Source organism: Xenorhabdus sp. BG5 (genome assembly GCF_015163665.1).
Lineage (GTDB): Bacteria > Pseudomonadota > Gammaproteobacteria > Enterobacterales > Enterobacteriaceae > Xenorhabdus.
Genome location: NZ_JADEUG010000033.1, coordinates 1 through 43,326, shown reverse-complemented (window position 1 = coordinate 43,326; position 43,326 = coordinate 1). Strand labels below are relative to the sequence as shown.

Below are 43,326 nucleotides of genomic sequence, written 5' to 3'. Positions count from 1 at the left end.
GTAGTCGGCGTGGCCTGGGCAGTCAACGTGTGCGTAGTGGCGAGTTGGGGTATCGTACTCTACGTGAGAAGTAGAGATGGTGATACCACGCGCTTTTTCTTCTGGTGCGTTGTCGATCTGGTCGAACGCACGCGCGCTACCGCCGTAAGTTTTTGCCAGAACGGTAGTGATTGCAGCAGTCAGGGTAGTTTTACCGTGGTCAACGTGGCCGATAGTACCAACGTTAACGTGCGGTTTGGAACGTTCAAACTTTTCTTTAGACACGACTCTATTCCTTAATACTGCTCCCCCGTCACAGAGATGGGGGAGCTAAAAAGATAGTAAACTCGAAAACTTATCTGGATTTACGAGCTTCGATAATAGCCTGAGCGACGTTGCTAGGCGCTTCGTTGTACTTCAAGAACTCCATGGAGTAAGAAGCACGACCTTGGGTCTGAGAACGCAGGTCAGTAGCATAACCAAACATTTCAGACAATGGTACTTGAGCACGAACAATTTTGCCCGTAGCTATATCATCCATACCATCGATCATACCACGGCGACGGTTCAGGTCACCGATGACGTCACCCATGTAGTCTTCTGGTGTTTCCACTTCGACTTTCATGATAGGTTCCAGCAGAACTGGTTTCGCTTTCATGAAGCCTTCTTTAAATGCCATGGATGCAGCAATTTTAAAGGCGATTTCTGAGGAGTCAACGTCATGGTAAGAACCATCGAACAGGGCAACTTTAACGTCAACGATTGGATAACCAGCCAGAACACCGCTCTTCAGCTGTTCCTGAACGCCTTTGTCGACGCCTGGGATGTATTCTTTAGGAACAACACCACCAACGATTTCGTTCGCGAATTCGTAACCAGCACCACCTGCTTCCAGAGGCTCGATACGTAGCCAAACATGACCGTACTGACCGCGACCACCGGACTGTTTAGCGTGTTTACCTTCCTGCTCAACAGAAGCACGAATAGTTTCACGGTAAGCAACCTGAGGTTTACCTACGTTCGCTTCAACGTTGAATTCACGACGCATACGGTCAACCAGAACGTCGAGGTGCAGCTCACCCATACCTGCGATGATAGTCTGACCAGTCTCTTCATCACTGCTCACGCGGAAAGATGGGTCTTCCTGAGCCAGACGACCTAAAGCGATACCCATTTTTTCTTGGTCAGCTTTAGTTTTTGGCTCGATAGCAACAGAGATAACTGGCTCTGGGAATTCCATGCGCTCCAGAATGATTGGGGCGTTCATGTCACAGAGAGTATCACCTGTGGTTACATCTTTCAGACCGATAGCAGCAGCGATGTCGCCTGCACGGACTTCTTTAATTTCTTCACGTTTGTTAGCGTGCATCTGAACGATACGGCCAAAACGTTCTTTTTTGTCTTTCACCGGGTTCAGTACAGTGTCACCAGAGTTAACCACACCAGAGTAAACACGGAAGAAAGTCAGGTTACCCACAAACGGGTCAGTCGCGATTTTAAACGCCAGTGCAGAGAACGGCTCTTCATCACTGGAGTGACGCTCAGCTGGGGTATCTTTACCATCTGGCAGCATACCTTTGATGGATTCAACATCCGTTGGTGCTGGCAGATATTCGACAACTGCATCCAGCATTGCCTGAACACCTTTGTTCTTAAATGCAGAACCACAGGTAACCAGGATAATTTCGTTAGCCAGAACACGCTTACGCAGGGCTGCCTTGATTTCTTCTTCAGTCAGCTCTTCACCGCCCAGGTATTTATCCATCAGCTCTTCTGATGCTTCTGCTGCGGATTCAATCAGGTTCTGATGCCATTCCTGAGCTTGCTCAAGCATGTCTGCTGGGATATCTTCGTATTCGAAGGTAATACCCTGATCTTCGTCGTTCCAGTTGATTGCTTTCATTTTCAGCAAATCAATAATACCGGTGAAGGTATCTTCTGCACCGATTGCCAATTGCAGAGGAACAGGGTTAGCAGCCAGACGAGTTTTGATCTGCTCAACAACGCGCAGGAAGTTCGCTCCCATACGGTCCATTTTGTTAACGAACGCGATACGTGGAACGCTATATTTATTCGCCTGACGCCATACAGTTTCAGACTGTGGCTGAACACCACCAACTGCACAGTAAACCATTACTGCACCGTCAAGAACACGCATGGAACGTTCTACTTCGATAGTGAAGTCAACGTGGCCTGGGGTGTCGATGATGTTGATACGGTGTGGCTCATACTGTTTAGCCATACCAGACCAGAATGCGGTAGTCGCAGCAGACGTGATGGTAATACCACGTTCTTGCTCCTGCTCCATCCAGTCCATAGTAGCAGCGCCATCATGAACTTCACCGATCTTATGGCTTACACCAGTGTAGAACAGAATACGTTCGGTGGTAGTGGTTTTACCCGCGTCAATGTGCGCACTGATACCGATATTACGGTAACGAGTTATAGGGGTTTTACGAGCCATTTTTTCCTCTCTCGTGGGCGTTCAATTTAGAGAACGGGTAGCCAGACAGCCACCCGGAACTTATTCTTCACTGCCGATGAAATACCCAATAAGGGATTACCAACGGTAGTGTGCGAACGCCTTGTTAGCTTCTGCCATACGGTGAACGTCTTCACGTTTCTTCACAGCAGCGCCTTTATTTTCAGCCGCATCAGATAATTCATTTGCCAGGCGCAGAGCCATGGACTTATCACCGCGTTTACGAGCAGCTTCAACGATCCAACGCATTGCCAGAGCATTACGACGAACCGGACGAACTTCAACTGGAACTTGATAAGTAGAACCACCAACACGGCGGGACTTAACTTCGACAGTCGGGCGCACGTTATCCAGTGCCAGCTCGAATGCTTCCAGATGATCTTTACCAGCACGCTGAGCCAGGGTCTCAAGCGCACCATATACAATTGCTTCTGCGACAGACTTCTTACCGTCTACCATCAGGATATTGACAAATTTGGCCAGCAGTTCAGATCCGAACTTTGGATCTGGCAGAATTTTACGTTGACCAATTACACGACGACGTGGCATGGAAATACTCCGTTTCGAATTTCAGGGTTGTCCAAAACTCTACGAGTTTATTTTGACATTAATGTGAAAAATGTTTGGCCTTACTTAACGGAGAACCATTAAGCCTTTGGCTTCTTCACACCGTACTTAGAACGACCTTGTTTACGGTCTTTAACACCGGCACAGTCCAGAGCGCCGCGAACGGTGTGGTAACGCACACCTGGCAAGTCTTTAACACGACCGCCACGGATCAGGATAACGGAGTGTTCTTGCAGGTTGTGGCCTTCACCACCGATGTAGGAAGAAACTTCGTAACCGTTAGTCAAACGCACACGGCATACTTTACGCAGTGCGGAGTTTGGTTTTTTAGGGGTGGTAGTATATACACGAGTACATACGCCACGTTTTTGCGGGCAAGCTTCCAGAGCAGGAACGTTGCTTTTCACAACTTTCGAGCTACGAGATTTGCGAACCAGCTGATTAATAGTTGCCATTATTAAAAAAGCTCCTGGTTTTTTGCTTCGTAAACACGGATTTTACCCTCTCTCTGTCATTATGACAAAACAAGAGGACGCGGAATTTTATTGCTGACTTGACGAGGTGTCAAGAAATATACAGTTTTTCTATATCGGCAAAATATTATCGGTAAAGTACTGCCAGTAAAGCGTTGGGCTGGTAAAGTTACTGAAAAGTGCAATTCAGATCTACCAATCACATCTACCAGGCAAAATTTTGCTGATGTTTTACCGTTAAGCTAACAAAGCCATTGTAATCAATCACCATTACACGGTCTGAAATCTGTTCAATCAGTCCGCGTGCTTCGAGATCTTCCTTCAAAACATAAATACCTGCCCCGGTACGGAGCAACTCAGCCAAATAACGGTTATCATTAATGCTCAATAACACACTATTCTGCATCAATAAAACATCATCTGTATCAGATACAAGGCCAAGCATTGCATTGAAGTCATCATGGTAAGGTGAGCGACTGACAGTATATAACATGTTACCCGCCTGAAATAGATTAAAATTTCAACACAACATCATAATCCGCCAACAATTCTCGGATTGCAGCGGCAGAAAGAAATTCAGCTTCCAGCACAAAATTGTTTGCTGGGCTGCTTCCCCGAATCACCAAATCATCCAGACAAACATAACATTTATCAATGTCATAAAGCGGCAAGATCTTAAAGGTTGAGATGTAGTCACGGGCCAGGATTTTATCCGGCTGCTGATTGGCCAATAATTGAAATACGCCATCAGAAATAAAAAATACACCGATCTGCTCAGTCAATGCCGACGTCGCAAGCAGTGCATCCAGCCCTTCCCTGCCGGCAGAAGAGCCGTGAGGAGCTTCAGTAAAAACAAAGGCAATTTTTTTCATGATACCCACGAGATTCCCAAACCTAACCAGCGCTAAAATTGTATGACACGATCACATAACATCATGGCTTCTGCTAATGATCCCAACCCACTAAGCTCAAACCCTTCGGCTAAATTAGCAGCAGGCAAATTCAATTCACGGGCTTGCTGTTCATCTACAACACCACGACGCAATGCCGCTGCAACGCAGATAAACAGATCGAATTGATGTTGGACTGCCAATGCCTGCCAAGCCCTGACCAAATCAAACTCATCATTGGCAGGAGCAACCCATTGATTACCGTTTTGGACACCTTCGCGATAAAAAAACACGCTATGCAATTTATGGCCTGAGGCGATCAATGCCTGAGCAAATTGGTAAGCGCTGCTGGCTTGTTGAGTACCGTAAGCTGGCCCAGTGACCAGCAAACAATAAGACAGTGGCGACATTACTTCTCCGAACCCGCACATTCACCATTTTTAAACTGGCGAATATAGAGGTATACCGTATGCTTGGAGATATTCAAACGATCAGCGACCTGATTGATGGCATCTTTAATATCAAAAATACCTTTCTCATACAGGTTCAGCACTACCTGTCTGTTTTTCGCATTATTAGAAACATTGCGATCAGCATTCACTTCTTCAATTGTGAATTCCAGAGTCTGTGCGACCAGATCATCTACGGAAGAGGCAAAGTTGACGTTTGAAGCAACTTCATGGGTTTTTTCCGGGATAAAGGTCTGAATAATTTCAGAGAAAGGCACATCAAGGTTCATATTGATGCACAAAAGCCCAATGACTCGACGCTCACGATTGCGGATAGCAATCGTGACAGATTTCATCAACGAGCCACTTTTAGCCCGTGTGAAATACGCCCTGGAAACGCTACTGTCTTCATCCGTAATATCATGCAGCATTCGCAACGCCAGATCGGTAATCGGAGAACCAATTTTACGCCCCGTATGCTCGCCGTTAGCTATTCTGACGGCTGAACATTTAAGATCTTCCAGTGAATGAAGAACTATTTCACAATGCCCACCAATCAACATAGCCAGGCCGTCAACAGCAGCTTCGTAAGATTTTAAAATTTCGTGATCAGTTTCACTAAATGGGTGGTTTTCCAGTAAATCAATATCACTGTTATCACTAGAGATATTATCACCAGTTAATAGCGGGGTAGACATGTAATACACCATCCTTCAAATTCTGACTTTGCCTCACCAAAAACATCAGGGCAAGATTTATTATAAAATCGCATTACTGCAACTCAGCATCTACTTCGGTAAATACTTATTGTTACAAGAAAGTTAAATAGTCTTATGTGATAAGCGCTAAAAACAAACAGTCAAAAATGTTTGTTCTATATTATTCTATTCGGACTATTCAGAGTAGTGACGTTAAAACCACATCGAACTGCCGTCAAGCTCTTGCTGAGTATAGCGCGGGGTTCTATCACAGCTTTATGCCGAATCCACCTGAAAGACGAAAAGCAATATCTCATTTAATACCGTGGGAAATAATAAGCAAATAAATTTATTATTCTTTATCCATGCTTATTACCAATCAAATAGAGGTAAATATCAGCAGCAAATCAAAAGGTGGAAGAAATATGTGATAAAACAGGAGCCTTAAGCCCCTGCTAATATCTTTTAATTACAGGAATTATTTTGCCTTGGCAGCAGGCTTAATATCCAGTAATTCAACATTGAAAACTAAAGTGGAGTTAGCTGGAATTTTAGGTAAATTTGCCTGATCATAAGCCAGCTTAGGAGGAATAACTAATGTGATTTTTCCACCTTTCTTCACATGCTGTATACCTTCTTTCCAGCCTGGAATAACGCTGTCCAAACGAATTGCCAGAGGCTCTTTACGGTCATAAGAGCTGTCAAAAACCTGACCATCAATCAAAGAACCTTTATAGTTAACAACGACAGTATCAGTCTCTTTAGGTGCGTTACCAGTACCTTCTTTTTCAATTTTGTAAAGAAGCCCTGTTTTGGTTTCTACTACGCCCGCTTGCTTAGCAAACTCTTTGCGATATTGGGCACCTTTTTCACCATTTTCACTGGCTTCTTTTTCTGCTTTAGCCAGTGCTGCATTTTTCACTTTAGATTCAAAGGCCATCAGGGTTTCCTGAATCTCTTTATCCGTCAGTTTGGCTTTATTATTTAATGCATCTTCAACACCAGCCAACAACTGTTCTTTTTCTATATTGATACCGAGCGCTTTCTGCTCTTGCAATGAGTTGGCCATGTAGCCTCCCAGAGAAGCACCCAGAGCATAAGAATTTTGCTGTTCTGTTGTTTTAAAAGCACTATTTAGTTTTACTTCGTCTTTGGTTTCGGTGTTAGCAGCCAAAACCTGAGGTACGTTAAACGCCACCGCTAGAGTTGTTGCCAGCAGAGTTGTTTTAAACAATGATTTCATCCTATTCTCCAATAAGTTTGGGTGGGGTTACCATCAGCATAGGTCATAACGTTTACTATAACCGCCTAAGGAAACCAATGACAATATTTGCTATACCTTGCCATAAAAACCGTTGAGGCAACATTCAAGCAAAGAGGTTTCGTAAAATCCTATTTCACTGGATATATGAGCATTATAGTGGCATCTTGACCGGATCATCGGTCCGTCATTTAAATTAATTGATTCAGAGGCAGGAGGAAAGATAATGGAGTTATCTGAATTTGAGCGAAGATTTGAGCAACTAGAAACCAAGCTGGCTTACCAAGAAGCCACCATTGAAGCATTAAATCAGGAAGTGATAAAGCAACAGCTCGAAACTGACAGATTGAAAGAACAACTAAAATTAATCGCTGAACGTCTGAAAACTCACCAGGCATCCATCATTGCACCGCTTTCTGAAGAAACACCGCCCCCCCATTACTGATATTCATCAGGGAAGCGCTCTGCCAAGGAAGGCTAGACGCAAAATAAAAAAGAGAAGCTTAAAACCCGCTTCCCTTTTTCTGCTTAAATTTTAATGGCAGCTACCGCCGCAGCACCCATGATCGCCGTGATCGTGATCGTGATCACCACAACCACCCTGACCGTGTACATGGCCATGAGCCAATTCTTCTTCGGTCGCTTCACGGATCGCTACAATTTCAACATTGAATTTCAGATTCTGACCAGCCAGCATGTGGTTCGCATCAACAACCACTTCATCACCTTCTATGGCAGTGATTTCTACTGGGATAGGCCCTTGATCCGTGTCAGCGAGGAAACGCATACCAACTTGAAGATCATCAACGCCAACAAACACATCTTTCGGTGCACGCTGAACCAGGTTGTCATCATACTGACCGTATGCATCTGCTGCTTCTACGCTAACATCAAAACGTTCACCTACTTCACGGCCTTCCAGTGCTTTCTCTAATCCGCTGATTAGAGAACCACGGCCATGCAGATAGTCTAACGGTGCACTCACCGAAGACTCATCAACTAAAACACCATCTTCTGTTCTTACTTGATAAGCCAAGCTGACCACCAAGTCTTTTGCTACTTTCATGACAACTCCTACATACCCGAGGGAAAAACCCATGAGGGAAAATTTTTACTGCTCAAAAAAATGCGGCCAATTGTAACGGAATTCTACGTTACTGTACCTAGGCAATGGCAAAATTTATCCACGATTCATTGTACATGTATTGAGTTACTGTGGTGTAAAGATGCCAATGACCTGTTCCTGCTTTCTGACATGAGACGTGACAGCTTCATCCGTCTGCCTCTGTATATGGCCACAATGGGCACACTCAACAACATCAACCTTATTTTCCTGCCACATTGCCAGCGTATCCTGTGATTGGCATTTTGGGCAAACCGCTCCTGCAATAAAGCGCTTACGACTAATTGACATAATTCCCCCTAAGACGTGTCAGAACATCTATTTTCCGCTACCATGCACACCAAGCACTTAAAATTGAATACATATACCCAATAGATTTCAAATTGCGGCACATCGATCACTATACGTATCAACGATCACTATGCATATCAATATACGATTGGTATGGGGAATGCAGTCAACAAAGCAGCAACTTGAAAGATGAAGGATATATAAATCTAACTATTAATTAACTTAACACATTATATATAGACGACATCTATGATTGTTTTCTCTTCACTGCAAATCCGTCGTGGCATTCGCGTCCTACTGGATAACGCCAACGCAACCATCAACCCTGGACAAAAAGTCGGATTAGTTGGCAAAAATGGCTGTGGTAAATCTACCCTGCTTGCATTACTAAAAGATGAACTTCAAGCTGAAAATGGCTCTGTCACCTTTCCCAACAACTGGGCGCTGGCTTGGGTTAATCAGGAAACCCCAGCCCTGGAAACATCAGCGCTGGAATATGTCATCGATGGTGACCGTGAATTCCGGCAACTGGAGCAAAAACTCAAAATAGCCAACGAACAAAATGACGGTCACGCCATCGCCCATCTTCATGGTTTGCTTGATACTATTCAGGCATGGACAATCCGCGCCCGATCCGCTAGTCTGCTGCATGGATTGGGTTTTTCCCAGGCTCAGCTAGAACAACCAGTACGTTCGTTCTCTGGTGGTTGGCGTATGCGTCTCAACCTGGCACAAGCACTGATCTGCCGTTCTGATTTGCTATTACTCGACGAACCGACCAACCACCTTGATCTGGATGCCGTTATCTGGCTGGAAAAATGGTTGAAGAGTTATACCGGCACCTTGATCCTAATTTCCCACGATCGTGATTTTCTCGATCCAATCATCGATAAAATTCTGCACATTGAGCAGCAGGATCTCTACGAATATACCGGTAACTACTCTTCCTTCGAACGGCAACGCGCGGCCAAACTTTCCCAGCAACAGGCGCTATACCAAAGCCAACAGGAAAAAGTGGCACATTTGCAGAGTTATATTGACCGCTTCCGCGCCAAAGCCTCTAAAGCAAAACAAGCGCAAAGCCGCATCAAAATGCTGGAACGCATGGAGCTTATCGCTCCCGCTCATGTCGATAACCCTTTCCATTTCAGTTTCCGCCAGCCGGACAACCTGCCAAATCCACTCTTAAACATGGATAAAGTCAGTGCTGGCTATGGTGAGAAAACAGTATTGAATTCGATCAAATTAAATCTGGTGCCAGGTTCACGGATTGGCCTGCTAGGTCGCAACGGTGCGGGAAAATCCACGTTGATCAAATTGCTGGCAGGAGAGCTTACACCTCAGCAAGGAGAAATTGCCTTATCGAAAGGTATTAAACTGGGTTACTTCGCACAGCACCAACTGGAATACCTACGGGCAGATGAATCTCCATTACAACATTTAGCCCGAATCGCTCCCCAAGAAACAGAGCAACAGCTTCGAGATTATCTGGGAGGATTTGGCTTCAAAGGCGATCAAGTGACCGATCCAAGCGGACGTTTTTCCGGTGGTGAAAAGGCGCGTTTGGTACTGGCTCTGATTGTCTGGCAACGCCCAAACCTTCTTCTGCTTGACGAACCGACCAACCACCTTGATCTGGATATGAGACAAGCATTGACTGAAGCACTTATTGATTTCGAAGGTGCACTGGTCGTCGTATCGCATGACAGGCACTTACTGCGTTCTACAACAGACGAACTTTATCTGGTACATGATGGCAAAGTAGAACTTTTTAAAGGCGATTTAGAAGATTATCAGCAATGGCTCACTGAACTGCAACGCCAGCAAATGCGGGATAGCCAGGAAAAAGAAAAATCAGAGACCGAATCTTCAGCGAATAGCACTCAAAATTACAGTGCCCAAGAGCGTAAAGATCAAAAACGGCGTGAAGCTGAATTCCGTAACCAAACGCAGTCATTGCGTAAACAGCTTGCAGCCCTTGAAAAACAGATGGAAAAACTGGGTACGGCATTGACAGAATTAGAAGAAAAGCTGTCAGACAACACACTTTACGACAATGATCGTAAAACTGAACTGACTGAATGCCTGCATCAGCAAACGCAAACAAAATCCAAACTGGAAGATACTGAAATGGAATGGCTGGACATTCAGGAACAGCTCGAACACATGACAGCAGAATTTAATGCGAGTCAAGGAATCAGTTAATTTTTCAGATATAAACCTGTAGGTATATAATCGGGTATTGTCATTCAATGCCCGATTATTCCCTGATGACAAAGCAAAAATACTCGCCGTAAAAAATAATAACTCATTACACCTCAAGCTTGATTATCATAAGAGACAAAACAAAAATATTCCGAGTAAAACAAACAATAATCACTGACTTATACATTAGCAACTAAGGCAGAAAAGTTTTCAGCATCTTCAATCAAAGTCTCATCTATGGATTTTGCCCATATCACACCAAGATCGATTTTTTTATCCGTTTCAACAATTTCTAAAAAATTCATATAATACTCAGGAATAGAGCTAATAATCTGTTTAGGCACACAAGTATAAGCATTATTTTTTGTGATCATTTTTACTATCAACATGATATCATTTGTTTTTAATAGCAAATGCATATTGTCACCAGTATAAACAGGAAAAACATTGAGACAATCCGTTAACTCAACCATCTCTTTTTTTTCTGGTGAATTTGTCGGAGTAACTCTGTTCCCAAACTTACTTAAGGCTATTCTGCACTTAGATACCAGATGACTTCCTTTCTTAAAGATATAGATCAATCTTTCCGTAAACACCTTTCTTGGCCCTAACTGAGCGCTAATAGATGATAGCGGCATCACAGCAACATGTAACATCCCTGCATTCAATAAATTTATCTGCTGCTCAACTGACAGTCCAGTCACCAATGACAGCACGACATTCCCTTTCTTTTCCACGATCTGTTTCTCTATTTGAGAATAATTGTGGATAGGAAAACAAGAGCCAATGTATAAGTGCCTGACCATATTCTCTTTTGAATCGAAATGAACCTGACTTTTGAAGTGTTCATAGTGAGATAAAAATTTCCGGGTATTTTCCAACGTCTTCTGCCCAAAATCTGTCAACCTTGTTCCATTTGGTCCCCTTGTAAATAGTGACGCACCAAGAATATCTTCCAACCCGTGGATTTTCTTCGTCAAGGCTGGCTGAGAAAGATAAAGCCTCTCAGAAGCCTTATGATAATTAAGAGTTTCAGCCAAAACGATAAAAGCTTCAAGATTGCGTATATCCATGTTCTTTAGCCCAATGATTGTTGAATAACTACAAAACATTACAGATTCATGGTGATAGCATTTTAACTTAGTGTTTTACCAAAGGTTTTATCAGGTCAAATGGTCAAAATGTTAACTAATAAAATGTTAGTTAATAAGGGTACAATTCGCAAAACATTTATTATAATTATGTTTTAATTTCACTGTAAAATTATTTCAATAGTAACCAATTATTCTGGTAGCATGGCCATTTTCTTTGTTACCCATATTGTTTATCACTTCATTTCATTTTTTAAACTACAGCATCATTAATATTTCTTAAGTTTAAAAAATCGAGATATAGCATACAAACAGATCCACAAATGATAACTTTTCTTTATTGAGAATTTGCTAAATAAAATACTAAATGGGTTCTCATAATACTGAGAGTATCAGATGTTGGCGTTCTTTACCCCGCGCGACGCGCGGGATAAGGAATACCCCTGCCATTTTGAAACGCTATTTAGAGATTATGAAAGTTAAAATATCATATTGTGAAAATATTGTGTGAATAGTTTAATTGGAAAACATAAAGAAAAGCATATATATCTGTCTTACTCGTATAATGTAACAAACAGCAGATAATTTACATCCATTATATTATCAATATCTCATCCACACTTTACTTTTATGGTCATTTTAATATTTACTCTTATTACGTGTTAATAAGAAGATGTAATATTAAAAAATAGCAATACAACAATGGCAAGCTTTATAGTATCTTGCTAATGATAATGTATACTTATTCTTAACAAGTTTAAGATCTTTTTTATATCGGAATATTCTGTATTGGCTTGTCATTTTATGGATAAAGCATGTTGATTTTTATCGGAAAAATAAAAAACACAAACAGAACCAAATTGATGACCAATATAATATATGACTTTATTTTCTTTCCAGTCGCATAGTCATCTAAGAAACCACCTTCAAACATAATATCGACAATTTTCCGATATAAAAGAGAAAGTAGGAAATAGTGTTTTTAATCTATTTTAGTGTATATTTTCTATTAAATGCTCAGTAAGATGCTCTGACGCACATAAATCACTTCTTAGTTTCGATAAAATATGGCAGAAAAATGATGAAAATCGACTTGAGCAATATGATAACAGAGAGTCGTAACCCCGCCAGTACCCATATTGATCAACTCTCAACTCTCGATATGCTGCGCGTCATCAACGATGAAGATAAAAAAGTGGCTATTGCCGTTGAAAAAACACTGCCTCAAATTGTCAGTGTAGTTGATAAAGTTGCCGAGGCATTTCGTCAGAGTGGGCGCTTAATCTATAGTGGAGCCGGCACATCTGGGCGCTTAGGTATCCTGGATGCCAGCGAATGTCCACCCACTTATGGAACAAAACCAGCGCAGATCATCGGCTTAATTGCCGGAGGGCATCAAGCCATTCTGCAAGCTGTCGAAAATGCGGAAGATAATCGACAATTAGGAACAGAAGATCTTAAGGCATTACACTTTAATCAAAGAGATGTTCTGGTAGGGATAGCTGCCAGTGGCCGAACACCCTATGTATTAGGTGCAATGGAATATGCCAAATCAGTTGGTGCTACTGTCGTCTGTATCAGCTGCAATCCAAACAGCCCAATGGTTCAATTGGCTGATATTGCTATCACGCCTGTCGTAGGGCCAGAAGTGATAACAGGCTCATCTCGCATGAAGGCAGGCACGGCACAAAAATTAATACTGAATATGATCACGACAGGTGCCATGATCCGTATTGGCAAGGTATACGGTAATTTGATGGTTGACGTAGAAGCCACCAATGCCAAATTAATCGAACGTCAGAAAAATATTGTCATGGCCGCCACGGAGTGCAGCAGAGAAATAGCAGAACAGGCTTTAAACGCCTGTGGTGGTCATTGCAAGACCGCAATCGTCATGATCTTATCGGGTATTAACGCCGAAGAGGCCAAAGCATTATTGGCAGAACATCAAGGGATTATCCGGCCAGCTATCTCAACAAACCGATAATCATTATCTCTTTAGAAGGGGTTATCAATGGCGAAAATTAGTCAGGAAATGTTGGCTGAAAGGGGATGGCCTGTCGGATTAAATAGCGTTTTCGGCCCTTCCGGGCTAATCGTTTCTTATGTCGCTGGCTTCGTGCTAACGCTATTCTTCGGATGCAAAAATATCGACTTAAGTTAACTCAGCCAAACCAGATTAAAGGCACACAAGCGGCTGTCAGGACACCCATTGCGATATTGAATGTGAACCACGCGCGACGGCTTCTCAGTAACTGACCAATCAGCGAGCCGAGAACCAGCCAGATTGCACTAGCGAGAATATTGACGATTAACATCACTATACTGATGGCAAAAATGGAATAGTTATACAGCTCTCCAGCCAGACTGTAACTACTGATTGCGCCCAATCCCATCAACCAGGTTTTGGGATTTAAGAACTGCAATAACCAGCCTTGATAAATTTTGATAGGCTCTCCTGCCGACGCTGTGGTGTCCAGCCGCTTATAATGCGAAGTGGCTGTTTTCCAGGCTAACCATAATAAATACAGGCATCCGAGTATCTTCAGGCCCGTATGTAAAGCAGGATAAATCAGCAGTAACGCAGCAACACCAAACGCAGACAGCAGCAAAATGGTTTGCATTCCCAAAATAATGCCCAGACAAAGCGGCATAGAACGGCGAATACCAAAATGGGCTCCCGATGATGTCAGTAACAAATTGTTTGGCCCCGGTGTGACAGCGGAAATAAACATAAATATACTAAGCGAGAATATCAGGCTTAAAGTCATGGGTAGATTCCCCTCCCACCCTGGTAGTTGACATTTCTTTTCAAGAAAAATAACAGTATGTTATTTCACATACAAGATAACTAATCATGAAATCAATTCATTATGAATCCCAGATTACAACCCCATTGGCAACGGCTAAGTTTACCCGATGATGAATTACCGTATTTTCAGGAGCAATTACAATGATTATCCCGTGGCAACAATTGGAAACCGATACACTCCACAACTTAATTGAAAGTTTTGTCCTGCGGGAAGGTACTGATTACGGCGAACAGGAAAAAACGCTCGAACAAAAAGTACAAGACGTCAAACGTCAACTTGAGCGAGGTGAAGTTCTGTTAGTATGGTCTGAACTACATGGAACCGTTAATATCTTGCCTAAAGAGATGTTCCGCCCGTAAAGCTCAGCTTGTTTTATTCATTCTAATTGACTGATTCACCAATTTTATTGATTAAGGAGTCTGTTCATGTCTGCCAAACACCCCGTTATCGCAATCACTGGTTCCAGTGGAGCAGGAACAACCACTACCAGTGTCGCTTTTCGCAAGATTTTCCAGCAATTTGACGTAACAGCTGCACTGATAGAAGGGGACAGTTTCCATCGTTATACTCGTCCTGAAATGGATGCCGAGATACGGAAAGCAAGAGAACAAGGCAGACATATCAGCTACTTTGGGCCAGAAGCTAACGATTTCGGTATGTTGGAAAAGACATTCCTTGAGTACGGGGAAACGGGCAATGGCCGCTGCCGAAAATATCTTCATACCTATGATGAAGCCGTCCCTTATAACCAATCACCGGGTACTTTCACACCGTGGGAACCCCTGCCATCAAATACGGACGTCCTATTTTATGAAGGACTACACGGTGGTGTTGTCACGCCACAACACAATGTCGCCAGCCATGTTGATCTGTTGATTGGCGTTGTGCCGATCGTCAACTTAGAATGGATACAAAAACTCATCCGTGATACGGGCGAGCGAGGACATTCCAGAGAAGCTGTTATGGATTCCGTTGTCCGCTCAATGGATGACTATATCCGCTACATCACCCCTCAGTTTTCACGCACCCACATCAATTTCCAACGTGTCCCTACCGTTGATACCTCCAATCCCTTCTCTGCCAAAGCCATTCCTTCGCTGGATGAAAGTTTTATCGTGATCCGCTTCCGTGGCCTCACGCAAATTGATTTTCCTTATTTACTCTCTATGCTTCAGGGTTCATTTATTTCGAGCATAAATACTATCGTTGTTCCTGGTGGAAAAATGAGGTTGGCAATGGAATTAATTATGGCACCGCTTGTTAAGCAATTACTGGAAGGCAAAAAAATTTCGTAATTTAATCCCTATTTAATTTTTAATAAGGCAGGTAACAAAAAATAATGTTACCTGTTTTATTTAAATAAATAGGCCATTTTTTGTGACATCATTTTTTCCCTTTTATAAATGTAAAATCAATAAAACCAACTCTTCTGCCTGATTTCTGGTAATCTGGCAGTCAGTTTAATAGGCTGAAGCGATACAGGAGAAGACAGAAACGCTTTCCTGTGTTACAAACAAGGTTACAAGCGTGGACTGGCAAGGTATATGGGTTAAGATCAATATGCCCAAATTTTGACATCTTTATAATCCATATAAAATTCCCGCTTGTCAGTTTTTCAGCAGGTTAATATGTTAAGCTATTGACTTTATAAAGCCAGCCTGAAGAGGAACGACAGTTTCTCATACCATAAAGGCAGAAATAACAACAGAGGATAAAGCGAATGGTTCTCGGCAAGCCACAAACAGACCCTACTCTTGAATGGTTTTTGTCACACTGCCATATTCACAAATATCCATCCAAGAGCACGCTTATTCATCAAGGCGAGAAAGCAGAAACGCTTTACTACATTGTTAAAGGTTCAGTTGCTGTTCTAATAAAAGATGAAGAAGGTAAGGAGATGATTCTCTCTTATTTAAATCAGGGAGATTTCATTGGTGAACTTGGATTGTTTGAAGAGGGACAAGAACGTACTGCATGGGTGCGAGCCAAAAGTGCCTGTGAAGTGGCTGAAATTTCCTATAAGAAGTTTCGCCAGTTAATTCAGGTCAATCCTGATATTCTGATGCGTTTATCTGCTCAGATGGCAAGTCGCCTACAAACCACTTCCGAAAAAGTAGGTAACTTAGCCTTTCTGGACGTTACAGGCCGTATCGCCCAGACATTGCTCAATTTGGCCAAACAGCCTGATGCAATGACTCACCCTGATGGTATGCAAATCAAAATCACACGTCAGGAAATTGGGCAGATTGTGGGTTGCTCCCGTGAAACGGTTGGCCGTATCCTGAAAATGCTGGAAGATCAAAACCTGATCTCTGCACATGGCAAAACCATCGTCGTTTACGGGACACGTTAATTCCCGATAAACCAGAAACTCAGCCAGTGCAATCCGTTGCTTCGCACTGGCTTTTTTACTTTTATTTGTTTAACCAGCGGGATATCGCCATTTCCAGCCGCATCATACCCTCTGTAATTTCGTCCTCAGGAATGATCAATGATGGTGTAAAGCGCAAGATGCTGTCTCCAGCGCTTAATAACATCAATCCCAGCTCCGCTGCCTGCTGCAATATTTCTTTGGCCTTACCCTGATATTCAGCTTTCAATACGGCCCCAATAAGCAAGCCTTTACCACGAAACTCATGGAAGATGCCATATTTTTGGTTCAACTTTTCCAGAGCATGAATGAGTATATCGTGCCGTTTTTCCACGCCCATCAGCACTTCTGGCGTATTGATGATATCCAGTACGACACAACCGATACGACAAGCCAATGGGTTTCCACCATAAGTCGTTCCATGCGCGCCCGTTTCCATTGCTGCCGCTATTGTATCTGTCGTTAACATTGCACTGATGGGAAAACCGCCCCCCAGCGCTTTTGCTGTCGTCAAGATATCCGGCTGTACGCCATAATGCTGGTAAGCATATAACTTACCCGTGCGTCCTATTCCACTCTGAACTTCATCAAAGACCAACAAAGCCTGATGTTTATCACACAACTCCCGCACCCCATGCAGAAACGCCATCGTCGCAGGAGTCACTCCTCCCTCACCTTGAATTGGCTCCAAAACAACAGCACAAGTGTGATCATCGATTTCCGCCCTGACAGCATCCAAATCGTTAAAAGGCACGTGAACAATATCAGCAGGTTTAGGTCCAAACCCTTCGGCATATTTCGGCTGCCCTCCTACCGAAACAGTGAAAAAGGTACGACCATGAAATGCCTGATGGAATGCAATAATTTTGGTTTTATTCGGATGATAACGAGTAATCGCATAACGACGTGCCAATTTAAATGCCGCTTCATTGGCTTCCGCTCCCGAATTAGCGAAAAAGATTTTCTGAGCAAAGGTCGCATCAATCAATTTTTGCGCTAAAGTTAAAGCTGGCTCATTGGTAAAAACATTGCTGACATGCCACAATTTTTCACCTTGCTGTTTCAGGGCGTTCACCAAAGCCGGATGACAGTGCCCCAAAGCCAGGACAGCGATTCCCCCGGCAAAATCAATATATTCTTTACCCTGTTGATCCCATACTCGACTTCCTTGCCCTCTGACAGGAATAAAATTCGCCGGTGCATAAATGGGCAACATCACTTGATCATAGTTATTTCGGTTTGCTGCTTTATTTTCTGCCATTTCCCTCACCTTATTTTTATATCCGCCATTTAGAAATGAAATAATAGTCATAAAATATGAATAAAAAATCAATTAAGGGCAAATAAAAAAACAACAGAATGAGGGAATATGGAGGTATCTGACTAATATTTGAGGAAATTATTCAACAATTCATGTCCCTGCTCACTGAGAATGCTTTCTGGATGAAATTGCACCCCTTCCAGTGGCAAAGTACGGTGACGTATTCCCATGATTTCATCTACGTCGCCATTGCGCTGACTCCAGGCCGTCACTTCAAATGAAGCCGGAAGTGTTTCTGCGGCAATGACCAGAGAGTGATAACGCGTGACCGTCAATGGACGATCTAATCCTTTGAATACCCCTTGCTGGCTATGGTGGATCAGACTGGTTTTTCCATGCATCACTTCACGAGCTTTAACAACGCTCGCACCAAAAGCCTGACCTATTGCCTGATGCCCCAGACACACTCCGAGGATGGGCAATTTCCCGGCAAAATGTGAAATCGCTTCCAACGAAATCCCTGCTTCATTTGGCGTGCAAGGACCCGGAGAAATGACTAAATGAGTAGGTGCCAAATCTTCGATATCTTCAAGCTGAATCTCATTATTACGCTTAACTAAAACCTCTGCCCCTAACTCACAAAAATATTGATATAAATTGAATGTAAAAGAATCGTAGTTATCTATTATTAGTAACATAGGAGTATATCCTACTGATTATTATAGTCTTATAAGTTGCCCTACCCCATTGGGGTATTATGCATTCTGTATAACAGTAAAATCAGGTAAAGCAGTATTAACAGCAATGGGGGGCTAATCATACCACAGAAGCACTTTTAAAATAGTGGTACGGTGATCGCATTACCATAATGCAACATGATGTAACAACGTAGAAATGGCGGAGAGAAGGGGAATGCAAACGGTACTCAAACAACCAATAATGATTATCCAAATACCGTATTATGTCGGTGTTCGGGCTGTTAAGGTTCAACCTTGGCAGACAAGATCACAATAGGTTTTACCGGTACATTTTGGTAAGGGCCAACATTTTCTGTTTTGACTTGAGAAATTTTATCAACCACATCCATGCCCTTGACGACTTTGCCAAAGACTGCATAACCGAAATCACGTTGCCCGTGGTCAAGGAAAGCATTATCGGTCACGTTAATAAAAAACTGGCTGGTTGCGCTGTCCTTATCGGCGGTACGTGCCATAGCAATAGTTCCCCGCAAATTCCGCAAGCCGTTATCTGCTTCATTTTTGATTGGCTCTTTGGTCGCTTTTTGCTTCATATCCTTTGTAAAGCCACCGCCCTGGATCATAAAGCCTGGGATAACACGATGAAAAATAGTGTTGTTATAAAATCCCTCATTGACATACTCAACGAAATTCTTGGTAGTCATTGGTGCCTTATTGCTATCTAACTCAAGTTCGATTTCTCCAGCCGATGTGACCAGCTTCACGTGAGTTTCAGCGGCTAATACTGGAACAGCTATCGCACTGATAGCACATGCAGTCATAAGCGACACAAAAATACGTTTAAACATTGATGATTCCTTTATTTTTGAGGTCAACAATAAAACTCATAACAACAAAACTCATTAAGTGTAATTCCCAATGGAGTGAAGTTCCAAAGATTTACCTACATTTACGAGTCATATGACTTTTATATTCGCATATTTAAACAGGGGTTATTTTGAGAATAACCCCCATATTGATACGCTTTCCATGTCAAAGCGCATAAGTATGATATTAACCAAATATTAGAATGGTAGAAATTCAAATTCCTATCCAACTTTAATTGTAGAACTATTGGCATCATCACCAGCGCGATAACAGGAAATATATTACTATCAAAGGTGAATTACATTCGCTATTGGCCAACTACCTGCACTGTTCATTGTCGGAAGAAATGTCGGTATAAATGTCGGTAAAATGTCGGCATAAAGTTACGCCTGTCCACAAGCGGTTGCTCTCGGTATAATCACCGCGCTATTTTTGTGTATTCCTCAGGGAGATAACCATTTTGACCATCAAAAACTACAACTATCATATGACCCACTTTATTACGAGTGCGCCTGACATTCGCCACCTTCCTCAAGATGTGGGCATTGAGGTCGCGTTTGCCGGTAGGTCAAATGCGGGTAAATCCAGCGCCCTGAATGCACTGACCCGCCAAAAGAGCCTTGCGCGCACCAGTAAAACACCCGGCCGTACTCAATTAATTAACCTGTTCGAAGTAGAAGAAGGAGTCCGTCTGGTCGACTTGCCAGGCTATGGTTACGCTGAAGTCCCAGAAGAGATGAAACGTAAATGGCAGAAGGCCTTAGGGGAGTATCTCCAAAAGCGCGAATGCCTGTTAGGGCTGGTGGTTTTGATGGATATCCGCCATCCGCTGAAAGATCTGGATAGGCAAATGATTGAATGGGCGGTCGTGACGCAAGTCCCCGTTATGGTATTGCTAACGAAAGCCGATAAACTGGCTTCCGGTGCCCGTAAAAGCCAACTGGCAAAAGTTCGTCAGGAATTGGCCTCTTTAGGTGGTGATATTCAGATTGAATACTTCTCCGCCTTGAAAAAAATCGGCATCGATAAACTAGAGCAAAAACTCAACCTTTGGTTCAATCAACCTGCCATTGAAGCAGAATAATTCCACCCCCTGCCCGCACTTCCATAAATCGGGTATAAAAAAACGCCCCAGTCAAAAGAGATGACTGGGGCAGCTAATATTCAGCTAAATCCGATTACGTGAAGTAAAAGGTCTGAAAGATAGAACATCTTACCTCTGTACCCTACGTCGATAACTTTAACCTATTCTTTTAATCAAAAAAAGACTTTTTTGTAATTAATTTTCACTAATTACCTCGATTCAGCTGTTAACATTTAAGCAAAACAGGTTATTATGGCGTCATTCATGTAGTTTAATTACATATTTATGAGATCTAGATCTAATCTAAAACCTAACTAAAATTCTTATCACACGCCTTTTCGCATCGTCATTGAGATAATTCCAGTTCATAAAACAAACAGTATTTTCATAAAAATCATTCAATAAAAAAAGAACCGCATTTCTGCGGCTCTTTTTCAGCTTTTAAGATAAAAAGGACATCAGTGTGCCTGATCCCAATTATCACCAATCCCAACATCGACTTTTAACGGCACATCAAGCTGCATACTTTGTTCCATCAGCTCCCTGATTTTCTGCCCAGCGATTTCTAGCTCTGATTCATGTACTTCAAATACCAATTCATCGTGAACCTGCATGATCATACGTACATTTGGCTGATCACTGACAATCCAGTTATCCACTGCAATCATTGCCAATTTGATGATATCCGCTGCCGTTCCCTGCATCGGTGCATTGATGGCTTCACGCTCTGACGCCTTGCGGCGCATGGCATTACGCGATTTGATATCCGGCAGGTACAACCGACGACCTTCCAATGTTTCGACAAATCCATGATCAGCCGCCTGCGCCCGTGTACGTTCCATATAAGCCAACACCCCTGGATAACGTTCAAAATAGAGATCCATATAACGCTGTGCTTCACCACGCGGAATACCTAACTGACGGGACAGACCAAACGCACTCATACCGTAAATCAGACCAAAATTAATTGCCTTAGCACTGCGACGCTGTTCACTGGTCACTTGTTCCAATGCTACGCCAAACACTTCCGCAGCCGTCGCACGGTGAATATCTTTGCCTTGGGCAAAGGCCTCCAACAGGCCTTTGTCCTGTGACAAATGCGCCATAATGCGCAATTCAATCTGTGAATAGTCCGCCGCCATAATGCGATAACCTTCTGGTGCAACAAATGCCTGACGGATGCGACGCCCTTCACCATTGCGAACAGGGATGTTTTGCAAATTTGGATCACGAGAAGAGAGACGCCCCGTTGCCGTTACCGCCTGATGATAAGAGGTATGAACGCGATTTGTCAGTGGGTGCACCATCTGAGGCAATTTATCAGTGTAAGTCGTTTTCAGTTTTGCCAGACCACGATGTTCCAAAATCACCCTTGCCAATTCATGATCCTCCGCCAACTCTTCCAGTACTTCTTCATTTGTTGATGGTGCGCCATTTGGTGTCTTTTTCAATACAGGCAAATTCATTTTTTCAAATAAGATAACTTGTAGCTGTTTTGGCGACGCCAGATTGAATTCTTCCCCTGCCAACTCATAAGCAGATTTTTCCAGTTCATCCAAACGCGCAGTGATTTCCCTTGAATGTTTTGCCAACGTTTGGGCATTGATCAACACCCCTGTTCTTTCCATACGGGACAGTACCGGCACCAGTGGTATTTCGATCTTCTGGAAAACTTTTTGCAGAGTTGGAACATTCTCTAACTGAGGATACATGGCCTGATGTAGTCTAAGAGTCACATCCGCATCTTCTGCTGCATATTTTGCGGCTTCCTCCAATGGGATTTGATTGAAGGTGAGTTGTTTTTTGCCCTTGCCCGCAATTTCTTCAAATGTGGTGGTTTTATAGCCTAAATGACGATCAGCAAGGCTATCCATGTCATGCCGTCCTGCTACGCTGTTCAAAACATACGATTCCAGCATGGTATCGAAAACAATGCCATTTAAAGCAATGTCATAACGCGCCAAAACACCACGATCAAATTTCAGGTTTTGACCAATTTTAGGCAGATTGGCATCTTCCAACAGCGGTTTTAATACGGCGAGAACTTCGTGCAGCGCCAATTGCTGTGGCGCATCCAGATAATCGTGTCCCAATGGCAGATAAGCGGCTTCAACTTCTGATTCACCGACTGCAATGGCAAAGGACACCCCCACCAGATTAGCTGTTAGGGTATCAAGACTGTCGGTTTCAGTATCAAAAGAGAATGCCGGAACTTGTTTCAGCTTTTCAATCCACTCATCAAGGGCCTGGCGCTCAAGGATGGTTTGATAGTTTTCCGGTGAAATTTTAACAGCGGCTGGTACAGCCGCCACTGATTCTGACTTAGTGCTGGCTGCAACAGGTTTCTGCCCATTACCTTCCAGCCAACTGCCATTCTGGACGTCACTGATCCAACGTTTGAATTCATAATGATTGAACAGAGACAATAACTCAGCCGTATCCGGTGGCATAACAGAAAGCGCTAAACAGGTCCTATCCAACTCAACGTCAGTTTTGATTGTCGCCAATTGGTAGGAAAGATAAGCCACCTCTTTATACTGTTCCATTTTACCACCCAGTGTCTTGGCGCCACGGAAACCAAGTGTGGCAATGTCATCAAGCCGGGCATAGATCTCATCCAATCCGCCAATTCCCTGCAATAGCCCCAGAGCAGTTTTCTCACCCACTCCCGGCACCCCCGGAATATTATCGGAAGAATCCCCCATTAGGGCGAGAAAATCGATCATCCGTTCAGGAGGGATACCATATTTTCCCTCAACCTCTTCCGGTCCCAAAATAGTGTTGGTCATGGTGTTAATCAGCGTGATATTTGGCGTCACCAATTGCGCCATATCTTTATCACCCGTGCTAATCAGCACCGAACGGCCCTCTTTTTCAGCCTGCAAGGCCAATGTACCGATAACATCGTCAGCTTCAACCCCTGGCACAACCAGAATTGGCAGCCCCATTGCATTAACCATTTTGTGCAACGGTTCAATCTGCAAACGCAAATCATCCGGCATTGGTGGTCGATGGGATTTATATTCAGCAAATAGCTCATCACGAAACGTTTTGCCTTTGGCATCAAACACAACCGCCACATGGCTGGGTTTGTACTGAATAATCAAACTTCGCAACATGTTCATCACACCATACATGGCGCCCGTCGGTTCTCCCGAACTGTTTGTCAGTGGTGGAAACGCATGGTATGCACGATAAAGGTATGAAGAACCATCAACCAAAATCAGGGGATTGTCTGCTATCTGTGCCATAAAATTTTCTTCGTCGTTCTGTGGGATGAATAAAGAATAGAATGCCATACTGTGTCGTTATAAACGAATTTTGCGGGAATTTTCTCGTACTAACTTGCATTTTATGACAAATATTCTGATGAATATTCTGTGGATAACTTTGTGCACAAAAAATGGCATATAAAACAGATTTATACTTATTACCATAAAGAGTGGATAACAGGAGATAAAAAATCAATGAATTACGCGGAATATTAAATAAATATTACAACCGCTTTAAAATCACTGACTTGTGGATATTACCGGAGTTTATGTTATGAAAGGTGTTGTTTGGTAAGTATTGTGCCAACTCTCTCATGATCGGCACAATACCTGTATTATTTTATATTAAGACTAGCGTTTTTGTTTCGTTACGCCACCCTCTTGCAACTTATTTTTTGTTCACCAGATAGTTCACTACCTCAGAGAATTTCTGAGAGTAATCTAAAGCTGAACGAGTCTCAATTCCACCGTTGTTAATCAAATATTTGCCATTAACAAAGATCGACGGAACACCGCGCAAGTTGAAATCCTGGGCTGACTGACGCTCTTTAGCAGCGACTGATTGCACGATAAAACTGTTCAGGGCTGCATCATACTCTTTACCAGATATACCCGCTTTGATGAAGGCATTGCGGATATCTTCCTTACTATTGATGGTTTGGCTTTTCTGAATGCCATCAAACAAAATAGGGGTGACTTTATCTTCAATCTTCATGACAATGGCGACTGCCCAGGCATCAGTCAATGCTTTCCCCAAAGGTCCCAGAAAATCCACATGATAACGTTCATGAGTCACACCTGCGGGCAGGTTTTTCTCAACAGTAGCAGGAACATGATAAATATTTTCAAACTGATAGCAGTGAGGACAATAAAAAGAGAAAAACTCCACCACCTGAGGTTGATTTTCAACTGGATCTTTTAACTCGGTATACTGTTTTCCTTCAGAAAAACCGGAAGCAGATGCATTAAATGCCATAAACGCTCCCACCAGTGCTAGCCAAAATTTCTTCATAATGGTCTCCAAAAAAATTAATACATCGGGTTGAGCTGTAAAGGTGGCTCTTGTAACAGCCGGACTTGTTCAGAAAAAAGACTCACTTGCTTATGCCAAAAATCACTATCAGCCATCCACGGAAACGCTTTTGGAAAAGCCGGATCTTGCCAGCGACGAGCAACCCAGGCTAAATAATAGACCATTCGCATCGCACGCAGAGGCTCTATTAATGCCAATGTTTTGGGATCAAATGCCATAAACTGACCATATGACTCAAGCAAGATATCCAACTGGATCAACCGTTCTTGCCGTGAGCCATTAAGCAACATCCACAAATCCTGAATAGCGGGACCATTGCGGGCATCATCAAGATCCACAAACCATGCTTCATCACGCCACAAGATATTACCAGCATGGCAATCACCATGCAGCCGCAATACTTGCCAGTTATCATGCCATTGGCTTGCGACTGCCTGATTCAATTCATCTAGTGCAGCCAGAAAATTCTGTTTATGTCGGGCGGAAATGAGTTCACATTCGGCTAAATATTGATACGGCTGATATAAATATTCATTCAGATTAAGGGTAGGACGAGCAGAAAATGATTTTTTTGCCCCAACTTGATGCATTCTTCCCAGCAATCGCCCTACGTCTTCCAATTGGTCAAAACTATCTGATTCATACTGACGCCCTCCCACACTGGGAAAAATGGCAAAAAAGAAACCGCCATAATTCAGCACTGTCTGCCCACTAAACATTAACGGGGCTGCCACGGGCAAATCGGCCTGCTGCAATTCATGGGCAAGATCATGTTCCTCCTGAATTTGCTGCTGGCTCCAGCGCAGGGGGCGATAAAATTTCACAACATAGCGTTTGCGGTTCTCATCCATAAACTGATACACCCGATTTTCATAGCTATTCAGTTCGGTCAAACCAGAATCAAGGTACAGGCCAGACTGCCCCAGTGCATCCATGATTAAATCTGGCGTAATATTTTGGAAATTAAAAGCCTTCGGTTCTGTCACAACACAGTTCTCTCTTCATCAATCTTTAATAATGCCCCGGGCACGCAACAACGCTGTTTTAAAATCTTCTTCATAATCTTTCTTTAACCCAGGGATTTCTGCACGGCTATCCGTACCACGCATTTTCAGGTGATAAATCAGAATATCATCCGTTAATTCAGATAACTGCCCTGTGAATCCCGCTTCATCAGCCAGTTTTTGCAAAAGCGCCAGCAGATTTAAATCCGGTTCATTCTTCCATACTGGATGTAAAAGTTCGATAACTTCATTGAGGCGGTGATAGGTCATTTCTAGTTCCTTATAAATCACGATACAAATTAGCAGGGTTAATGGCTTTGAGAAAGCATTGGTCTGTCAAGGAGCGTAAAGTTATACTGCCACCTCAAGCAGCATGGTTAGATATTGATTCACAATTGAAAGACAAAGGGTATACCAAACATTAAATATTTCATTGCCCAATATCAGGTGATTTAACATGACGCATCCAAAAATCAGTGGCGCAATTCTGGCTGGAGGATTATCCACCCGCATGGGAGGAAACGACAAAGGATTGCTGCAATTTAACAATGCACCACTATATCAACACATTGCCACAAGATTGCAGCCGCAGGTTCATGAACTGTTGATTAATGCCAATCGCAATCTGGGGATTTATCATCAGAGTGGCTATCCCATCATACCGGATATCATTGCCGATTTTTCCGGGCCATTGGCAGGTATGTTGGCGGTTTTAAAAAACGCCATCCACGAGTGGGTGGTATTTGTCCCTTGCGATGTCCCCAATTTCCCTGAAAACCTGGTCACAAAACTGTGGCACTACAAACAAGACGCTTGGGCTGCTTATGCACATGATTGCGAACGCGCGCATCCGACCTTGGTATTAATGCACCGCAGTCTAATTCCTCGTCTGGAAAGCTATCTCGCTTTGGGAGACAGGAAACTGATGTTCTTTATGCAGATGATTAAGGCAAAGGCGGTCTATTTTCCCAATCCTAATGCGTTCACCAACTTAAATACACCCGAAGAATGCCATCACTGGAAATACCATCATTGGGAACACTTTCAGGAGACGGCATGAACCACAGCGTCAACGACATAAAACTGCCCATTTTGGGTATCACGGCTTATAGTGGAACCGGAAAAACAACGCTCTTGAAGCAAGTTATTCCACTGTTACGCCAGCAACATATCCGTGTTGGGCTGATTAAACATACTCATCACAATATGGATGTCGATAAACCAGGTAAAGATAGCTACGAGCTACGCAAAGCAGGAGCTGCACAAACGTTGGTTGCCAGCCAGCAACGCTGGGCTTTGATGACGGAAACCCCAGAGTTGCCGGAACTGGATCTTGGCTATCTTGCCAGCCGATTTGATGCAAATTCGCTGGATCTGATTTTGGTTGAAGGATTCAAACATGAACCCATCCCCAAAATCGTGCTTTATCGAGATGGTCTGAACCAGGCCGTTGATGAGATCCTCGATCCCTATGTAATAGCAATTGCCAGCGATATTGCGCTGGCAACACCACTTCCACAGCTTGATATCAATCGGCCAGAACAAGTGGCAGCATTTATTGCCGCATGGTTACATCAATAACCGTGGTTATACCAATAAGAAATATTTCCTGTCACTCTATCTGTTATTCTGTTTTGCCTTATTTCCCTTCCGGCATCAAACCAATAAACGTCGTTTTTTTGCGGGGTTCAGTCATCAATGCTTCCAATTTTTCGACACAACGCAAGTAATGAGGCGTTTTCTTATGCGCTGCAACGGCCTCTTCACTGGCATAGGCTTCATAGATATAAAAGCGGGTTGGGATATTCTCATCACGCAATACATCGAACCGTAAATTACCCGACTCTTTCACAGAGCCAAGGTGATTATCCCGAAATACTTCGATAAATTCGTCTATCTTGTCGGCTTTAACATTAATTTCCACTAATGTAACGTGCATATTATTCCCCCCTGGCTTTTTCACTCAGGAAAAGCTCATAAGCCTGAGCAGGTTTCTCATTATGATGCACTACGGCCTGCACAGCTTTCAGCATCGCAACAGGGGCTTCCGACTGGAAGATATTGCGTCCCATATCCACACCAGACGCCCCCTGATCAATCGCCTGATAGCACATATTTAACGCCTCCAGTTCCGGCAATTTCTTACCACCTGCAATCACAATCGGCACTGGACAGCCCGCCACAACCCGCTCAAAGCCGCTTTCGACATAGTAGGTTTTGATGATGTTCGCCCCCATTTCAGCTGCAATGCGAGTCGCCAGCGAGAAATAACGCTGATCACGCACCATATCTTTACCAACACCTGTCACCGCCATTGTTGGCATACCATAACGTGTCCCCTGATCCACCAGCTTGATAATGTTCTTGATGGATTGGTGTTCGTATTCTGAACCGATATAGACCTGTGCTGCAACCGCACAGACGTTAAGGCGCAGTGCATCTTCCATCGCCACGGCAACAGCTTCATTGGAGAGTTCAGTCAGAATCGAGTTAGCTCCAGACGCACGCAGGACTACAGGTTTATTGGTTGCAGGCGGAACCTGACTGCGCAGGATACCGCGGGTACACATCAACACATCGGTATGTTCAAACAACGGGGCGATATTGATATCAATACGTTCCAAGCCTGTCGTTGGGCCCTGAAAATAACCGTGGTCAAATGCCAGCATCACCGTTTTATTGGTGGTGGGATTGAAAATCCGTGACAAACGGGACTGCATCCCCCAATCCAACGCACCACAGCCTTTCAGTTCAAACAGCGTGTTCTGTTGCGGTGTATTAATGCCAAAATCTTTACCATCTTTGATATCATCTAAATCTGCCATTTCTCCCTCCAGAAAGGTGTCAGGGGCTGTATACCAGCCCCATGAATTAGAAATCGTACTGATTGATATTGTCTTTGGTGAAAATTACCCGCTCCGGCATGACAACAATGCCATTGCCTTTCGCTTCATAACGGTATCCCTGTACACTGTTGGGTGAGATTTCAACACTGCCAATACCAGGAATATTCAATTTATCTCCCACACTCAGTTCGCCTTTTTGCAATATCTCATTGGTAACATGAATGGCGATCTTGCCCTGCTTGACCACATCCCACAAAGCGAACTGTTTGACCGTACCATTTTCAACATAAGGACGCATGACATTCGGGGTACTGAACCCAACAATAGCAACATCTTGACGCTTCAAATTTTCTGCTGCCTGAGCCGCCGCAGGCAGAGCGTTGGCATCTGGGGCAATAATCGCATCCAAGTCTCCCCACGCTTTCAAAATGCCTTCCGCCGTCTGCAAAGATTTGGTGGCATCGTTATAGCCAAATCGGGTGGTAACAATTTCCCAATTCGGATGTTCCTCTGCAATTTTCGCCTTAGCCTCTTTCACCCATTGGTTCTGATCCGTCACTGTCGGACTGGAATAGAAAAATGCTACTTTCGCTTTTTCTTTCTTCACCTGATTTGCGGCCATATCCACCAAAATCCCGCCCAACTGTTTTGGTGTTCCTTGATTGATATAGATAGAGCGGCATTCTGGCGCAGTATCGGAATCCCACGTCAATACTTTGACACCACGCTTCATAGCGCGTTTCAAAGCTGGGCACAATCCATCTGGTGACACGGCTGAAACCACTATCGCATCATAGCCTTGGTTAACAAAACTATTAATAAGCTGCACCTGTCCCGCAACACTCGGCTCTGTCGGACCATCGTAAGTGACTTCAATACCCAGCTCCTTGCCTGCTTCTACCGCACCTTGCCCACCACTGGTAAAGAACCCAACGCCAACCAATTTAGGGATAAATGCAATCTTTTCTGCCGCCTGAGCCCAGGAAACACATCCCAGACTTAATGCAGCAGCCAAAGCCAGCTTTTTCATTGTTGGTGCTTTCATGCCTATCTCCATTTATTTTTATTTCAAGATCGTCTTTCATGTTTCAGAAATATGTTGTTGTGAAACAGAAGCCCTTCGACGTTGCCACCAATCACAGATTTGATGGCGATGCAGCGAAGCGGACCGTCCTATCACCGCTGCAATCAGCAAGGCACCAGACAACGCACTGGATATCTGGTTAGGAATTCCCACCATCTGCAATCCTTGCTGCAAATAACCCACCAGCAAAACCGCCAGTGCCGTCCCCATAATCGAGCCAGATCCACCGTAAATATTGGCCCCTCCCAGCACTACAGCAGTAATAGCGGGCATCAGGAAAGAACTTCCCAAATCGGAACGCGCCGAACCAAAATAAGAAACCAAAATAATCGCCGCCACTGCCGAAGCCAGTCCGGTCAAAGCGTATAACAAACATAAAATTCGATTTACGGGGATAGCACTGTAACGAGCAACACAGTTACTCTGCCCGATAAGAAAAACATTACGGCCACGGTGGGTGCGATGCATAAATAGCCAGAACACCAATACAAAAAGGATAAAGATGACCAAAGGAACAGGCAGGTTGAGCAGTGTCAGGTTAGCAAGATCAGTAAATGTATCAGGAAACCCCCCAATGCCTTCATATCCCGTCGCGCCAGATAATCCCGACAGCAATAAAGCACTACCACCAAACAGGTACATTGTGCCGAGGGTAATTACCAACGGATTTACACCCGTATAGAAAATCAGGGCAGCATTAATCAGGCCACACAGTCCCCCGACAAGTAAAGTTAAAGGAATTGCCACAATCATCGGTAAACCAGCTTGGTACATGACACCCAATGCAATAGCACATAAGCCGATAATCGAACCAAAAGAGATATCAATACCACCACTGACAATCACCATCGTTAACGGCAACGCGATAATGCCGATGCAAATAAAATCGCTGGTACTGAACAACAGCACGTTAATATCCAGCATCCTTGGATTAACTATGCCAAACAGTAAAATTTCCGCCACCAACAACACCAAAAGCGCCGTTTCCCAACCATAACGTTGCCCATAGCGTTGTACCCTATTCATTATGGCCTCCCGTTTCTTGCGGTATGTTTGTTTATTGGTTCAAGGAAACGGGCGTAACGTTGCTGGCGTAAATTCTTGCCAACAACATTGCGTAAACGCCCATCCAGCACTAACACCACCAACAGGACAAGGCCAGCAATAAAATCATTCCACCAGGCCGATAACTTGAGTAATACCAGCACACTATCAATTTGCGTCAGAAAATATGCCCCGAAGATCGCCCCAATGACGGTTCCTACTCCCCCCAGCAAACTTATTCCACCTAATACACAGGCAGCGATGGCTTTCATCTCCAGTCCATCCCCCGTTTGATTTGGAATAAAGCCAATCTGTGCCACAAACACAATACCTGCCAATGCTGCCATCACGCCATTTACGGTAAATGCAGTGATGCGAATGCCATTGACGGGAGCACCAAGCTGACGAGCGCCTTGCAGGTTATCACCCGTGGCATAAAACCCACGGCCAAACTCAGTCTTCTTTAACATTAACGCCATCGACAGAATCAATAACATCAATAACCAGCCGATTGGTGAAACACCAAATAGCATGGGTCTGGTGAGCTCTTTAACCCCAGCAGGCAAACCTTCTATCCATTTACCACCAGTTAACAACAGCATTAATCCACGGTATAAACAGAGTGTGCCCAACGTGGCAACAATCGCCGGAATTTTCAACCACGCAACCAACACACCATTAATAAACCCTGCCATCATTCCAATCAGCAACGTAATTAAACAGGCAACCGCCAACGGAAGCCCTGTATTAAGCAACATTCCTAACACTACAGCACATAACCCAGTAGTCGAACCAACAGACACATCAATATTGCGCGTCAACATTACCAACGTGGCACCCATTGCTAATAAAATAAGGATTTGGGCATTACCGAAGATCATAGTGACAGTTTGGAGGCTGAAAGCACTGCGATCGAGGCTCCCTAGCAAAGCAAACAGCCCCAAAATAGCGATCAATGCTGTGGCTTCTCGGTTATTCTGGATTAATTTCAATATGACGTTCCCCAAAAGAAAGGTGCATAATCTCGTCCACATTCACGTGCTCTTTATCAAGCTGTCCACAAAGCTCACCGTGATGCATGACCATCACGCGATCAGCCAACCGAACAATTTCATCAAGATCAGAAGAAATCAGGAGAATCGCCACCTGCTGGCTGGCGATTTTGCGAATAAGCTGATAGATATCATTACGCGCCCCAACATCAACACCACGCGTTGGTTCATCAATGATCAACACGGTAGGCTTGGCTTCCAAACATTTAGCAATCAGGATCTTTTGCTGATTACCGCCAGATAGCGTACGTACAGACTGATCTACATTGTGGAATCGAATATTGAGCGCTTGGCGATATCGTTCCAATACTCCGACATCATGGGTGGAACGCGTCCAGAAAGTACTTCGGCTGTGCGTTAGCGAACAAACATTCCAACTCAAAAAGGCGTCCAGAAATAATCCAGAAGCCTGCCGATCTTCAGGCAGATAAACCAATCCATGCTGCAAACGTTCTGCTGTATTGAGTTTATTGATGACTTGTTGTCGGAAACGAATCTCACCACTCGCTATCGGGCGTAATCCATATAGTGTTTCCGCCAATTCCGTACGACCTGCTCCCACAACACCAGATAAACCAACAATTTCCCCCGCCCGTAGCATCAGAGAGATATCACGGAACCCTTCTCCACACAGAGAGGTTACTTCCAAAACGGGGATTTCTGACATGTTATCCGATACATTACCGCTAGCTTTCAAGCTCAATTTTTGATTATCGGCCAACGCAATTGATTTTACCGTGGGTATAATCGCCTGAATTATTGCTTCCGTTGTAAAGCGCTCAATCTCACCGCTAAGAGCGATGCCCCCATCTCGTATCACACTGACATAATTCGCAATCTCACGAATTTCAGGTAATTTGTGGGAAATGAAGATAATCCCCACCTGTCGCTGCTGTAATTCCCGTATTCGCGCAAACAAACGTTCGGTTTCTGCGGGAGTCAACGCGGCAGTTGGCTCATCCAGAATCAAAATGCGAGAATTACGCATCAAACCACGCATAATCTCCACCAACTGCTGATCTGCTACATTCAAACCACCGGCTGGCATCTTCAAGTCAATTTGGCAATCAAGCTGAAGCAGTAATTCATGCATTCGACTTGTACTGGCTTGATATTTTGGCAAACGAAACAGGATATTTTCCTGAACGGAAAGATTGGGAAATAACAAAGGTTCTTGTGGGACCAGATAAATGCCCAGTTGATGCGCTTTCGCTGGTGTCAGATAACTGACAGTAACACCATCCACAACCAAGGTTCCGGCATCCGGTTGTTCAATACCAGCAAGGATTTTCATCAAAGTTGATTTACCAGCACCATTTCCACCTAATAATGCATGAACCTGCCCTGACATCAGAAAGAAATCAATCTGCTTCAACACCACCAAGCCAGAAAACTGCTTACTGATCCCACGAGCAACTAAAAGCGGAGCACTGTTAGTCGGGTTCAGGCAAAACGGATCATTGGTATTAGTGGCAGTATTGCTCTGTGACATTACATACCTCATGGCCTTTTGGGTTTGCGCTTCTGACACCGATGCGAAATTGAACATTTATTTATTTTAAATACATTTGTTCAAGACTCTAATGTAAAACTTAAGAATTTTTCAATAATTAGATCACATTTTGTGAAAAAATTAGATCTACATTAAAATATGTTCAAATTTTGCGATAAGCCTCTAGTACATTAGAGATATTTATGCTTATTCTTTCCTCGTGGATAAAGAAGTTATTATGTCGATCAAATCAACCAAGAAACAATCAGTCTCAGAGAGAAGCGTATTATCCGAGGAAATTGACTATTCAAGCTACAACTATCCGGGAAACAGCATGAGTGAAGAAGAACTGATGGCCCGCATTGCCTGGTTTTACTATCACGATGGTCTGACGCAAGGAGACATCGGTGAATTACTCGGCCTCAGTCGCCTGAAAGTCTCCCGTCTGTTAGAGAAAGGACGGCAGTCTGGCGTGATCCGCGTTCATATCAATTCACGCTATGAAGGGTGTTTGGAGTTGGAAAATGCTTTGCAAAAACGCTTTAATCTCAAACAGGTTCGCGTATTACCTACCCTTGATGGCATGAATCTGAATGCCCGTCTTGGTATCGGAGCCGCTCATCTGTTAATGACGCTGATTGAACCTCACCAGCTATTAGCGATTGGATTTGGTGAAACGCCGATGTGTACTTTGCAGTATCTGAGCGGTTTTATCTCATCCCAGCAAATTCGGTTGGTGACGCTGTCAGGCGGTGTTGGCCCTTATATGACGGGTATCGGCCAGCTTGATGCAGCTTGTCCTGTCAGCATCATTCCGGCACCACTGAGAGCCTCTACCCAGCAAGTCGCGGCAACATTTTGCGAAGAACGCAGTGTACGGGACGTGATTTTGGCAGCTTGTGCGGCCGATACCGCTATCGTCGGGATCGGCGCCATCAAACAGAAGCAAAATGCAACTATCATGCGTTCCGGCTATATCAGCGATGGTGAACAATTGATGTTTGGCCGCAAAGGTGCTATCGGCGACATTCTTGGTTACTTCTTCAATATGGAAGGTGAACTGGTAAGCGATATTGATATCCATCAGGAACTGATCGGTATCTCATTGCCAGAAATGAAAACCATCCCGAACGTGATTGGTGTGGCAGGTGGCATCGAAAAAGCAGACGCTATCGTTGCTGCACTGAAAGGCGGTTACATTAACTCACTGGTGACAGAAGAACAGACCGCGAAAGCTATGCTAATTTGATCGACGAATAATCTCTATCCATCTCCTGTGCCATATCGAATAAAAAGAAGATAACAACAGACGAGGATAGTATTATGAATCAACGCGCTCATGCTCACCCATCAAGGAAGTATTTGATGGCGCTTGATGCAGGAACTGGCAGTATCCGTGCAGTTATATTTGATCTCGAAGGGAATCAGGTTTCCGTTGGACAAGCTGAATGGATACACCATCCTGTGGCGAATGTTGCGGGTTCAATGGAATTTGATCTGAAAAATAACTGGCAACTAGCCTGCCAATGCATTCGGCAGGCTCTACAAAAAGCGGAATTGCCCGCCAATGCAATTCAAGGCGTTGCCGCCTGTTCAATGCGGGAAGGGATTGTCCTTTATAATCGTGACGGCGATCCTATCTGGGCATGTGCCAACGTAGATGCCCGTTCCAGTCATGAAGTCAGCGAGCTGAAAGCGCTTTACAATAATACCTTTGAATATGATGTCTACCGCTATTCCGGCCAAACATTGGCATTAGGAGCCATGCCACGCCTGCTTTGGCTAGCGCATCACCGTCCTGATATCTATCAACAAGCCAGTACCTTAACCATGATCAGCGATTGGCTGGCTTATATGCTAAGTAGCGAGCTGGCCGTTGATCCTTCTAACGCGGGCACAACAGGAATGCTGGATTTAGCCAGCCGCGATTGGCGCCCCAGCCTGTTGGAAATGGCGGGATTGCGCTCTGATATCCTCTCTCCTGTCAAAGAAACAGGCACTTTGCTCGGCTATATTACGGAAAAAGCCGCAGCAGAATGCGGCCTGAACAGCGGCACTCCCGTGATTATGGGCGGTGGTGATGTTCAACTCGGCTGCCTTGGCATTGGTGTCGTTAAACCCGCCCAAACCGCAGTACTCGGCGGAACATTCTGGCAGCAAGTCGTCAATCTGCCTGAACCCATCACCGATCCAAACATGAATATCCGCATCAACCCGCACGTTATCCCCGGCATGGCACAAGCAGAATCCATCAGTTTTTTCACCGGTCTCACCATGCGCTGGTTCCGCGATGCTTTTTGCGCAGAAGAAAAACTGCTGGCGGAACGACTGGGCGTTGATGCCTACAATCTGCTGGAAGATATGGCGGCAAGGGTTCCTGCCGGTGCCTATGGTGTCATGCCGATTTTCTCCGATGTCATGCGCTTTAAATCGTGGTATCACGCCGCCCCATCTTTCCTCAACCTCTCTCTTGATCCGGAGAAATGCAACAAGGCAACGCTATTTCGGGCGCTGGAAGAGAATGCCGCTATCGTCTCAGCCTGTAATCTCGATATGGTTTCAGCTTTCTCTGGTGTCCAGGCAGAATCGCTGGTCTTCGCAGGCGGTGGCTCAAAAGGCAAACTCTGGAGTCAAATTCTGTCTGACGTGACGGGACTGCCTGTTCGCGTGCCAGTGGTAAAAGAAGCAACGGCATTGGGTTGTGCCATTGCAGCAGGGGTTGGTGTTGGATTATATGATTCCATGCCCATAACAGGAGAAAGATTGGTACGTTGGGAGCAGGAATATCAACCGAATTTAAGTCACCGTGAGGTTTACCAAAAAGCGAAAAAAGACTGGCAGGCGGTATATGCAGACCAACTGCATCTGGTGGATAACGGGCTGACGACGTCATTGTGGAAGGCGCCGGGGTTGTGATTTTGATTGGCCTCTTTAACAATTAGAGGCCAATTTTGCTAAGCATATTCGATAAAAGTAACACTCTGAACTAGTAACATTTATCTCATAGTCACAAACTCTTCCGCTGCTGTCGGATGGATAGCAACAGTATTATCAAAATCCTTCTTCGTTGCCCCCATTTTCAGTGCAACCGCAAAACCTTGCAGTATTTCATCCATTCCAAAACCGATACCGTGGATGCCGACTATCTTCTCATTGTCTCCCACACAAACCAGCTTCATACGGCATGGCTGACGGTGCTGCGTCACTGCGGTGTACATTGCGGTAAATGACGATGTATAAACCTTCACCTGATCTTCGTCATACTGAGCCTTTGCCTGTGGCTCCGTCAAACCTACCGTGCCAATTGGCGGATGGCTAAATACCACTGTTGGTATATTGGTGTAATCCAGATGCTCATCAGGTTTGTTATTAAACAAACGCTCTGACAAACGACGCCCTGCTGCTATCGCAACGGGTGTCAATTCCACCGCGCCCGTGTTATCACCCACTGCATAAATACCGTTAACATTGGTATTCTGATATTTATCGACCTGGATATAGCCTTTTTCATTCAGCCCAACACCTGTTGCAGCCAGATTCAGCTTATCTGTCATTGGCTCACGCCCAATCGCCCAGATCAGCGTATCAACAACCTGCTCCCGACCATCCTGCAATTTAACAGTCAGGCTGCCATCACTATTTTTCATCACAGACTGTAATATTGCTTCTGTATGCAGTATTGGCCCTTCAGTTTTGATGACTTCTAACAGTGTTTCCACAATCATGGGATCAAAAGAACGCAGAGGTGCGTGCTTACGAACAAACAGATGTGTTTCGCTACCCAGTGCATTCAAAACACCCGCGATTTCAACAGCAATATAGCCAGCACCGACCACAGCAACACGCTCCGGCATTTCATTTAGTTCGAAGAAACCATCTGAATCAATACCATATTCCGCACCGGGAATATCTGGACATACCGGGCGACCCCCTGTTGCGATCAGGATATGGTCAGCCGTGATTTTTTCGCCATTAACCTCGACAGTATGTGCATCAACAAAACGGGCAACTCCCTGAATAACATCAACCTTATTGTTATTCAATACGCGTTCATATGACTGATGGATACGATCAATATAAGCAGTACGGCTGGCAATGAGTTTTTTCCAGTCAAAGTGATTGACGGTGGTATCAAAACCATAATCGGGGCCATATTGATGAATAGATTCCGCAACTTGAGCAGCGTGCCACATCACTTTCTTTGGTACACAGCCCACATTAACACATGTTCCACCTAATGCCTTTGCTTCAATCAGGGCACATTTTTGCCCATACATGGCTGCACGGTTAATGGAAGCAATGCCGCCACTGCCACCACCAATTGCAATATAATTGTAATGTTTACTCATCTTAGGTCACTTCCGTCTAATCAATTAAGTTACTGCTAAAGTTCAACCCAACGTCATTATTACAAATAAGTTATCATTGACGGTGGACGATTCTAGCTCTTATTGCCATAGGCTACGGCTATCGAGTCACAGTTTATTCAGAGGTAATCAATTGAACGATACCTTTAATAATGACGCCACGCTGAACTTTTATCTTATTCGGGGACAATCCACTCTACTGATGTATGTCCTGTACCTTCAGGAACCAGTACCTGATGCAACCACGGCAATACGGCCTTCATCTGTTGTTCTAATTTCCACGGTGGGTTAATAACGATCATACCTGATGCCGTCATGCCCCGTTGATCATTATCAGGGCGAACACCAAGTTCAATTTGTAAAATCTTACGAATACCAGCGGCTTCCAGCCCCTTCACCAGGCGTTTAATCTGCTGACGAAGAACAACGGGATACCACAGTGCATAAGTACCTGTAGCAAAGCGCTTATACCCTTCCTGAATACCCTGAACGACATTCTGATAATCCGATTTCAATTCATAAGGCGGATCAATCAGTACAAACCCACGACGACTTTTTGGTGGCAGCTTTGATTTTAATTGCTGGAAACCATCTTCCCGCAAGACACGGGCACGTCTGTCACGGGAGAATTCTGTACGTAACAGAGGAAAATCGCTGGGATGCAATTCACTCAGATTAAGCTCATCATGCTCCCGCAATAAGTGACGGGCAATTAGCGGAGAGCCTGGGTAATAACGTAAAGAACCTTGTGGATTCAGCGCTTTCACAACATCCATATACGCCGCCAATTCTTCGGGGATATCATCACGCTGCCAAATACGGGCAATACCTTCCAGATACTCTCCCGTACGCTCAGCATGTTCCCCACTCAAATGATAGCGACCTGCGCCAGAGTGAGTATCCAGATACAGGAAAGGTTTTTCTTTTACTTTAAGCGACTCAATAATCAGGCTTTGTACTACGTGCTTTAACACATCAGCGTGGTTGCCGGCATGGAAGCTGTGGCGATAACTTAACATTGGATTTAACCCCGAAAGCAAAATATTGATAACTTGCCTGATGCCCTACCAGACAACTAAAGGGGCATTATAGCCTCATTCTCAACAAAAAAGATAAATGCCTCTTTTTGCTCTCTTCGTTGTGAATCTAAGGGGGAGTTTTCAGGATAAAAGCAAGATCAGCGTATAAAATTTCAGATAAGTAATCTCAAAATCTTAGGAATAATTCATGATGTCGAAAACAGTGATCTTATCTGTATTGATTGTTTTCAATATGAGTATTGCCTATGCAAACTGGGGTAAAATGGGATGTGAGATTAAGAAAAAAACGTTGGAAAAACAACTCCAGTATGCTCAAGCAGATAAAGATAAGCGTCTAATAAAAGGATTAACTCGCACTTTGGAAAACATAAAGATTACATGTGCTCTGGAAGAATTTCTGCAAGAACAAAACAATAAGCCAGAAACCATAAAAGATAATGCGAAAAATAATACAACAAGGAATTTAACTGACAAAAATAATTCACCACGATTGAAACAGCCAAGAAGCAAAAGCCAGCCCCCTAAAAGCAACAAAATAGACATTAAGAAAAAATAGATAAAAAAGTACAGGCCATGTAAAAGCCATGGCCTGTACCCAATTCTGTATTGATCTTATACTTTATAGCCCTCTCCCTCTAGTTTGCTGCGCATTGGAGGGAAAAATATTGTAATAGATTTTATCACTCATAAGCGGTTCATTTTCAATTTTCACTGAAAGAATGGAATTATCTTTAGAAATAGCATAATGACTAAAATAATTTCCATCTCTTTCATAAGGATAATGAAAATTAGGCTTAATAAATTTTTTCATATAAGATTCATTAGGTGGATGATATTCATCTGAATAAATCACCTTCTGATCCCTGACAAAAATAATCTTATAAAAAAGGCTGGTTTCGTAATTAAATTTTGCCCCGATAATTTTTTCAATATCCTCCGGTGCTATGCCTTTGTCGATGATATACATTTTGTCCCATTCAAAAGGAATAATTTTATTCATATCAATCAAACAGGTTGTATTTCTCTGGCAATGCTTATCGGCGTAATCAATAATTCCTAATCTGCTGTTTCCAAAAGATAAAAATAAAATGATAACTCCCAGCATTAACGCGAAAATAATCATATTACTTTTGTTGACATTACGGAAAAACATCATTCCCCCCTTCATAATCAAATCTGATATGAGAAAACGGCCTTGGAATTTTAACCTTTAAAATCAAGTAATTAATATTATTCCTTATGAATTTTACAACTTCATTTTTATCGCCACATCTTGCATCACGGCACTGATAAACCCAGGCAAAAAACACGCCCTTCTGCCTTTCCAACAACAGCCTGATATTTTTAGAATTATGAAGGTACATCTTGAATTGTGGAGACAATTCAACATCACTTATTACTTATAAGCGATTGTTATACAATTGCTATTTGGTATCTTAAGTGCGGTTTACAAGATAAAAATAGATGCCTATTTCTAATCTTTAGCATCAAGAAAGTTATACAGGGACACTCTGGATGACTAAAAAGTATAGTAATTGTACCCGCGTTTTTTTTGATTTCAAATAGAAAAACATGGTAAGCAAATAATAAACCAGATAAATAGTTGCTAACGTGATTTTGTGATAGTTTTAGGACGATCACGCGTGTCTGATTTGTTATATTAAGAAATAATCAGAAAGAGAAAGGAAATATCGGTAATTTGTACATATCAGTGTACTTTTGCATTTACATACCTTACATGCCCTGTGGCAAAACGCAGATCTGTTGCCGGATACGGATCAACAAGCCTTGATCGTGGTGCCTGACGGTTAAAAGCTTGGACGACTGTCTGGTGCTTATTCCTGACAGCGATGACACCCGCACCATCCGGCAACAGAGCCAGCGCCAGCAAGCCCAGCTCAGTGAGATCAAGCTGAAGATGCGGGAACTGATTGGGGGAGTACAAAAGCCGCTAAGGGCAAGGATTGAGCCGCTCTTAAAAAGAAAAAAGCCGGAAAGATCAAAAAATTCCGGCCTGAGTATTAATCTAAAAAAATCATCCAATTAAATGTCATTAATACCATCTTGCTAATGGAGAATTTTCGCCTAAATTCTTCTCGATCAACTCGTTGGTAATAATTTTTTTATCAACCTGTCGGGGGCATTCACGGCCAGCAAACGCCCCAGCATATCGTAATGGTATGTCGTCGTGCCTTCCGGCGTATGCATGGCCGTCAGGCGGCCGGCGGCATCATATTCAAAACGCGTAATGTGGCCCAATGCATCGCGTTTTTCGATACAGTTGCCGTTGCCGTCATAGGCATAGTGCCACTGCGTCCCCGCATAGTCGGTTTCGGTGATCACCCACCCGTCCGCATCCAGCGTATAACGGTAACTTTCACCTTGTGGATTGATGACCTCAAGCAGTTGCAGGCTGTCCGGGTCATAACGGTACTGCCAGCGATGGCCTGCCCCGTCCACCCGCGCCACCGGTAAGTCAAACGGCCCGTACTCGATATACCATGGCACGCCACGGGCATCCGTCCATTCGGTCAGGTTACCGTGCCGGTCATGACGAAAACGCTCCAGACTGTTGTTCGGCCGATCGCTGAGCGCCACCCGGTGATGGCGATCGTATTCCCACAGCTATAAGGCTCCGCCCCCCGACGCCAGTCGCTGCAACCGGTCATGGCTGTCGTAGCCCAGCCGCAGGCTGCGGTTCTCTTCATCAAACAATTTGCTCAGGCGATGATGGTGGTCGTATTCCCATGTGCGTTTATGCCCTTCATCATCTTCAGCCGCGGTAACCAAACCGAATTCATTACGCGTCAGCGTGGTCTTGCGGCCATCGGGGGCAATAAAGCAGGCCGCATGGCCATTGTCATCGTATTGCTGCCACCAGACACGATCGAGGGGATCGGTCATGCTAATCAGGCGGTCAGTGTCATCATAGTGGTATTGCCAGGTTGCACCGGTAGCATCGGTCAATGCCGTCACCAGCCCGGTATCCGCCAGATAATCTAACGTCAGGGTTTGTCCTTCCGGTAAAATCTGGTGGCGCAGGTTACCCCATTCATCATATTCATAACGCGTGACATGACCGCACGGGGTTTCAACCTGGGTTACCTGTTGCTGGTCATTGTAATGCCAGGTGGTGGTGTGACCTTGTGGCGTTGTTGAGCGGGTGATGCCCGGCTCATAGGTCAGTTGCACCGGGTAGAACCCGCCACTGCCCACACTGTGAATACAGCGGCCCTGCGGGTCATAGGTATAACCGACCGCCGTCTGGTCGCCGTCCGACCAGCGGCTAATCAGTCCCTGTTCGTTATAGTCATAGAACAGGTGAAAGTGCTGGGTGCTGTCGGCTTCGGCCAACCGACTGTTCTCGTGATAGCCATAGCGGGCCATCACGTCATTCAGACCGTTATCCGTGCGGCGGATATCGGCCAGCAGGCCATCTTCACGGTAGCACAGCCTCAGTTCCGGCCCGTCGCTGTGGGTGACTTTGTCCAGTTGATGGGTGTCGTTATAGTGAAAACGCACCGTATTGCCATTGCGATCACGGTGTTCAGTGAGTAACCAGCGTTGTCCCGTCTTCACTTCTGTGCGTGCTAACCGGGTGAAGTATTTGCGCACCGGATTATTGCGCTCGCTCAGGACAAAACCCTGTTTTTGACGGCTCAGCGTAAATTCCGGGTGATCCGGGTTGATACTGTGGTCAACGCTCTGGGGCAGGGCGAAATGCAGGGAAGCGCCTTCCAGCGTCAGGATTTCTACTCGGTCGCCGATGGCGATAACGGCCTCGGAGAAGTTGTCCAGCCAGTTTTCGCCAAGCAGTCCCCGCAATCCCGGTGACCAGCTACGGGTAAAGGTCAGGGGTATCGTCTGCCCCAGTTCAAACTCGGTACGCTGGTCAAACAGGCTGCCGGTGGTCACGTCTATCGGGTCGCCCGTGAAGAATTTTTTGGTGGACTGAGTGAAACGTTTGACCCCTTTATTGGCTTTAAACGCGGCTTTGGCACAGCTCAGGGTTTTACCTCTCAGTACGTTACCGGCTTTTTTGGCCCCCAGCTTTGCACCGGCCAGCACCGCCTGCCGGCCGGTTTTGGTCAGCAGTTTACCCACGCCTTTGAGCAGCCCGCGTGTCGGCGGCACCAAAAATTCCACCGCTACCAGTAACGCCCGTTGCCAGCCGGAGAACTCTTCTTCAATCTCAAGGTAAGTCCCCTGACCGGAGCCGATAAAGACCTTGCTCGCGCCGCCTTTGATGGTCGCCCCACAGACCAGCTTGTCGCCGACCCGCGCCGCAGGCTGACCGTTGATAAACACGGATTCACTGCCCTGGGCTATCAGGGGCGGTGCCGGGTGTTTGCTGCATGCCGCCATATCTAGGGTGGCTCGTGCCGCAGGTTTTCCTTCAATGATGACGTTACTGGAACCACGACTCAACACCCCGTCCGGTGAACCGAAGCTGTCGATAAAATCCGTGACGGCCGAGCTGGCTGCTGCG

44 protein-coding genes and 1 pseudogene are annotated in these 43,326 nt (G+C 44.4%); 13 read left to right on the top strand and 32 right to left on the bottom strand.

From position 1 onward, the window contains the following. From IQ209_RS15005 to fkpA, 9 genes are all read right to left on the bottom strand, one after another. A partial coding sequence (locus IQ209_RS15005) for a GTP-binding protein (protein ID WP_228005970.1) occupies positions 1-264 on the bottom strand: 264 nt, incomplete at its 3' end. A gap of 70 nt (positions 265-334) precedes the next feature. Next, the gene (gene fusA / locus IQ209_RS15000; protein WP_193852046.1) at positions 335-2,443 is read right to left on the bottom strand and encodes an elongation factor G; all 2,109 of its coding nucleotides are present in this window, start codon (positions 2,441-2,443) and stop codon (positions 335-337) included. 96 nt (positions 2,444-2,539) lie between these two features. Continuing rightward, positions 2,540-3,010 carry a 30S ribosomal protein S7 gene (gene rpsG, locus IQ209_RS14995; protein WP_074020838.1) on the bottom strand — a complete coding sequence of 157 codons (471 nt, stop codon included), beginning with the start codon at positions 3,008-3,010 and terminating at the stop codon, positions 2,540-2,542. Between the two features lie 98 nt (positions 3,011-3,108). Then, the gene (rpsL, locus tag IQ209_RS14990; protein WP_010848548.1) at positions 3,109-3,483 is read right to left on the bottom strand and encodes a 30S ribosomal protein S12; all 375 of its coding nucleotides are present in this window, start codon (positions 3,481-3,483) and stop codon (positions 3,109-3,111) included. Between the two features lie 223 nt (positions 3,484-3,706). Further along, positions 3,707-3,994 (bottom strand): sulfurtransferase complex subunit TusB, encoded by a 288-nt coding sequence (tusB, locus tag IQ209_RS14985; protein ID WP_193852045.1) that lies wholly within the window; start codon positions 3,992-3,994, stop codon positions 3,707-3,709. A 19-nt stretch (positions 3,995-4,013) separates the two neighbouring features. Continuing rightward, positions 4,014-4,373 carry a sulfurtransferase complex subunit TusC gene (tusC, locus tag IQ209_RS14980; RefSeq protein WP_193852044.1) on the bottom strand — a complete coding sequence of 120 codons (360 nt, stop codon included), beginning with the start codon at positions 4,371-4,373 and terminating at the stop codon, positions 4,014-4,016. A 32-nt stretch (positions 4,374-4,405) separates the two neighbouring features. Continuing rightward, on the bottom strand, positions 4,406-4,801 hold the full coding sequence (gene tusD / locus IQ209_RS14975) for a sulfurtransferase complex subunit TusD (RefSeq protein ID WP_193852043.1): 396 nt from the start codon (positions 4,799-4,801) through the stop codon (positions 4,406-4,408). Next, positions 4,801-5,538, bottom strand: coding sequence for a transcriptional regulator (locus tag IQ209_RS14970; RefSeq protein ID WP_193852042.1), 738 nt, complete (start codon positions 5,536-5,538; stop codon positions 4,801-4,803). The genes tusD and IQ209_RS14970 overlap by 1 nt, the downstream gene beginning before the upstream one ends. Positions 5,539-6,016: 478 nt before the next feature. Continuing rightward, complete coding sequence (gene fkpA, locus IQ209_RS14965) at positions 6,017-6,781, bottom strand: FKBP-type peptidyl-prolyl cis-trans isomerase (RefSeq protein ID WP_193852041.1); 765 nt, start codon at positions 6,779-6,781, stop codon at positions 6,017-6,019. 244 nt (positions 6,782-7,025) lie between these two features. On the opposite strand from fkpA, the gene IQ209_RS14960 reads away from it, so the two are divergent. Continuing rightward, positions 7,026-7,244, top strand: coding sequence for a SlyX family protein (locus tag IQ209_RS14960; RefSeq protein ID WP_193852040.1), 219 nt, complete (start codon positions 7,026-7,028; stop codon positions 7,242-7,244). 90 nt (positions 7,245-7,334) lie between these two features. Here the strand turns inward: IQ209_RS14960 and slyD are convergent, their stop codons facing one another. Both slyD and IQ209_RS14950 read right to left on the bottom strand, forming a co-directional pair. Continuing rightward, complete coding sequence (slyD, locus tag IQ209_RS14955) at positions 7,335-7,865, bottom strand: peptidylprolyl isomerase (protein WP_193852039.1); 531 nt, start codon at positions 7,863-7,865, stop codon at positions 7,335-7,337. Between the two features lie 144 nt (positions 7,866-8,009). After that, positions 8,010-8,213, bottom strand: coding sequence for a YheV family putative zinc ribbon protein (locus IQ209_RS14950; protein ID WP_193852038.1), 204 nt, complete (start codon positions 8,211-8,213; stop codon positions 8,010-8,012). 249 nt (positions 8,214-8,462) lie between these two features. On the opposite strand from IQ209_RS14950, the gene IQ209_RS14945 reads away from it, so the two are divergent. Then, entirely contained in the window at positions 8,463-10,418 is a 1,956-nt protein-coding gene (locus IQ209_RS14945) for an ABC transporter ATP-binding protein (protein WP_193852037.1), read from the top strand. A gap of 179 nt (positions 10,419-10,597) precedes the next feature. On the opposite strand, the gene IQ209_RS18395 is transcribed toward IQ209_RS14945, so the two are convergent. After that, positions 10,598-11,491 (bottom strand): LysR family transcriptional regulator, encoded by an 894-nt coding sequence (locus IQ209_RS18395; protein WP_228005904.1) that lies wholly within the window; start codon positions 11,489-11,491, stop codon positions 10,598-10,600. A gap of 1,099 nt (positions 11,492-12,590) precedes the next feature. Here IQ209_RS18395 and murQ point away from each other — a divergent pair. Both murQ and IQ209_RS14925 read left to right on the top strand, forming a co-directional pair. Next, the gene (gene murQ / locus IQ209_RS14930) at positions 12,591-13,496 is read left to right on the top strand and encodes an N-acetylmuramic acid 6-phosphate etherase (protein ID WP_193852048.1); all 906 of its coding nucleotides are present in this window, start codon (positions 12,591-12,593) and stop codon (positions 13,494-13,496) included. 48 nt (positions 13,497-13,544) lie between these two features. Further along, positions 13,545-13,673 (top strand): annotated as a pseudogene (locus tag IQ209_RS14925) (hypothetical protein); the annotation flags it as partial. 1 nt (position 13,674) lies between these two features. Here the strand turns inward: IQ209_RS14925 and IQ209_RS14920 are convergent. After that, positions 13,675-14,280, bottom strand: coding sequence for a LysE family translocator (locus IQ209_RS14920; protein WP_193852036.1), 606 nt, complete (start codon positions 14,278-14,280; stop codon positions 13,675-13,677). 182 nt (positions 14,281-14,462) lie between these two features. On the opposite strand from IQ209_RS14920, the gene IQ209_RS14915 reads away from it, so the two are divergent. The 3 genes from IQ209_RS14915 to crp all read left to right on the top strand — a co-directional run bounded on the left by IQ209_RS14915 (position 14,463) and on the right by crp (position 16,675). Beyond that, positions 14,463-14,681 carry a YheU family protein gene (locus IQ209_RS14915; protein ID WP_193852035.1) on the top strand — a complete coding sequence of 73 codons (219 nt, stop codon included), beginning with the start codon at positions 14,463-14,465 and terminating at the stop codon, positions 14,679-14,681. A 66-nt stretch (positions 14,682-14,747) separates the two neighbouring features. Then, the gene (locus tag IQ209_RS14910) at positions 14,748-15,617 is read left to right on the top strand and encodes a phosphoribulokinase (RefSeq protein ID WP_193852034.1); all 870 of its coding nucleotides are present in this window, start codon (positions 14,748-14,750) and stop codon (positions 15,615-15,617) included. Between the two features lie 425 nt (positions 15,618-16,042). Then, positions 16,043-16,675 carry a cAMP-activated global transcriptional regulator CRP gene (gene crp, locus IQ209_RS14905; protein WP_004240730.1) on the top strand — a complete coding sequence of 211 codons (633 nt, stop codon included), beginning with the start codon at positions 16,043-16,045 and terminating at the stop codon, positions 16,673-16,675. Between the two features lie 61 nt (positions 16,676-16,736). Here crp and IQ209_RS14900 read toward each other — a convergent pair whose 3' ends face one another. The 3 genes from IQ209_RS14900 to ppiA form a co-directional block, all read right to left on the bottom strand. Further along, entirely contained in the window at positions 16,737-17,954 is a 1,218-nt protein-coding gene (locus IQ209_RS14900; RefSeq protein ID WP_193852033.1) for an aspartate aminotransferase family protein, read from the bottom strand. A 122-nt stretch (positions 17,955-18,076) separates the two neighbouring features. After that, positions 18,077-18,652 carry an aminodeoxychorismate synthase component II gene (locus IQ209_RS14895; RefSeq protein ID WP_193852032.1) on the bottom strand — a complete coding sequence of 192 codons (576 nt, stop codon included), beginning with the start codon at positions 18,650-18,652 and terminating at the stop codon, positions 18,077-18,079. Between the two features lie 281 nt (positions 18,653-18,933). Further along, positions 18,934-19,500: a peptidylprolyl isomerase A gene (ppiA, locus tag IQ209_RS14890; protein ID WP_193852031.1), complete on the bottom strand. Its 567-nt coding sequence runs from the start codon at positions 19,498-19,500 to the stop codon at positions 18,934-18,936. Between the two features lie 479 nt (positions 19,501-19,979). Between ppiA and yihA the strand changes: the two genes are divergently transcribed. Further along, positions 19,980-20,603, top strand: a complete 624-nt coding sequence (yihA, locus tag IQ209_RS14885; protein WP_193852030.1) for a ribosome biogenesis GTP-binding protein YihA/YsxC — start codon at positions 19,980-19,982, stop codon at positions 20,601-20,603. 458 nt (positions 20,604-21,061) lie between these two features. Here the strand turns inward: yihA and polA are convergent, their stop codons facing one another. The 4 genes from polA to IQ209_RS14865 all read right to left on the bottom strand — a co-directional run bounded on the left by polA (position 21,062) and on the right by IQ209_RS14865 (position 26,182). Further along, positions 21,062-23,854 (bottom strand): DNA polymerase I, encoded by a 2,793-nt coding sequence (gene polA / locus IQ209_RS14880; RefSeq protein ID WP_193852029.1) that lies wholly within the window; start codon positions 23,852-23,854, stop codon positions 21,062-21,064. Positions 23,855-24,263: 409 nt separating this feature from the next. Beyond that, positions 24,264-24,887: a thiol:disulfide interchange protein DsbA gene (gene dsbA / locus IQ209_RS14875; protein ID WP_193852028.1), complete on the bottom strand. Its 624-nt coding sequence runs from the start codon at positions 24,885-24,887 to the stop codon at positions 24,264-24,266. 17 nt (positions 24,888-24,904) lie between these two features. Next, positions 24,905-25,894, bottom strand: coding sequence for a serine/threonine protein kinase (locus IQ209_RS14870; RefSeq protein WP_193852027.1), 990 nt, complete (start codon positions 25,892-25,894; stop codon positions 24,905-24,907). Between the two features lie 18 nt (positions 25,895-25,912). Further along, complete coding sequence (locus tag IQ209_RS14865) at positions 25,913-26,182, bottom strand: YihD family protein (RefSeq protein WP_193852026.1); 270 nt, start codon at positions 26,180-26,182, stop codon at positions 25,913-25,915. A 187-nt stretch (positions 26,183-26,369) separates the two neighbouring features. Between IQ209_RS14865 and mobA the strand changes: the two genes are divergently transcribed. Beyond that, positions 26,370-26,972 (top strand): molybdenum cofactor guanylyltransferase MobA, encoded by a 603-nt coding sequence (mobA, locus tag IQ209_RS14860; RefSeq protein ID WP_193852025.1) that lies wholly within the window; start codon positions 26,370-26,372, stop codon positions 26,970-26,972. Beyond that, on the top strand, positions 26,969-27,493 hold the full coding sequence (gene mobB / locus IQ209_RS14855) for a molybdopterin-guanine dinucleotide biosynthesis protein MobB (RefSeq protein WP_193852024.1): 525 nt from the start codon (positions 26,969-26,971) through the stop codon (positions 27,491-27,493). Before mobA ends, mobB begins: the two co-directional genes overlap by 4 nt. A 58-nt stretch (positions 27,494-27,551) precedes the next feature. Here mobB and lsrG read toward each other — a convergent pair whose 3' ends face one another. From lsrG to lsrA, 6 genes are read right to left on the bottom strand one after another with little or no spacing between them, the layout of a single operon-like run. After that, entirely contained in the window at positions 27,552-27,851 is a 300-nt protein-coding gene (lsrG, locus tag IQ209_RS14850) for a (4S)-4-hydroxy-5-phosphonooxypentane-2,3-dione isomerase (RefSeq protein WP_193852023.1), read from the bottom strand. A gap of 1 nt (position 27,852) precedes the next feature. Continuing rightward, complete coding sequence (lsrF, locus tag IQ209_RS14845; protein ID WP_193852022.1) at positions 27,853-28,737, bottom strand: 3-hydroxy-5-phosphonooxypentane-2,4-dione thiolase; 885 nt, start codon at positions 28,735-28,737, stop codon at positions 27,853-27,855. A gap of 46 nt (positions 28,738-28,783) precedes the next feature. Beyond that, complete coding sequence (gene lsrB / locus IQ209_RS14840; RefSeq protein WP_193852021.1) at positions 28,784-29,803, bottom strand: autoinducer 2 ABC transporter substrate-binding protein LsrB; 1,020 nt, start codon at positions 29,801-29,803, stop codon at positions 28,784-28,786. A 36-nt stretch (positions 29,804-29,839) separates the two neighbouring features. Then, complete coding sequence (gene lsrD / locus IQ209_RS14835; RefSeq protein WP_193852020.1) at positions 29,840-30,868, bottom strand: autoinducer 2 ABC transporter permease LsrD; 1,029 nt, start codon at positions 30,866-30,868, stop codon at positions 29,840-29,842. Then, positions 30,868-31,881, bottom strand: coding sequence for an autoinducer 2 ABC transporter permease LsrC (gene lsrC, locus IQ209_RS14830; protein WP_193852047.1), 1,014 nt, complete (start codon positions 31,879-31,881; stop codon positions 30,868-30,870). The genes lsrD and lsrC overlap by 1 nt, the downstream gene beginning before the upstream one ends. Next, positions 31,859-33,430 (bottom strand): autoinducer 2 ABC transporter ATP-binding protein LsrA, encoded by a 1,572-nt coding sequence (lsrA, locus tag IQ209_RS14825; RefSeq protein ID WP_193852019.1) that lies wholly within the window; start codon positions 33,428-33,430, stop codon positions 31,859-31,861. Before lsrA ends, lsrC begins: the two co-directional genes overlap by 23 nt. 238 nt (positions 33,431-33,668) lie before the next feature. On the opposite strand from lsrA, the gene lsrR reads away from it, so the two are divergent. Next, positions 33,669-34,679: a transcriptional regulator LsrR gene (lsrR, locus tag IQ209_RS14820; protein ID WP_193852018.1), complete on the top strand. Its 1,011-nt coding sequence runs from the start codon at positions 33,669-33,671 to the stop codon at positions 34,677-34,679. 74 nt (positions 34,680-34,753) lie between these two features. Beyond that, complete coding sequence (gene lsrK, locus IQ209_RS14815) at positions 34,754-36,346, top strand: autoinducer-2 kinase (RefSeq protein WP_193852017.1); 1,593 nt, start codon at positions 34,754-34,756, stop codon at positions 36,344-36,346. Between the two features lie 80 nt (positions 36,347-36,426). Here the strand turns inward: lsrK and gorA are convergent, their stop codons facing one another. Further along, a complete protein-coding gene (gene gorA, locus IQ209_RS14810) occupies positions 36,427-37,779 on the bottom strand; it encodes a glutathione-disulfide reductase (RefSeq protein ID WP_193852016.1) in 1,353 nt (450 codons plus the stop codon). 194 nt (positions 37,780-37,973) lie between these two features. Beyond that, on the bottom strand, positions 37,974-38,816 hold the full coding sequence (locus tag IQ209_RS14805; RefSeq protein WP_193852015.1) for a 23S rRNA (adenine(2030)-N(6))-methyltransferase RlmJ: 843 nt from the start codon (positions 38,814-38,816) through the stop codon (positions 37,974-37,976). Between the two features lie 208 nt (positions 38,817-39,024). Here IQ209_RS14805 and IQ209_RS14800 point away from each other — a divergent pair, with 208 nt between their 5' ends. Next, on the top strand, positions 39,025-39,393 hold the full coding sequence (locus IQ209_RS14800) for a DUF1090 family protein (protein ID WP_193852014.1): 369 nt from the start codon (positions 39,025-39,027) through the stop codon (positions 39,391-39,393). Between the two features lie 63 nt (positions 39,394-39,456). On the opposite strand, the gene IQ209_RS14795 is transcribed toward IQ209_RS14800, so the two are convergent. The 4 genes from IQ209_RS14795 to IQ209_RS14785 form a co-directional block, all read right to left on the bottom strand. Then, on the bottom strand, positions 39,457-39,993 hold the full coding sequence (locus IQ209_RS14795; RefSeq protein WP_228005902.1) for a hypothetical protein: 537 nt from the start codon (positions 39,991-39,993) through the stop codon (positions 39,457-39,459). Between the two features lie 552 nt (positions 39,994-40,545). Then, positions 40,546-40,782, bottom strand: coding sequence for a hypothetical protein (locus IQ209_RS14790; protein WP_193852012.1), 237 nt, complete (start codon positions 40,780-40,782; stop codon positions 40,546-40,548). Positions 40,783-40,937: 155 nt separating this feature from the next. Then, positions 40,938-41,435: a hypothetical protein gene (locus tag IQ209_RS18390; protein WP_339378890.1), complete on the bottom strand. Its 498-nt coding sequence runs from the start codon at positions 41,433-41,435 to the stop codon at positions 40,938-40,940. Positions 41,436-41,462: 27 nt separating this feature from the next. Continuing rightward, the coding region (locus IQ209_RS14785; RefSeq protein WP_228005901.1) for a PAAR domain-containing protein at positions 41,463-43,326 on the bottom strand (1,864 nt) is incomplete at its 5' end.

Bases quoted from the DNA above. Each gene is read 5' to 3' on its own strand.
- fusA (WP_193852046.1), bottom strand. From the start codon at position 2,443: ATGGCTCGTAAAACCCCTATAACTCGTTACCGTAATATCGGTATCAGT.
- rpsG (WP_074020838.1), bottom strand. From the start codon at position 3,010: ATGCCACGTCGTCGTGTAATTGGTCAACGTAAAATTCTGCCAGATCCA.
- rpsL (WP_010848548.1), bottom strand. From the start codon at position 3,483: ATGGCAACTATTAATCAGCTGGTTCGCAAATCTCGTAGCTCGAAAGTT.
- tusB (WP_193852045.1), bottom strand. From the start codon at position 3,994: ATGTTATATACTGTCAGTCGCTCACCTTACCATGATGACTTCAATGCA.
- tusC (WP_193852044.1), bottom strand. From the start codon at position 4,373: ATGAAAAAAATTGCCTTTGTTTTTACTGAAGCTCCTCACGGCTCTTCT.
- tusD (WP_193852043.1), bottom strand. From the start codon at position 4,801: ATGTCGCCACTGTCTTATTGTTTGCTGGTCACTGGGCCAGCTTACGGT.
- IQ209_RS14970 (WP_193852042.1), bottom strand. From the start codon at position 5,538: ATGTCTACCCCGCTATTAACTGGTGATAATATCTCTAGTGATAACAGT.
- fkpA (WP_193852041.1), bottom strand. From the start codon at position 6,781: ATGAAATCATTGTTTAAAACAACTCTGCTGGCAACAACTCTAGCGGTG.
- IQ209_RS14960 (WP_193852040.1), top strand. From the start codon at position 7,026: ATGGAGTTATCTGAATTTGAGCGAAGATTTGAGCAACTAGAAACCAAG.
- slyD (WP_193852039.1), bottom strand. From the start codon at position 7,865: ATGAAAGTAGCAAAAGACTTGGTGGTCAGCTTGGCTTATCAAGTAAGA.
- IQ209_RS14950 (WP_193852038.1), bottom strand. From the start codon at position 8,213: ATGTCAATTAGTCGTAAGCGCTTTATTGCAGGAGCGGTTTGCCCAAAA.
- IQ209_RS14945 (WP_193852037.1), top strand. From the start codon at position 8,463: ATGATTGTTTTCTCTTCACTGCAAATCCGTCGTGGCATTCGCGTCCTA.
- IQ209_RS18395 (WP_228005904.1), bottom strand. From the start codon at position 11,491: ATGGATATACGCAATCTTGAAGCTTTTATCGTTTTGGCTGAAACTCTT.
- murQ (WP_193852048.1), top strand. From the start codon at position 12,591: ATGAAAATCGACTTGAGCAATATGATAACAGAGAGTCGTAACCCCGCC.
- IQ209_RS14920 (WP_193852036.1), bottom strand. From the start codon at position 14,280: ATGACTTTAAGCCTGATATTCTCGCTTAGTATATTTATGTTTATTTCC.
- IQ209_RS14915 (WP_193852035.1), top strand. From the start codon at position 14,463: ATGATTATCCCGTGGCAACAATTGGAAACCGATACACTCCACAACTTA.
- IQ209_RS14910 (WP_193852034.1), top strand. From the start codon at position 14,748: ATGTCTGCCAAACACCCCGTTATCGCAATCACTGGTTCCAGTGGAGCA.
- crp (WP_004240730.1), top strand. From the start codon at position 16,043: ATGGTTCTCGGCAAGCCACAAACAGACCCTACTCTTGAATGGTTTTTG.
- IQ209_RS14900 (WP_193852033.1), bottom strand. From the start codon at position 17,954: ATGGCAGAAAATAAAGCAGCAAACCGAAATAACTATGATCAAGTGATG.
- IQ209_RS14895 (WP_193852032.1), bottom strand. From the start codon at position 18,652: ATGTTACTAATAATAGATAACTACGATTCTTTTACATTCAATTTATAT.
- ppiA (WP_193852031.1), bottom strand. From the start codon at position 19,500: ATGTTTAAACGTATTTTTGTGTCGCTTATGACTGCATGTGCTATCAGT.
- polA (WP_193852029.1), bottom strand. From the start codon at position 23,854: ATGGCACAGATAGCAGACAATCCCCTGATTTTGGTTGATGGTTCTTCA.
- dsbA (WP_193852028.1), bottom strand. From the start codon at position 24,887: ATGAAGAAATTTTGGCTAGCACTGGTGGGAGCGTTTATGGCATTTAAT.
- IQ209_RS14865 (WP_193852026.1), bottom strand. From the start codon at position 26,182: ATGACCTATCACCGCCTCAATGAAGTTATCGAACTTTTACATCCAGTA.
- mobA (WP_193852025.1), top strand. From the start codon at position 26,370: ATGACGCATCCAAAAATCAGTGGCGCAATTCTGGCTGGAGGATTATCC.
- mobB (WP_193852024.1), top strand. From the start codon at position 26,969: ATGAACCACAGCGTCAACGACATAAAACTGCCCATTTTGGGTATCACG.
- lsrG (WP_193852023.1), bottom strand. From the start codon at position 27,851: ATGCACGTTACATTAGTGGAAATTAATGTTAAAGCCGACAAGATAGAC.
- lsrF (WP_193852022.1), bottom strand. From the start codon at position 28,737: ATGGCAGATTTAGATGATATCAAAGATGGTAAAGATTTTGGCATTAAT.
- lsrB (WP_193852021.1), bottom strand. From the start codon at position 29,803: ATGAAAGCACCAACAATGAAAAAGCTGGCTTTGGCTGCTGCATTAAGT.
- lsrD (WP_193852020.1), bottom strand. From the start codon at position 30,868: ATGAATAGGGTACAACGCTATGGGCAACGTTATGGTTGGGAAACGGCG.
- lsrA (WP_193852019.1), bottom strand. From the start codon at position 33,430: ATGTCACAGAGCAATACTGCCACTAATACCAATGATCCGTTTTGCCTG.
- lsrR (WP_193852018.1), top strand. From the start codon at position 33,669: ATGTCGATCAAATCAACCAAGAAACAATCAGTCTCAGAGAGAAGCGTA.
- lsrK (WP_193852017.1), top strand. From the start codon at position 34,754: ATGAATCAACGCGCTCATGCTCACCCATCAAGGAAGTATTTGATGGCG.
- gorA (WP_193852016.1), bottom strand. From the start codon at position 37,779: ATGAGTAAACATTACAATTATATTGCAATTGGTGGTGGCAGTGGCGGC.
- IQ209_RS14805 (WP_193852015.1), bottom strand. From the start codon at position 38,816: ATGTTAAGTTATCGCCACAGCTTCCATGCCGGCAACCACGCTGATGTG.
- IQ209_RS14800 (WP_193852014.1), top strand. From the start codon at position 39,025: ATGATGTCGAAAACAGTGATCTTATCTGTATTGATTGTTTTCAATATG.
- IQ209_RS14795 (WP_228005902.1), bottom strand. From the start codon at position 39,993: ATGATGTTTTTCCGTAATGTCAACAAAAGTAATATGATTATTTTCGCG.